Below are 57,671 nucleotides of genomic sequence, written 5' to 3' on the forward strand. Positions count from 1 at the left end.
GAAGAGCCACAGCGCGAGGGTGTAGTCCCCGGCCGCGACGTCGAGGTCCTGCTCGATCCCCGTGTTGAGCGGGCCGTTCCCGGAGCCGAGCACGACGTACCAGTCGCCGGTGCGGGCGAAGTCGGGGCCGCCGGCGGGGGGGCCGAAGATGGGGTTGCCGCCGAGGTAGGCGCCGTTGGTCGGGGTCCAGAACGTCGTGACGCGGCCGCCCTCGAACGAGGGGTCCGCCACGATCCCGCCGCGATAGCTCGCAACGGAAGTGCTCGTCGGCGAAGCGGGCACGCTGGAGCCGTCGAAGGCTACCAGGGCTTCCGCACCGGCGCGGGTTGGGGCGAGCGCCGAGGTCGGAGCCGGACCCGCCGGGTCGGCCTCGGCCACCGACGCGGTGTACGCCAGCGGGCCGGCCCCCGTGTTCGAGAGCGTCAACGTCGCCGTTTCGACGTCGCCCGCCTCGATGGTGATGTCGAGTTCTTCCGGGTCCACCGACGCGATCCCGCTCGGCGTGTTATCCCGCGCCCGGAACAGGTAGACCCCGCCGCCGGCGTCGACGGCGACGACGAGGTCGCCCTGCGCGTCCACGTCCGTCATCCGGTCGGACGAGATCACGGCGGACGTTTCGACCGGGCTCGACGGGTCGGTCACGTCGTACTGCCGGAGGCCGAAGCCTTCGTCGGCGATGTATGCGAAGCCCTGCGAATACGCGACGCCGCTCGCGATCCCTGCGATAGCGCCCGTGCCGAGGCTCTGCGGCATCGTCGGGTCAGAGACGTCGACCACGTTGAGCCCGACCTGCCCATCGGCGAGGTAGGCGCGGTTGCCGTTCAGATCGACCGACGAGAGGAAGCCGCCCACCATGTTCGTGTTGAGCTGCGCCATCGCCTCCGGGTCTGATACGTCGACCGTCACGAGGCCGCCGCCGAAGGTGGCGACGTACGCGACGTCGTCCCGCACCTGCACCCCGAATGCGTTGCTGTTCGGGTTGAAGTTGTCGAGGATGCTGAAGCTGCCCGGCTCCGCGATGTCGACGGAGATGAATTGGAAGAAGCCGTTCGCGATGAACGCCACGTCGCCCGCGAGGTCGATCCCGAAGGACTGGCTGCCCGTCGTGAAGGTGTCGAGCGCGACGGGACTCGTCGGGTCCGACACGTCGAACCGCGTGAGGCCCGTGCCCGGCGCCCCGGTCCGATCCACGACGTAGGCGATCCCGTCGCGCACGTCGGAGCCCGAGGTGTTCGGGAGCGCGTCCGCCCGGCCGACAATCTCGGCGTTCTCGGGGTCGGAGATGTCGATGATCCGGTACTCGCCGATGAGGTCGGCGACGTAGGCGTAGTCGCCGTCGACGTGGACTTTGAAGGAGAACCCGCCGTTCTGGATGAGCGCGATCTCTTCGGGGGCCGAGAGGCTCGTCACGTCGATCACGCGGACGCCGTCGAAGCGGTTGCCGACGTAGGCCGTGTCACCAGCGCGAACGACGCTCTGGCCCGAGCCGGTGTTGCTGAACGGCACGGAGCCGATCTCGTCAATCGCCGTGGGATCGGTGATGTCCAGCACGACGAGGCCGGCTTCGCTGGCAACGAACGCCATCGTGCCGTCGAGTTGGATGCCGCGCACCTGGCTGCTCGCGATCCCGAACGTCCCGACCTGGGTCGGTGCGGCGGGGTTCGTCACGTCGAGGGCCGTGAGCCCAAACCCGTTGCTGAGCACGTAGGCGATGCCGTCCGCGTAGGCCACGTTCGTAGCGAAACCGGTTGTGGTGAACGAGCCGAGTACGCTCGGGCTCTCCGGGTTCGTGACGTCGACGGTGCGGAAGCCGGCGTTGCCACCCGAGATGTACGCCGTCGTGCCGGAAACGGCCACCTTGAGGACCGACGCGCCGGAGACGGGGAGCGTCGTCACCCGCGTCGGCGCGGCGGGGTCCGAGACGTCGTACACGCTGAGGCCGGCCGTCGACGCCCCGACGTAGGCGTAATCCCCGCTCACGGCGACGCCGAAGGCCGTCTGCCCGAGCGCCTCCCCGACCACGGTGAGGTCCGCCGGATCGGAGATATCGACGATGCGAAGCCCGGCGCCGGCGGGAAAGTTGGACCGCGACGAGACGACGTACGCGAGGTCGCCCGCGATCTGCACGTCTTGCACGACCGACTGCTCGGCGAGGATGCGGCTGAGCAGCACGGGCGCCGCCGGATCCGACACGTCGAGCGCTTCGAAGTAGCCTCCGTTCGAGCGGTAGAGCACGTCGCCGACGACAGCGATGCCACGCGTTTCTCCAGCGGCGAGGTGCTTGATGAGCGTGAGGTCATCGCCGCTGCGGGACCGGAAGGTTCCGGCCGCCGCGCCGTCATTCAAGAGGGCATGGGGAGCGGTTTCCGGAGCAATGATGGCTTCGCCGGTCTCCGGGTGGAGCCGTTGTGCCTGAGCCTGCGACGGGGCCGCCAAGCACAGCAGTAGACCTAGCGTGAGGAAGTAGCGGGAGAAGGGCATAAGGGCAAGAGGTGAGTTGGGATAGGAGTCGCCGCACGATACCTCTCAACTCCCCTAATGTCTTCACACGAATCCCACATACACGACAATTTCAAAGAAGACGGCAGCGGCGAACTGCCCGGCTAGACTTCCTCCATGTAGACGCTCGTCCCTGCCCGCCAACCCTTTGGCCAATACTCATTAATTCACAATGAGTAATGGAATGCATCAGGTTTGAATATTGAGCCCGGACCCTCCGCTTCGCATCGGATCGCTTGAATTTCTGGGTAGTCTTTAGCCACCCACCTCGCCCCATTTATTTCCGGGGCACGGTGCGCCGATGCTCTTAGCAGCCCCCCACCGGCTGCGGAGCATTACCCACCCGACGCGCCACCCACCACACCCCCACGATGCGGACTTCCCTCCGCCGAGCCCTCTGCTCGGCCCTATTGATTTATGCCCCCGCTGTAACCGCCCAACTCGGCCCTCACTTCTCGGACTGTATCGATCCCACTGGCCAGAACGCCTCCCTCATCCTCCCGCGTGACGCAGTCATCACCGTCTCCCCAGACTCGGTGGCCATCGATCCCGTCGCTTCCGACGACGAACTCGCCGTCCTCACCCCCGAAGGGGCCTGCGCCGGCACACTCACGTGGGACGCGGAGATGAACGCCACAGCGATGGCCGTGTGGGAAGACAACCCGGTGACGGCGCTCAAAGACGGCTTCGTCCCCGGCGACACGCTGCGGTACGGCCTGTGGGATGCCTCGTCCGGCCGCGAAGTCCAAGGATCGGTCGTCCGGTACGAACCCTACGCCGACCCCTCCGGCATCTTCTCCCCGGAGGCGGTGTATTTCGTCGCCGAGCTCGCATTCGGCGAGACGATGGTCGCCACCGGCGATGACGAGGCGCCCGAGTTCGCCTTCACGTTCGAGCCGAACTACCCCAACCCGTTCGCCACGAGCACGACGTTCCGGTACGCTATTCCCGAGACCACCCACGTCCGCCTCGAGGTCTACGACCTCCTCGGCCGCCGCGTCGCGACGCTCGCCGACGAGGACGCGCTGCCGGGGTGGCACGAGCGGCGCTTCGACGCCGACGGACTCGCGAATGGTGCCTACATCGCGCGCCTCACGGCCGGTACTCACTCCGATACGCAGCGAATCACACTTCTTCGCGGGCGCTAACGCACCGCGCCGGTGTCCGCGAGAAACGGGTTCGTCCGCCGCTCGTGGCCGACCGTCGTGGACGGCCCGTGGCCGGAGTACACGACCGTGTCGTCGGGCAGCGTCAGCAACTGGGACTGGATCGCGTTGAGGAGCGTCGGCATTGAGCCCTGCCACAGATCGGTCCGGCCGATCGAGCCCTGGAAGAGCGCATCGCCGCTGACGACGAAGCCGTTCGCAGCGTCGTAGAAGCTGACGGAGCCGGGCGAGTGGCCGGGCGTGTGGCGGATCTGCCACGTCGCGTTCCCGAACTGGATCGGCTCGCCCGCTTCGAGTGAGGCGTCGGGCGTCGGCGGCCGCTCCAGTTCGACGCCGAACATCCGCGCTTGCAGTTCGGCGCCTTCGAGGAGCGGGAGATCGGCGGCGTGGAGCTTCCACGTCATCCCGAACTGCCGGGCGAAGAAGGCGCAGCCGAGGATGTGGTCGATGTGGGCGTGCGTGAGGAGGAGGTGGCGGATGGTGAGGCCGTTGCGCGTGATGTAGTCGAGCACGGTCTGCTTCTCGGCCTCGGTCGCGGTGCCGGGGTCGATGAGTACGGCGTCGCCCGCGTCGTGGCAGACGTAGCAATTCTCGGCGAAGGGGCTAACGACGAAGGGTTTGACGGTCATGGATCGGGGGTCCGGATGCGGGCTGTAAATATCGTGTGGGGGCGGGGTGCCGGGTGAACCGGCGTGTGCCCGCCGCGTTCGGGGTGCCATGCGGATTCTTTTGCCCATCGCTCTTCTCTCGCTCGCGGCCCTGCTCGTGGACACGTACGTCTACCGCAACTGGCGGCGCTTCGCGATTCGGCGACCGCGCGCCCGGTGGACGCTGCCCGTCTACCGCGCGCTGATGGCCGCGATGCCGCTCGTGCTCCCGCTCTATTTCTCGCTCTCGAACTGGTGGGCGGTGGAGCCGAAGGCGGTGCGGTTCGTCATCGTCGGGCTGTGGCTGACGTGGTACGTGCCGAAGGGGGTGATCGCCGCCGCGCTCGCGCTCAAAGACTTTGGGCGGTTCGCGATGTGGCTGTTCGCGTGGTTCAAGCGCCAGCCCGCGCTCGTGCCCGCCGGTGGGGCTGCGGAAGACCGCCTCGAGCCGCTCGACCTCACGGACATGAAGCGGATCAGCCGGGGCGAGTTCCTCCGGCAGATGGGCTGGACGGCGGCGAGCGTCCCGTTCGTGTTCGTCGGCTACAGCGTCTTCCGCGGGCTCTACGACTTCGACGTTCGGCGCGTGGACGTGCCGATCCCCGGCCTGCCGCGCGCGTTCGACGGCCTCCGCATCGCGCAGCTCTCCGACCTCCACGCCGGCAGCCTGTTCTCCGCGAAGCCGATGGAGGAGGCCGTGGACCTCGTCCTCGCAGAAAAACCCGACCTCGTCGCGATCACGGGCGACTACGTCAACCACGACGCTGCCGAAGCTCCGATCCTCCTCCCCGCCCTCGACCGGCTGCGCGCCCCGCTCGGCGTCTTCGGCTCGCTCGGCAACCACGACCACTACGCCGACGTGCGCGACGTGGCCCGCCGCGTGAACGCGACCGCCGTCGACCTCCTCGTGAACGACGGCCGCACGCTCGCCGTGGACGGGGCGCGACTGCACGTCGTCGGCACGGACAACACCGGCTTCGGGCAGCGCCACGGCGACCTCGGTGCGGCGATGCGAAGCGTCCGCCCGAACGGCGACGACGCGACGGTGCTGCTCGCGCACGACCCAACGTTCTGGGACAACACCGTCCGCCCGAGCGGCCACGCCGTCGACCTCACGCTCGCGGGGCACACGCACGGCGGGCAGGTCGGCTTCGAGTTCGGGCCGGCGCGGTGGAGTCTCGCGCGTGTGATGTACCCGCGCTGGGCCGGGCTCTACGGCGAGCCGCTCACACCAGACGGCGACGGCCGGCAGTTCCTCTACGTGAACCGGGGGCTCGGGACGGTCGGCCCGCCGGTGCGGCTGGGCATCCGGCCGGAAATCACGATCTTGACGCTGCGCCGCGTGTGACGAGCCCTATGAAACGATTGCATCGGATGTTGCTGGCGAACCTGCCGGGGCCGTTTGTCGCGGCCTTCGGGACGCTGCTGTTCCTGCTCCTGATGCAGTTCCTCATCAACTACCTCCCCGAGCTCGTCGGGCGCGGGCTGCCGGCGTCGGTGATCGCGGAGCTGATCGCGTACAGCCTCGCGTACATGGTCGTGCTCGCCGTGCCGATGGCGGTGCTCGTCTCGACGCTCCTCGTGTTCGCGCGGCTGGCGGAGTCGCAGGCGTACGCCGTCGCCAAGAGCGCGGGGATCTCGCTCTTCGGGCTGGCGTGGCCGGTCCTGCTCGCGAGCGTGTTCGTGGCGGGCGCGATGATGGTCTTCAACAACGACGTGCTGCCGGAGGCGAACTACCGGATGAAGGGGCTGTGGCAGGACATCCGCGAGAAGAAGCCCGGCTTCGAGCTGGAGCCCGGCGTGTTCTACGACGGCATCCAGGGCTACGCGATCCGCGTGGCCGACACGCCGGCCGAGTCGAACGCGCTCGACGAGGTGCTGATCTTCGACGAGTCGGAAGCGGGGCAGCGGACGACGATCACGGCCGAGCGCGGCGAGCTCGAAACCCTGCCCGGCGGGAGCGCGCTCCAGATGACGCTCTACGACGGCGAGATCCACCGGCTCGGCCACGTCCGCGACGACGGCCGCCGCACCGAGCGCTACGAGCGCGTCCTCTTCGACCGCCACCGCCTCCGCCTCGACCTCTCCGACCTCGCCTTCGAGCGGCGCGACACCGAGAGCACGTCGCGCAGCGACCGGACGATGCGCACGAGCCAGATGATCGCCCTCGTCGACTCCCTCGACGCGAACGCGGCGGCGCGGACGGCGACGCTCCGCGACCAACTTGCGGCCCTCGGCCGGCCTCCGAACGAGGCGGTGCCGCAGCGCACGACGGCGCTGCCCAACTTCGCCGAGTTGACGCAGCAGCTCGCCGCCCGCAAAGCCGCCGCCACGGGCGAGCCGCTGCCGGACAGCGTCCCAACGACACCGACCGCCTCCCCGTTCACCGCATCGGCCCTCCGCGCCTCCGACGCCGCGAGGGAGACCGCGCCCGATACGCTCGCGGAGTCGCTGACCGATTCGCTCGCAGCGGCCGACACGCTGAGCGCCCCGTCCCGCCCCATCCTCGCCGGGCTCGACGATGCCGGGCAGCAGGCCGTGTACCAACTCGCCGCGCAGCGGATGCGGTCGGTCAAGAGCGAGATCGACGCGGCGCAGAACGCGCTCCGCTGGGAGCGCCAGCGCGCCGACCGCTACCGCGTCGAGATCTACAAGAAGTACTCGATGGCCGTGGCGTGCGTGGTGTTCGTCCTCATCGGCATCCCGCTCGGGCTCTCGGTGCGGCGGGGCGGGCTCGGCGTCGTCGGCACGCTCGCCGTCGGGATCTTCCTGTTCTATTGGATCACGCTCGTGCAGGGCGAGAAGCTGGCCGACCGCGACCTGCTCCAGCCGTGGGTCGGGATGTGGGCGGCGAACGCGCTCATCGGCGGGCTCGGCCTCTACCTCCTCGTCCGGGAGTCGCGCGACCCCGCCTCCCGCGACCCGCTCAAGCGCCTCCTCGCCCGCTTCCGCCCGACGCCGACGCGCTGAGACGAGGACCCGCCGTCCTCACGCAGACGCAGCGTGCTGCGTCTCTACCTTCCCCTCGTCCCGAACCCTTCTCCCTTTATCCTTCACGACGTGCTCGTCCTCGTCCCCACCCCCGTCGGCAACCTCGAAGACGTGACGCTGCGTGCGCTCCGCGTGCTGAAGGAGGCCGCCCTCATCGCCTGCGAGGACACGCGCACGAGCGGCGTCTTCCTCGACCACTACGGCATCGAGACGCCGCGCACGAGCTACCACGACCACAACGAGCGGCAGAAGGCGCCCTACCTCGTCGAGCGGATGCAGGCGGGCGAGACCGTCGCGCTCATCACCGACGCCGGCAGCCCCGGCATCTCCGACCCCGGCTTCTACCTCGTCCGCGAGTGCGTCCGCGCCGGCGTCCGCATCGAGGCCCTCCCCGGCCCGACGGCGTTCGTCCCGGCCCTCACCGCCAGCGGGCTGCCGACGGACCGGTTCGTGTTCGAGGGCTTCCTCCCGCCGAAGAAGGGTCGGCAGACGCGGCTCAAAGAGCTGGCCGAGGACCCGCGCACGCTCGTGCTCTACGAGTCGCCGCACCGCCTCGTGAAGACGCTCGGCCAGCTCGCCGAGCACTTCGGCGCGGACCGGCCGGCGGCCGTGGCTCGGGAACTGACGAAGAAGTTCGAGGAGGTCGAGCGCGGAACGCTCGCCGAACTCGGCGTGTTGTTTGGCGAGCGCGCGAAGGTGCGCGGCGAAATCGTGCTCGTCGTCGGCGGCCGTCCCTCGCCGTGAGCGGTGCGTGCGGACCGTACCTTATCTCCTCCCCCTCTCCCCGCTGCCATGAAGCCGCTCTTTCTCCTGCTCATGCTGGCCCTCGCCTCGGCCCCCGCCGCGTGCGCCCAGTCCACCACGTCCGCGTCCGAAGTCCCCATTTCGCCTGATACCGTTATGACCCGTGCCGAGAAAAGCGTCGCCGACATCGTGCAGACCGACGGCGTCCACATCGTCCACTTCTGGGCCCCGTGGTGCGACAACTCCATCGCCGAACTGCGGAACGGGTGGTACGAACTCGTCGAGCGCCACCCCGACGTGTCGTTCACGTTCGTCACGATCTGGAACGACGGCGAGAGTGGGCGCGAGGCGATGACGCGGTTCGGCCTGCCCGAGCGCGTCGTCGAAGTGACGCAGCCGGACTTCGGCCCGAGCGACGACAAAGCGCAGCGGCGGCGGACGTTTCTCGGCCTCCCCGTCACGTGGATCCCGACGACGTGGGTGTTCCACCAGGGCGGCGAACTCGCCTACGCCTTCAACTACGGTGAGATCGAGATGGAGCAGATCGACCGAGCGATTGCCGGCGCCCGCTCCGACTGGCCGCACGACTGAGCACGAGTGCCTGACTTCGTCGCCACCGTATTCGGGATGTGGCTGGCAGCCGCCATGGGCGTCTCGGTCGCTCTGGTTCTCGACTTCGCTCTGCTCGTCGCTGCGGAGAACCGCCTGCCTTTCGCGCGTAGCTTCGCTCCGGGAGCGATTTGGCTCGTGTACCGGATCGTGTTCAACATCGGCATCATCCTCACGAACGCGACGCTTGTTTTCCTCTTCGCGACAGACGTAGTCCCACTCGCTGACCTGTCACGGGGGACACTCTGGCTGCATATATCGGCCACGGTCCCGGCGTTGTGGTTGGGAGGAGCCGCGTTCATCGCCATGCGGCATTCCCGATAGTGATCCTGTGCTTCGCTGTTACGCTGATGCTCCGGCGCCGGAGGCTACCCTCCCTTCCACGCACGCAGACCCTCGCCTGCCCCCGATGATTCGCTGCCTCCTGCTCGCCCTCCTATGCACAGCGACGGCACACGCTCAACCCTCGACCTCGGCGGTGCCCGACGGGCTGCTCGGACGGTGGGCGGGCGCGAGCATCGAGAACGGGACGCCGCGCCTCTTCGAACTCGCGTTCAGCACGGCCGATGACGGCAGCCTCCGCACCGAACTCACGCTCCCGTACAACGGCTACGACCGCTTCCCCTTCGCCTTCACGTTCACCCCGGGCGGCGCCTACGACGGCGTGCTCACGTCCGACCTCTTCGGCGATGCGATGCGCCTCGTCGTCGATCTCGGCGAAGGGCATCTCCGGGGGACGGTGACCGAGGGCGACTCCGTCACCGCGCGCGTCCACCTCCAGAAAGTCGTCGCCTTCGATCTCCCTCCGATTCGAGTGGAGGATCTCACCTTCACAGCCGGGCGCGATACGCTCGCCGGATCGCTCTTCCTCCCCGTCGGCGCGGCCCGTCCGCCCGCTGTCGTCCTCGTTGCGGGACGGGGCTACGGCGCGCGGAGCGAGATGTCGGGGTGGGCGCGGCTTCTCGCGCGCAACGGCGTCGCGGCCCTCGCCTTCGACGGACGCGGTACGGGCCGTTCGACGGGGGACAGCGACGCAGTGACGGGCGAGGACCGGTTCGACGACGTGCGCGCCGCGCTCGACGCGCTGCACACGCGCGGCGACCTCGGGCCGGTGGGGCTGATGAGCAACAGCGCGGGCGGGTGGATCGTGCCCGGCATGGCGGCGGAGCGCGACGACGTGGCGTTCGTCGTCACCCTCGTCGGGCCGGCCGAGTCGCTCGCCGATCAGCAGGGCCACGTCACGACGGCGTTCATGCGCGCCTCGGGCGAGCGCTTCTCGGAGGCCGAGTACGCCGAGGCGTTCGCGTACCAACGGCAGACCGTCGTCTTCGCGCAGGCCGACGCCGCGTGGGCCGACTTCGAGCGGATCAACGCGCCCGCTCGCGCCGCCCGGTGGTCCGAACACGCGCTCATCCCCGACCGCCTCGACGACGCCGACCTCGACTACTTCCGCCGCCGCCGCGCCTTCGCGGCCCCGCCGTGGGACCGCGTGCGCGTGCCCGTCCTCGCCGTCTACGGCGAAGACGATCCCATCGTCCCGCCCGCCGACAACGTCCCGCGCCTCCGCGCTGCGCTTGCCGCGAACCCCGACGTGACCGTGCTCGTGCTGCCCGGCGCCGACCACTCGCTCGCTCGCCCCGTCGCCACAGTCGGAGAGGGTGCGTGGCCCGACCGCTTTTACCGGCCGTGGACGCGGAGCCCGCTGCTCTTCGACACGCTCGTCGCGTGGTTCGGCGATCGGTTCGGTGCGCCGTAGTGCGCGCGTAATGCAATGACGGCCGGGCGCCGTCGTTTTAGAGGAAGCCGCACGGGATCGGGCGAGGCACGGCCCACGCCGGCCGTATCTTCCCCGATTCGATCCTGTGCGCCCCCGCCTTCTTCGGACCCCGCCCGACTTTCATGAAAGGAACCACGATTGACCGGCTCGTCGCGGCCGGCGTCTTCGTCTACGCCCTCGTCCTCTACCTGATGACCGTCGCGCCGACGGCATCGTTCTGGGACTCCGGCGAGTTCATCGCCATCTCACACGGGCTGCAGGTGTCGCACCCGCCGGGCGCGCCGTTCTACATGCTCGTCGGGCGGCTCTTCTCGATGGTGTTGAGCCCGATCCTCGGGCTGTTCATGGAGACGGGCCACATCGCGGTCGCCGTCAACCTCGTGAGCGTCCTCGCGAGCGCGCTCACGGTGCTGCTGACGCACCTCGTGATCGTCCGCCTCGTGCGGATCTGGCAGGGCACGCCCGATACGTGGTCGCCCGTGGACCGGCTCGCGGCGCTCGGCGGCGGCGTGGTCGGCGCGCTGACGTTCGCGGTGACGGACTCGTTCTGGTTCAACGCCGTCGAGGCCGAGGTCTACGCGATGTCGATGTTCTTCACGGCGATCGTGGTGTGGCTGATCCTGCGGTGGCGTGAGGAGAAGCTCGAAGAGGAGGCCGCGCTCCGCGCCGTAGGCGAGCACCCGTTCGGGCTGAAGTCCGACCGCTACCTCGTCCTCATCGCCTACCTCTTCGGCCTCGCGATCGGCGTCCACCTCCTCAACGTGTTGACGCTGTTCTTCATCGCGCTCGTGGTCTACTTCGCCGACTTCGAGCGGCCGGAGTGGACGGTGCAGAGGCGGTGGATCGGGATCGTCGCGGCGGGCGTCGTGGCGTCGGTGATCTTCCTCTTCATCTACCCCGGCCTCGTGCAGGGGCTGCCGAGCCTCGCCGAGTCGTTCGGGAGCCTGACGATGACCCTCCTCGTCGTAGCCGCGGTGTCGGTCGGCGCGGTGTGGTGGACGCAGACGCGGCGGCGGCCCGTCGGCAACCTCATCGCCATCTCCGTCCTGATGCTGCTCGTCGGGTACTCGACGTATGCCCTCATCTTCATCCGCTCCGCCGCCGACCCGCCGATCGACGAGAACGACCCCGAGACGACGGAGGCGATCGTGTCGTACCTCAAGCGCGAGCAGTACGGCGCGACGCCGCTGCTCAAGGGCGCGACGTACGACAACGCCACGCGGCAGTTCACGCGCGACGAGAAGTTCTTCCCCCGCCGCTGGTCGCCGATGCCGCAGCACATCCAGACGTATGCGCAGTTCGACTCCGACGCCGAGTTCTTCTGGAAGTACCAGGTCGGCCACATGTACGCGCGCTACTTCCTGTGGAACTTCGTCGGCAAGACGTCGGACCTGCAGGATGCGCAATGGACGAGCGGGCTCACGCGGACGGCGAGCACGGCCGAGGTCCGTACGCCGAGCGAGCGAGCCAGCTACAACGTCTACTACGGGCTGCCGCTACTGCTCGGCCTCGTCGGGATGATCTTCCACTTCACGCGGGATTGGCGACGGGCGTTCGCCGTGTCGGTGCTGTTCTTCATCACCGGCATCGGGATCATCCTCTACCTCAACCAGACGCCGCTGCAGCCGCGCGAGCGGGATTATTCCTACGTGGCGAGCTTCTTCGCGTACAGCCTGTGGGTGGGGATCGGGGCGACGGGCCTCGTCTCGCTCGTGGCGGGCTCGCTCGCCGAGGCGGGCAAGCGCCGCGGCCTCCAGCTCGGCGCGGCGACGGCCGTGGCGGCGCTCCTCTTCGTGGCCGTGCCGGGGCTGATGCTCGCCGAGAACTACGACGACCACGACCGCTCGGGCCGCTACGTCGCGCCGGACTTCGCGTACAACATGCTGCAGTCGCTCGCGCCGAACGCGATCATCTTCACGAACGGCGACAACGACACGTTTCCGCTGTGGTACCTGCAGGAGGTCGAGGGCGTCCGCCGCGACGTCCGCGTGGCGAACCTCTCGCTGCTGCAGACGCCGTGGTACATCAAGCAGCTCAAGAACCAGTACTCCCGCGACTCGGCGCCCGTCCCGATGACGTTCCCGAACGACCGCGCGGTGGACGACATCCTGCCGGTCCGTTGGGACCCGCGCGAGGTGATGCTGCCCGTGCGCGGGCTCTCGGCTGAGACGCGCGAGCAGCTCGGCAACCCGATTTCCCTCCCGGATTCGATGGTGTGGACCGTGCAGGGCCGGCCCTACGCCCCGGACGTGAACGTGCTCTACGTCAACGACCAGGTCGTGCTCAGCATCCTCGCCGCGAACGCCGCGAACGGGTGGGAGCGCCCGATCTACTTCGCCACGACCGCCGCGCAGGACAGCCAGGTGGACCTCGACGACTACCTCCAGGCCGAGGGCCTCGCCATGCGCGTCGTCCCGATCGAGAACGACGCGATGGGCGGGCGGATCGTGCCCGACGTGCTCGTGGATCGGCTCTCGAAGTTCCGCTTCACGAACCTCGACGACCCCGACGTCTACTTCGACGAGAACATCCGCAACATGATGGACAACTACCGCTCGTCGGTGATCGGCCCGGCCGCGGAGGGGCTCGCCCGGCAGGGGCGGCGGGAGGCGGCGCAGGCGCTCCTCGACCGCGTCGAGGCGGAGATCCCGTTCGAGACGATCCCGCCGGACTTCATCTCGCTCTACACCCTCGCCGAAGCGCATTCCGTGCTCGGCAACAACGACCGCGTGCTCGCCCTCGTCGAGCGCGCCGAGCCGCTCGCGATGGAACAGCTCCAGGCCGCGACGACGCAGCGGGGCATCGAGATCGGCGTGCAGTACTACCAGACGATTCAGTCGCTCTACCTCGACCAGGGCGCGTTCGACCGCGCCGCCACGTTCAGCGGCCAGATCGCCGACGCCCTCGGCGACGAGAACTTCCGGCTCTCGCCCGAGGAGCTCCGGCGGATGTACGAGTCCCGGCTCCCGCGCCCCGCGCCCGCCGAGGCCGAAGCCCCCGCCGGGCAGGGCTGAGCCCCGGCGCTCGACGGACGCCCGCCCGCGCTATCTTCCTCCCGTCCACCCTCCCTCTCCCATCCCAGTGCTCCCCATGCCGTTCACCTTCTCCGACGACGATTTCGACCGCCTCGCCGCCGCCTTCGGCGTCGAACCGAAGCGCGACGGGCCCGTCGTCCGGTTCGAGATGAAAGACGCGGAGAGTGGGCGCCGGCTCGTCCTCGAAATACAGCCCGCCGTCGACCTGCCGGCCGGACTCGCCGACGCCGATGCGCCCACCGGGCTCGTCTCCGTGTACGGGATGAACGCCTTTCTCCAGCTCCAGGGCTGTACCGGCTACATCGCCTCCGAAGAGCTCGGCGAGGCCATCTTCTTCGCGCGCAAGCACGACACGACGAACGGCCTCGTCGTCGAGCGCGGCGCGGGCTGCTCCCTCTACGCGAACGTCGACGATCGCCTGCTGAAGGCGGACTTCACCCAGCTCCCCTCGGAGATCATGATGAGCTCCGTCGCCCTCTCGATGACGGAGACGCTGTTCGGGGACCTGCCGTGAGGGATGCGTGATGGGTGAGGGTGCTGCGATCGAAATCTCCCAGGCGCACCCCGCCCGCTCGCTCGACGAGGCGGCCCTCGCCCGCCTCCTCCAGCACGTCGCCTATGCCGAGGGGTTCGAGCTCCGCTCGCTCGGCGTCGTCCTCGCCGACCACGAGACGGTCCACCGCCTCAACCGCGAGTTCCTCGACCACGACTACGTCACCGACGTGCTCTCGTTCTCGCTCGACGAAGACGCGGCGGCCGAGGGCATCGTCGACGGCGAGGTCTACGTCGACCTCGACACGGCCGCCGAGCGGGCGCCGGAGTTCGGGACGACGTTCGAGGAGGAAGCCCGCCGCTACGTCGTCCACGGCCTGCTCCACCTGATGGGCTACGACGACGCGACCGACGCCGAGCGCGACGCGATGCGCCGGCTCGAAGACACGTATTTAAGAGCGGAAGAACGGACGAGTGGAAGAACGGAAGATTCCTGAATCGACCGTCACGCTCCTTCTTCCCTACTCCCGCTCTTCCCCCCTCCCACTCTTCTGCTCATGCGGCTCCTCATCGTAGAGTCTCCCACGAAGGCTGCTACGCTCGCCGGCACGCTCGGCGCGGCGTACCGCGTGCGCGCCACCGAGGGCCACGTCGCGGACCTGCCGGAGGACGAGTTGGGGATCGACATCGAGGACTCGTTCGAGGCGACGTGGAAGACGGCGAAGGGCAAGCGGAACGTGCTCGCCGCGCTCCGCCGCGACGCTGAGGGGTGCAAGCAGATCCTCCTCGCCACCGACCCCGACCGCGAGGGCGAAGCCATCGCCCGCCACCTCGCCGACGCGCTCGCCCGCACGAAAATCCCCACCGCCCGCGTGTTCTTCCGCGAACTCACGCCTGAAGCTGTCCGCACCGCCGTCGCCCGGCCGCGCTCGCTCGACGCGGACCTCGTGGCCGCACAGCAGGCCCGGCGCGTCGTGGACCGGCTCGTCGGCTACGCCGTCAGTCCCGTGCTCCAGCGCAGCGTCGACAGTCCGAAGCCGCTCTCGGCAGGGCGTGTGCAGACGGCCGCGCTCCGGCTCCTCTGCGAGCGCGAGCGCGCCGTCGCCGACTTCCAGCCCGGCGAGCGGTGGAGCGTGGAAACGGTCTTCCACACGGCCGCGGAGGTCGACTTCCCAGCCCGGCTGCACAAAGCCTACGGGCAGGTGCTCGAAACCGACACGCTCGATCAGGGCGCGGCGTGGCAGCTCGCCGAGGCCGCAAAAGCGAGCCGCTACAGCGTCCGCTCGATCCGCCTCACGACCGACGTACACAAGCCGCCGCCGCCCTTCACCACGGCCGCCCTCCTCCAGTCCGCCTCTGACGTGCTCGGCCTCGAACCGGCCGCGACGATGCGCCTCGCTCAGCAACTCTACGAAGGCATCGAGTTGGAGGACGATGTGCCGTGCGGGCTGCTGACGTATCCCCGGACCGACGGCGTGCACATGGCGAAACCGGCCATCGCGGCGGCCCGCAACGTCATCGCCCGGGATTACGGGACGGCCTATCTCCCGTCGCGGCCCAACAGGCACACCGTCGCGGGGGCCAGCGCGCGCAACGGGCAGGAAGCCCACGAAGCCCTCCGCCCCACCGACTTCGCCCGCTCGCCGAAGAGCGTCCGCAAGTACCTCCGCCCCGAGCAGTACCGGCTGTACGAACTCGTCTACGACCGCGCCGTCGCCAGCCAGATGGCCCCGGCCGTGCTGGAGCGCGCCACGGCGGACGTCGCCGACAGCGGGAACCAGTTCGTCTTCCGCGCCGAGGGCGTCCGCGTCCGCACGCGCGGCTTCCTCCAGTTCGAGGCGGCGCAGCCCGAGGACGCTCCGCTGCCGCCGTCGCTCGAAGAGCGCGAGACCGTGCTGCTCCGCACGATCACGCACGCGCGCCGCGCCACGGTCGCTCCGACGCGCTACACCGAAGCCGGGCTCGTCGGGGCGATGGAGGCCGAGGGCATCGGGCGGCCGAGCACGTACGCCGCCACGCTCGGCACGCTGCGCGAGCGCGGCTACGCGGTCCGCCGCGAGCGCCACCTCCAGCCCACCGACCTCGGCCTCCGCGCCTGCGCCTTCCTTGTCCACCGCTTCCCCGCGCTCTTCGACCTCCGCTTCACCGCACGGATGGAGGCGGGACTCGACGCGATCGCGGCCGGGAAGACGGCGTACCGGCCGATGATGCATGCTTTCTACCACGGCGATCTCCTCCCGGCGCTCCGCTCGCGCGATGCCGCCCCGTCGCTCCCCAACGGGCCCGGCCGCACCGCCGCACGGCGAGGCCCGGCCACCGCCGCCAACGGGGAGCCCGAGTGCGAGCGGTGCGGCAAACCGATGGTCCTCCGCGACGGGCCGCACGGCGCGTTCTACGGCTGCTCCGGCTTCCCGGCGTGCCGGCAGACCCGCTCGTTCGAGCCGCCCGCCCAGACCCGGCCGTGCCCGCGCTGCGGCACCGGCCACATCGTCGAGCGGACGACGAAGCGCGGGCGGCCCTTCGAGGGCTGCTCCGCCTACCCCGCCTGCGACTTCTCGCGGTGGGTCGGCCCCGCTGTCTCCGACTCCGTCAGTTAGTCGCGCCCTTCGCCCGACCCGCTGTCGGATTCACTTGACAAACGGCTTCGGCGGCGGTATTCAGCCTAGTACCTCTCCGTATTTCTCACACCAGTCCAGAGGTACGTATGCAGACCCGCATCACCGCTCGTCACACGGAGCTTTCCGACGGCCTCCGCGCCCACATCGAAGCCTCCGTCTCCAAGCTCGACCGCTACTACAACGGCATCCACGACGCCCACGTCGTCCTCGACGGGCACGAATCCACGAATCCCGGCAAGAAGGTCGAGGTGAAGGTGAACGTGTACCGCCAGACCCTCACCGCGCAGGACGCCGCCGCGACGTACCAGGAAGCCGTGAACGGCTGCGTGCGTCAGCTTCGGCGCCAGGTGATCCGCTACAAAGGCAAAGTCCGCAGCACGGACAAGGACGTGCACCGCTAAGCCGGCGCCCCCTGTCCCCTCGTATGCCCCCGGCTGCCGATGCGGCCGGGGGCTTTCTTGTGCGCTTCTGCTCCCTGCGGCTCCCTCCGGTTCCGTATCATCCCATCGCGCTTCCCCCATCGCCACCCCGCCGCTTCCTCCCACGTCCTTCGCTCGCGATGTCGCGCGTCCTCCAAGTCCTCGCCCTCCTCTTCGTCCTGCTCCTCTTCTTCGTCAGCCTCGAGTTGATGGGCGACTCGTTCAAGCTGATGGGGAAGGGCTTCGCCCGGACCCTGCTCGAAACGACGGCGAACCCCTTCGTGGGGCTCTTCATCGGCATCCTCGCCACGTCGCTCGTCCAGAGTTCGTCCACGGTCACGTCGATGGTCGTGGGCATCGTAGCGGGCGGCGGGCTGACCGTCGCCGGCGCCGTCCCGATCGTGATGGGCGCGAACATCGGCACGAGCGTGACGAACACGATCGTCTCTCTCGGCCACATCACGCGGAAAGACGAGTTCCGCCGGGCGATGGCGGGCGCAACCGTGCACGACTTCTTTAACCTCATGGCCGTCGCCGTGCTGTTCCCGCTGGAGTTGATGACGGGGATCATCTCCTCCACCGCGCACGCCCTCGAAGAAGCCGTCTTCGGCATCGGCGGTACGGACCTGCTGAGCCCCGTCAAAGTCATCACCGACCCCATCGCGGACTGGGTAATCGGCGTGACGAACCAGAATGGGGTCGTCGTGCTATCGCTCGGGGTGCTCGGGCTGTTCGTCGCGCTGCGCTACCTCGTTAAGCTGTTGCGCGCGCTCTTGCTCGGTCGGAGCGAGCGGCTCCTCCACAAGTACGTCTTCGGCCGCCCGGCGGCGGCGTTCGCCTTCGGCATCCTCATCACAATCATGGTGCAGAGTTCGTCGATCACGACGAGCGTGATGGTGCCGATGGTAGGCGCGGGGATCGTAACGGTGGCGCAGATCTTCCCCTTCGTCCTCGGCGCCAACATCGGCACGACGATCACGGCCCTCCTGGCCGCCTTCGTGCTGGCAGCGGGCGGCGGCCCCACGGCCGAGGCAGCCATGACGGTGGCGTTCGCGCACCTCACGTTCAACGTGATGGGCGTGCTCCTCCTCTGGCCCATCCCTGCCTTCCGCCGGACACCTATCTGGCTGGCCGAGAAGCTAGGCGAGTACGCCGTGAAGAACCGGGCGTACGCCTTCGGCTACATCGCGCTCGTGTTCTTCATCCTGCCGATCCTCGTCATCCTCGCCACGCGCAACCTCGACACGTCGTTCTACAGCGACGCCCCGCCGGCCGAGCCGCCCGACGCCATCGAGCTCGTGGACCCGCCGCCGCCGGAGCCGTGAGGTCGGGTTCGGCTACGCCATCTTCCGCAGCGCCTCGACGACGCGCGTGACGTGCTTCGCCGTCTGCATGATGTAGAAGTGCACCGACGGCACGCCCCGGCTCATCAGCTCCTCGCTCTGCGCCTTCGCCCACTCGACGCCGACCTCGGCCACGCGGTCGGGCGAGGCGGACTCAACCTCGGCCGCGAGCGCCTCGGGAATCTCGACGTGGAAGTTGCTGGGGAGCGAGTGGAGGTGCCGCTTCGTCGTGAGAATCTTGATGCCGGGCACGATCGGCACCGTGATGCCGACCTCGCGGCAGCGCTCGACGAAGTCGAAGTAGTGCCGGTTGTCGTAGAACATCTGCGTGACGATGTAGTCGGCGCCGGCGTCCACCTTCCGCTTGAGGTCGAGCACGTCCCACGTCGGGTTCGGCGACTGGAAGTGCTTCTCGGGGTAGCCCGCGACGCCGATGCAGAAGTCCGTCGGTGCGCCGTCGATGAGCTCTTCGAGGAACTTGCCCCGGTTCATCGACTGGATCTGGCCGACGAGGTCGCACGCCGTGTCGTTGACGGAGCGGTGCGGGCCGAGCTTTTTGGGCGTGCCCTTGTCGTCCCCCCGCAGCGCCATCACGTTGCGGACGCCGAGGTATTGGAGCTCGATGAGGGCGTCCTCGGTCTCCTCGCGCGTGAAGCCGTGGCAGAGCAGGTGCGGCACGGTGTCGATCCCGTAGCGATACTGGATGGCCGCGCAGAGGCCGAGCGTGCCAGGCCGTTTCCGCTTGACGTGGCGGCGGATCGTGCCGTCGGGCATCTCTTCGTAGTAGACCTGCGCCGAGTGCCCCGTCACGTCGATGAACGGCGGCTCGAACGGGAGGAGCTGCTCGACGATGTCGAAGACGCCTTGCAGCGAGCCGCCGCGCACGGGCGGGATGATCTCGTACGAGATGAGCGGCTCCGTGGCGCGCTCGAAATGCTCGGTAACTTTCATGGGGTATAGGTTGGGGGTTCGCGGTTCGAGGTGATGGGCGTTCACTCCGAACCCACAACCCAGAACCTCAAACCTAGTTGCGTCGCCGGTAGACGTCTTCGATCCACGCTTCAGGGATGCCGTGGGAGCAGCCACCGGCGTGGTGGTACGGCCGGGCGAGTTCACGCACGTGCAGGCGCATGTCGTCGCGGATCTCGCGGAACCCGACGTGGACGACCTCCCCGCGTGCGCGCGCCGCGTGCCGCTCGGCCGCTTCATCCCGGATGAATGGCAGGGGCCGCTCGGGGAAGAGCACGCGGTACATCGCCACCGCCGACCAGACCGCCATCAGCACCGCCACCGGCACGGCGGCCACGACGAGAGCGGAGAGGGCGGCAGCGGGGACCATGGCCGATCAGGGGGCAGGCGGCGCCCCGATGAGTGCGGTGTCACCCGGCAGCACGAGCGGCTGCGCTTCGAAGGCGGGCTGAAGCTCCTGCGTCCGCTGCTGCAACTGTAGCTCCTGCATCTCCACCTCGTCGATCGCCGTCGCCGACCGCTCGTCGAAGGTGTCGCGGAAGCCGGTGTCGAGGAAAGTGAAGATGAAGAACACGGCGAGGAAGACGAGGCTGAGCGAGAAGGCGAGCGCGTTCACCTTGTTGTCGTACTTCAGCGCCATGAAGAACATGGCGACGAGCGTCGCCTTGACGCCCGCAATACCGAGCGCGACGGGCACGCTGAGCGCACCGAGGTGGATCGTCCCCGACCGCTCCATCAGCCCGAGCACGACGGTGAGGATCGTGAGGAAGATGAGCGCGCCGAACACCTTCAGCAGGATGCCGGACGAGAGGATGTGGTGCCCGTGATGCCCGTGGTCGGCGGGGTCATGCGCGGACGTGTCGTGGGGGTGGTCAGCCATAGTTGGAAGCGTGATGCGTACTACGTGATCTCAGAGGAAACGGTGATGCTCAGTCTCACGCATCACGTTTCACTCGTCACGAAATGAGGTACATCAAGGGGAAGAGGAAAATCCAGATCACGTCCACGACGTGCCAATAGAGCCCGACGTTCTCGATCGGGGTGTACCACGCGTCGGAGTATTTGCCGCGCCACGTCTTGACCGCGAGGATGGTGATCGCCACCATGCCGATGAGCACGTGGAGGCCGTGGATGCCGGTCATCACGTAGTAGATCGAGAAGAACAGGCCGGCGCGCTGGTTGTGGAGTCCGTGACTCCCCAGCCCGTGCACCTCGACGACGGCCTGGTCGACGCGGCCCGGGTCGTCTACGGCCGGCGTATCGTGCGCGGCAGCCCCGCCGTGCTCGCCCGCCGCGATGTTCGCATCGCCGAGGCCGGGGAGCGTGAACTCCGTGCCCTCGGCGTAAACCATGTTCGCGCCGGGGTAGATGCCGAGCTCGAACTTGTGCGTGTACTCGAAATACTTCACGACCATGAACATACCCGCGAGCGCGACCGTCGTGACGAGCAGCCAGAAGCAGAGCTTCTTGTTGTTCATCTGGATCGCGCGGATCGACCACGCGACCGTCAGCGAACTCGCGAGGAGGACGGCGGTGTTGACCGCGCCCATGATCGTGTCGAGCTGCGAGCTCGCCTCGACGAAGAGCTCGGGGTACATCGCGCGGTAGATCCCGTAGGCGACGAACATGCCGCCGAAGAGGAGGATCTCCGTCACGAGGAAGAGCCACATCCCCAGCTTCGCCGCGTCGAACTGCTGCTCGGAGGAGACGAAGTAGTGCTTGAGGTGCGGCGGGTGGTCCGCCGCGTGGGCGTGCCCGTGGCTCCCCGCGTGCGGGTCGTCGACGGTGACCGAGGTCGGGTGAACAGCCATGATGCAGAGGTTACGTCGGGGCGCCGCAGCGCCCCGACGGGATGATTAATCGTGCTTCGATTTCGGTTGCGCCAGCCCGAGGTCGACGGACTTGTGCATCTCCTGCGGCCCGCCCTGCTCGGGGTTCGGGACCGGAGCGGGCATGCCGGGCACGCGGCCCGCGCTGCCGTCGCCGCCCGTGCCGTCGCCGGAGCCGTCGCCCGCGAAGAGCGCGTCGTAGTCGTAGGGGCCGTGCGTGACGAGCGGCGTGCGGTGGAAGTTGTGGTGGTCCGGCGGGCTCGTCGTGTGCGTCCACTCCAGCGTCGCCGCGCCCCACGGGTTGCCGGGCGCGGGCTTGCCACGGAACAACGACCATATCATGTTGCCGAGCACCATCAGCAGCCCGAGCCCGAGGAACCACGAGCCGACGGTCGAGACCATGTGGAGGTCGTGGTACTGGTCGAGATAGGTGAAGTAGCGGCGCGGCATGCCCTGGCTGCCCAGGACGAACTGCGTGAAGAACGTCATGTTGAAGCCAAAGAACGCGACCACGGCCGAGATCCGGCCCCACCGTTCGCTCATCATCTTCCCGAACATCTTCGGCCACCAGTAGAACAGCCCGCCGATCATCGCGAACACCGTCCCGCCCATCATCACGTAGTGGAAGTGGGCGACGATGAAGTACGTGTCGTGGAGGTGGATGTCCACGCCGATCGCGCCGACCATGATGCCCGTCAGCCCGCCGATCGTGAAGAGGAACAGGAAGGCGAGCGCGTAGAGCATCGGCGTCGCCAGCCACACCGAGCCCTTGTACATCGTCGCCACCCAGTTCAACACCTTGATGCCGGAGGGCACGCCGATGAGGAACGTAATGACGGAGAACACGATCGACGAGAGCGGGCTCTGGCCGGAGACGAACATGTGGTGGCCCCACACGAAGAACCCGAGCATGGCGATCGCCACCGATGAGAGCGCGATCGCGCGGTAGCCGAACACCTTCTGCCGGCTGAACACGCCCATCAGCTCCGAGATCACCCCGAAGGCGGGGAGAATCATGATGTAGACGGCGGGGTGGCTGTAGAACCAGAAGAAGTGCTGGAAGAGCACGGGGTCGCCGCCGAGCGCCGGGTCGAAGATGCCGATGTTGAGGAACCGCTCCATCGCGAGGAGCAGCATCGTGATGCCGATGACGGGCGTGGCGAGGATCTGCACGATCGAGACGGCATAGAGCGCCCAGATGAAGAGCGGCAGCCGGTTCCACGTCAGCCCCGGCGCGCGCATCTTGTGGATCGTGACGATGAAGTTGATCCCGGTCAGGATACTCGCGAAGCCGGCCACGAAGACGGCGAGCGTCATCGGGAGCACGGCCGTGTTCGTCGTGTCGGAGTACGGCGTGTAGAACGTCCAGCCCGTGTCAATGCCGCCCGTGAAGATGGCGTAGAGCGCGATGCTCGCGCCGGCGAGGAAGATGTAGTACGAGGCGAGGTTCAGCTTGGGGAACGCCACGTCTTTGGCGCCGAGCTGGATCGGAAGCGCGAAGTTGCCCAGCGACGCCGGGATGCTAGGCACGATGAAGAGGAACACCATCACCACGCCGTGGAACGTGAACAGCCGGTTGTACTGGTCCGCCGTGAGGAAGTCGGAGCCGGGGTTCATCAGCTCGGCGCGCACGCCGAGCGCGGCAATCCCGGCGACGGCGAAGAAGAGCGAGACCGTGAAGAGGTACATCACCCCGATCCGCTTGTGGTCGACCGTCGTCGCCCACGCTTTGATCGTCGGCCATACGCGGGCGAAGCCGCGCACGTCGGGGCCGGGACCCGGTTCGAGGAGGTAGTGGTGGACGGGCTCGTGACCGGGCGGGTACGCCCGCGTGGCGGGCTCCGTGCGGACAGGGGCGGTGGCGACCGTGCTCATAGTTCGGCTCTGCGTTATCGTGGAGGGGTCAATCGTCGCCCCCTACGGTCTATTCGGCGGGAACGGGTTCGGCGGCGGGATCAGCAGCAGGGACCGCAGCGCTATCGGCGGGGGCGGCGGTGCTGTCGGAGGCGGCAGCAGCTGCGGCGTCCTCGTCCGACCAGTCGCCGTTGATCTCGCGGATGTAGGCGACGATCCCGGCGAGTTGGCGCTCGGTGAGGTTCGGGTACGCCGGCATCGCCGCGTTCTCGTATCCCTGTACGATGTGGGCCTGCGGTGCAACGATGGACTCAACCGTGTAGTTCGCGTCCATCACCGCGCTGCCGCCGTCCGCGAAGGGGCGCACCTCGCCCCACGTCCCGAGCCAGCTCGGCCCGACCTTCGCGGAGCCGTCGATGGAGTGGCACGCGTTGCACGCCTGCTGCGTGTAGAGCTGCTCGCCTAGGCGCGGGAGCGGGAGGTCGTCGCCGCCGCCGCCGGTCTGGAGCCACTCGTTGAACGTGCCCCGGTCCACGGCGATCACCTTCGCGTACATCTCCGAGTGGCTCGTCCCGCAGTACTCCGTGCAGAAGACCTGATACTCCCCGGCCTCCTTCACCTCGAACCAGACCGTCGTGTACCGGTTGGGCACCGCGTCGTGCTTGACGCGGAACGAGGGGATGTAAAACGAGTGGAGCACGTCCGTCGACGTCATCACGAGCTGCACCGGCTCGCCGACGGGCACGTAGAGGTCGCCGACGCTCGTGGAGCCGTTGGGGTACTCGAACTCCCACAGCCACTTCTTCCCGACGACGCGGATTTCGTACGAGTTGTCCGGCGCGATCCCCGCGCTGACGAACGTTTGGAAGCCCCAGAAGAACACGACGAGGACGAGGAGCGACGGGATGATCACCCACGACAGCTCCAGCCACTTGCTCGGGTGCACCTCGACCGGTCGGTCGGCGTGCGAGCGGCGGCGGTACTTCCACGCGTAGTACACCATGTAGAACGTGACGCCCGCCATCACGACGACGCTCGCCCACAGGATGAAGTTGAAGAGGGCGTCGATCTCGTGCGCCGTCGTCGACGCCTGAGGCGGCAGCCAGAAGGTTCCTTTGTCTTCCATAGTGTTGAGAATGTAGCCGTGCTTGCGGGGCTAACGACGTGCCCTGCCCAGTAAAGTGAAGCTAAACGCCGGCGGTGTCAAGAGGGCGTCAGCGTCGGGTCCGCCGCGTCGAGTCGGGTGCTCTCACGGCGCCAGAAAAACAGGAGGAAGCCACCGAGCAGGATGAGCGTCAGCACGCCGCCGACTTTCATCGCATTCGTCGCGTGAAGGACGTAGGAGCCGGCGTCGGGGTCGTACTGAAAGCAGTAGAGGATGAGTTGGTCGAGCGGCGAGGCAATTGTGCCGCTGCCCGCTTCGAGCACAGCCGTGCGGAAGTCGCGCGGGTGGAACTCGAGGCCGTAGAGATAGCGCGTGATGACGCCTTCCGGGCTGATGAAGTAGACGGCAGCGGTGTGCGCGAACTCCTGCTGCCGCTCGTTCCACTCGAAGCCGAAACCGATCTCGTCGGTGATCCGGTCGATGCTCTCCTGCGAGCCGGTGAGGAAGTACAACCCCTCGGCGGCCTGCGCCCCGTCGAAGCGGGCGAGGTAGCGCTCTCGGACCTCGGCGGCCCGCTCAGGCGTGTCGCGCGGGTCGAACGAGATCGCGAGCGCCTGATAGTCGTCGCCGAGATCGAGGCCGGCCTCCCGCATCGCCGTCGTCATCCCGTCGAGGATGAGACTGCACAGCATCGGGCAGTTGTGGTAGACGAAGGCGACGGCGACGGGCCGTTCGCCGTCGAAGTAGTCGCCGAGCGTGACGGCGTTGCCTTCGGAATCGACGAACGCGATGTCAGACGACACCGTCTCGCCGAGGTGCTCTTCGATGCCGACGCCGTCGAGCTCGTCGGGGATCTCACCGGGCGTCTGCGCTACAGATCGGCCGGCTGTGGTCAGCAGGACCACGGCGAACAGGCAGGCGATCAGAGCGCGTAGCGTCATCATCTATCAGCGATCTTCGGGTTCTTCCGTCGGAGGTACATCGGTCTCTGCTTCAACGTCCGAGCCTTCTGCTTCCGTGCCCGGCCCGAGGTCGACGCCCGGCTGCGGGATCGTCTGCTCGCGCTGGATCAGGCTGTCGTAGCCGAGCGCGTCGAGTTCGTACTCCCGGACACCGACTTCCGACTCGCGGATGGCGTCGAGGTAGAGCGTGCTGAAGTTGTCGGGCGCGGGGACGACCCCGTCGCTCCCCTCCTGTTGGGCGTAGTACGCTTCGGACACCTGGCTCATCGCTGCGCCGATGGGGAGCCGGTACAGGCTATCGGTGCGGCTGTAGTTCTCCATCTCGGCGGCCACGCGCTGGACCTCGCGCAACTCCGGGTACAACACGACGGCGTCGCGCTCGACGGTCTTCTCGTCGGCGACTTCGGCCACGAGGAAAAACACGCCGAACACGGCGAGGCCGAGCGTGATCGCCGTCGCGAGCATGATCGAGAAGATCTGCGCGGCTTCGACGCCCTCGCCTTCGGCCCCGAGGCGCTCCGCCTCGGCCTGGGCGTCGGGATCCCCCGTCACCTCCGCCGACACCTCGGCCGCCGATGCCTCCATCAACCCCTCGATGGGACCGAGTTCTTCCTGCTGATCGGGGCGCACTTCCCCCCTCGCTTCGGGCCGGGTGTGCGCATCCGGCGCGGGCGTCGGCTCTCCGCGATGCGGGTCCGGGGTGGGGCGGGGCGTGCCCTGAGGAGTATCGGAGTCGTGGTCAGCCATGGTGATGCAGGGTAACACGCGACGGGCGCGTCCTTGTTTTCAATAAAAAGTGAAAGCGGAATGAAACGTGCCGCTGCCCCCATCTGGGGGCCATCCCGCTCTCGAACCGGCGCTGCTTACACGTTCTGGAAGCGGAGGGAAAACGCGTAGTACGGATCGTTGTACGGCGTGATGCTGTGCCGCGACGCCCGCCACAGCGTAGCCCCCGTGAACACGCCGACCATCCCGAGCCAGAGTGTGATGTCGGTCCACGTAAGAGCCGCGTGTGCGTACGCCTCGTTATCGGTGGCGACGTAGAGGTTCGGCTTGATGAGCCACCACAGGTCGACCCAATGCATCACGAGGAGCCACACGCACATCACGGCGAGGACGGGATAGAGGCGCTTCGTGAAGCGGGGGATCAGGATGAAGAACGGCAGGATGAAGTGGAACCAGATGAGGGCGACGGTGACCGTCTCCCACCCGTGCGTCATCCGGTGCGTGAACCAGACCGTTTCTTCCGGGAGGTTGGCGTACCAGATCAGCATGTACTGGCTGAAGGCGATGTACGTCCAGAAGACGGTGAACGCGAAGAGGTACTTGCCGAGGTCGTGGTAGTGCTCCTCCCCCACTTCGAGCTTGAGCATGCCAGTCTGCCGGTAGGCCAGCGCCATGAGCGTCGTGGCCGCGATGCCGGCGAGGAACGCCCCGGCGAAGAAGTAGACGCCGAACATGGTCGAGAACCAGTGCGGGTCGAGGCTCATCACGAGGTCGTACGACGCGAAGGCCGTCGTGACGGCGACGAGCGGGATGCCCCACGCGCTGACGCGGCGGAGGTCGGCGCCGACATCGGCGCGCGGCTCGGTGTCCTGTCGCACGGAGATGCGGTAGAGCTTCGTCGAGACGATGATCCACGCCGCGAAGTAGACGACGATGCGGACGTAGAAGAACGGGAGGTTGAGGTAGCCCTGCTTGCCGGCAATCACCGCGTCGTAGTGCGGGTCGAGCGGGTCGAAGAGCTCCGCGTGCGTCCAGTGGTAGAGATCGTGCATCGTAGACGGCAACAGCAACGGGAGGCCGAGGATCGCCAGCAGCCAGAAGTTCGCCATCAGCATCTCGGGAAAGCGGCGGACGGCCGTGACCCACTTCGCGCGGGGGACGTGCTGGAACATCACGAAGAAGAGGGCGCCGATCGACACCGAGAGGCAGAACACCCACGCCGTGAGGTACGAGTACCAGAACGAGTAGTGGTCGCCGAAGAGCCCGACGAGGCTCACGAGCAGGAGCGCGGCGCCGAGGGCGAGCGGAACGAGCCACGCGCGCGAGTCCGCCGTGAACTGGTACTTCCGCGCGACGCGCTCGCGGTCGGCGGCCACGGGGTCGATGATGCGGGTGAAGAGGCTCATGCTGGAAGCGGTGAGGCGGGGTGAGGGTCGGAAGGCGACTCGCCCTTACGGCTGGATGGTGACGTTGGGGTTGTACGCCTCGAGCTGGTCGCGGATCGGGGCCGGGACGTCGCCCGCGCCCGCGTTCTGCGAGCGCTGGAGGGCACGGATGTAGCTCACGATCGCCCAGCGGTCGGGCACGGAGATCTGGTGCGCGTAGCTCGGCATGCTGCGGACGCCGTTCGCGATGGCGTCGTAGAAGTAGCCGTCGGCGCGGGCGCGGAGCGCGTCGGTGTGGTAGCTGGGGGCCGGGACGTAGCCGTAGCCCTGCCCGCCGTTGCCGACCATGATGATGCCGAGCCCATCGCCCGAGTAGCCGTGGCACGGCGTGCAGAAGATGTTGTAGCGCTCCTGCCCGCGCGCGAGCACGGCCGGGGTGACTTCCATCGGGATCGCCGGCACGTACGCGCCGTCGGGCGTGCGGCCGAGGAAATACGGAGCGTTCTCCGACGTCCGCAGCCCGGTCCGCTTGACGGTGCCGGGGACGGTCGGCCGCATCGCCGCGTCGTCGGCGAAGAAGGGGTTGGCCTCCTGCGCCTCGAAGGACTCCTGGAAGTCCATGTTGAGGTTGGGGTGGATCGGCGGGTTCTCCGAGTGCATCCCGCGGCACCCGCCGAGGGCGGAGCCGAGGCCGATCGCGGCGGCGAGGAAAAGCGTGGTTCGCATCATATCACGTTGGAAGCGAGCAGGGGGACGGAGGGCGTAGCGCCTCCTCAGATCGCGCGTGTGGTGTGGGGCGGCGGGGGCGCAGCGGGCGGCGCGTCGTCGACCGTCACCACCTCGCCGCGCTCGTCGAGGTCGTAGGCGCCGTCGTGATCGACGTACTCGACGCCGAGGGCGCCGTGGTCGCGGAGGAGCGCGGCCGTCGCAGCCCGGTCGAACTGCTTGTCGCCCTGCGCGACCTGGAGGAAGAAGCCGTCGTCGGTGGCGCGGGCGAAGCGCTGCGAGTAAAAGAGCGGGTTGTACGGCTTCGGCAGGCCGTTGAGCGCGAACATCCCGCCGACGGCCGCGAGCGCGGAGAAGAGGATCGTCAGCTCGAACGCGATCGGCACGCTCGGCTCGACCGAGAAGAACGGCTTGCCGCTGATGTTGAGCGGGTAGTCGACGGCGCCCATCCACCACTGCATGAGGAAGGCGAGGGCGCAGCCCGTGAGCCCGCCGCCGATCACGAGGTAGCCGAGCTTCGAGGGGCTCAGCCCCATCGCGCGGTCCATCCCGTGGATCGGGAACGGCGAGAACGTGTCGATCTGCGTGTAGCCCGCGCGGCGGACCGACTCCACGGCCTCGACGAGGTCGCCGGGGTTCGAGAACTCCGCGAGGAGGCCGACGTGCTTGTCGGCGCGGGCACGGAGGGCGTTGTCGATGAAAGCGGGGAGTGCCATAAGAGGTTTGGGGTTTGAGGTTTGGAGTCTTGGGTTCTCATTCTCGAACCTCGAACCCCAAACCCACAACCGATAACTAGCCTTTGTTGTCCTGCTCGGTGGCGGCAGTGCGGTAGGCGACGCGCGGCTCGGCCGGGGCACCGTCGGTCGCGCCGTGGCCGTCGCCGTGGGTGTGGTAGAAATGCGGGTCGGCCTGCGGCGTCACGGCCTTCACCTCGGAGATCGCTACCATCGGGACGAAGCGGAGGAAGAGGAGGAAGAGCGTGAAGAACAGCCCGAACGTGCCGATGTACGTCGCCACGTCGACGATCGTCGGCGAGAAGTAGTCCCACGACGAGGGGAGGTAGTCGCGGTGGAGGCTGGTCACCGTGATGACGAAGCGCTCGAACCACATCCCGATATTGACGACGATCGAGAGCGCGAACATGACGGGGATCGAGCGGCGGAACCGCTTGAACCAGAAGAGCTGGGGGAAGACGAGGTTGCACGTCATCATGATCCAGTACGCCCACGCGTACGGCCCCGTCGCCCGGTTGAGGAAGGCGAACTGCTCGTAGACCACGCCGGAGTACCACGCGATGAAGAACTCCGTGATGTAGGCGAACCCGACGATCGTGCCCGTGACGAGGATGATCACGTTCATCTTCTCGAGGTGGTCGAGCGTGATGAGGTTCTCGAGGTTGTACACCTTCCGCGCGACGATCATCAGCGTCACCACCATCGCGAAGCCGGAGAAGATGGCGCCGGCGACGAAGTAGGGCGGGAAGATCGTCGTGTGCCAGCCGGGCACGATGGAGATGGCGAAGTCGAAGGAGACGACGGAGTGGACCGAGAGCACGAGCGGCGTCGCGAGGCCGGCGAGGATGAGGTAAGCCTTCTCGTAGTGGCGCCAGTGGCGGTTCGAGCCGGTCCAGCCCATCGAGAGGATGCCGAGGATTTTGGCGCGGAGGTTCCGGCCCTGCGCCACGGCGCGGTCACGGAGCGTGCCGAGGTCGGGCACGAGGCCGACGTACCAGAACAGGAGCGAGACCGTGCCGTAGATCGACACCGCGAACACGTCCCAGAGCAGCGGCGACTTGAACTGCGGCCACATCGCCATCTGGTTCGGGAGCGGCAGCGTCCAGAAGATCACCCAGACACGCCCCACGTGGAACGTCGGGAAGACGAGGGCGCAGGCGACGGCGAAGAGCGTCATCGCCTCGGCGGCGCGGTTGATCGAGGTCCGCCAGCGCTGGCGGAAGAGGAAGAGGATGGCCGAGATGAGCGTCCCGGCGTGGCCGATGCCGACCCACCACACGAAGTTGACGATGGGCCAGCCCCACGCCACGGGCACGTTGTTGCCCCAGACGCCGACGCCGTTCCACACCTGGTAGGCGAGGGCGAGCCCGAGGATCATCAGCCCGCCGAGCGCGGCGCTGAAGGCGATGAGCCACCCGACCGGCGTCTTCTTCTCGGAGTGGTACGAGACCATCTCCGTGATGTCGTGGAACGAGAGGTTCCCCTTGACGAGGCGCTCGTCCTCGAGGAGGAAGTGCTCGTCGTGGTTACCGGTGTGGGTCGTTGCGGTCGTTGCCACAGGATCAGGCGATGGGTGAGCGCGCACCGTCGTGCGCAAGGTAGGGGCGCAGCACGCTGCGCCCGTACGGATCAGGCGTCGAGGTCGTGCGTCGGGACGGGCTGGACCGTCTCGGGCTGCGGGCGCAGGAGCGCGTCGAGCGTCGGGTTCGGGTTGCGGAGGCGCGCGAGGTAGCTCAGGCGCGGCTTCACGTTGAGCTCTTCGAGCAGCTCGTAGCGCCGGCCGTTCCGCTTCATCTGCGAGACGAGCGAGTCCGGGTCCGAGATGTCGCCGAAGACGATGGCGTTCGTCGGGCACGTCTGCTGGCAAGCCGTCTGCACCTCGCCATCGTTCATCCCGCGGTCCTCGATGTGGGCCACGCGCTGGGCGCCGCGGATGCGCTGGATGCACCACGTGCACTTCTCCATCACGCCGCGGAAGCGCATCGTCACGTCGGGGTTCATCGCCATCTGGAGCTCGAGCGGGAGCGTCTTCGTCCAGTTGTAGAAGTTGAACCGGCGGACCTTGTACGGGCAGTTGTTCGAGCAGTAGCGCGTGCCGATGCAGCGGTTGTACGTCATCTCGTTGAGCCCGTCCGGGGAGTGGCTCGTGGCCGAGACCGGGCAGACGCTCTCGCACGGCGCGTACTCGCAGTGCTGGCACATCATCGGCTGCATCACCATGTCCGGCGACGGGCCGTACTCGCCCACGCCCTCGGTCTCGAACGGGTCGTCGGTCCACTCGCTGACGTAGTAGCGGTCCATCCGCAACCAGTGCATCTCGCGGCCCCGGCTGACCTGGTCCTTGCCGACGACCATGATGTTGTTCTCGCTCTGGCAGGCGACGACGCACGCGTTGCACCCGGAGCACGCGTTGAGGTCGATCGTCATCCCCCACTGCTGGTCCGAGTACATCGCCTCGCCGATGCGGGGGTCGCTGGCGGGGCTGTCGTCTTCGCCCCACGCCGGCGGGTAAATCTCCCACGGCGTGTCTTCGATGGGCTTGACCTCGCTGCGGGGGAAGCCGGTCTCGCGGTACTCCTCCAGCGACGCCATGCGGACGATCGGGCGGCCCTCCATCGAGCCGTGGTCCTGCGTCGTGGCGATCTGGTAGCCGTCGCTGACGATCGCGACTTCGGCGGCGGGGATGACGGGGGCGCCGTCGGTGCCCCGGAGAAGCGCGGCGTTGGCCTTCGCACCGATGCCGTTCGCGACGGGGCCGGGCCGGTAGACGTCGGCGTCCTTGTCGAAGAGGCGGGCGAGGAGGTTGCGGTCGGTGATGAGCCGCTCGGTCTCGAGGTCGCGCCCGAAGCCCATCGTCACCGTGATCGAGTCGTTGGGGTGGCCGGGCTGGATCCACGCCGGCACCTCGATCACCTGATCGCCGACGCGGATCCCGATGATGCTGGTGTAGACGTTGCCTGACTCGACGGGCCCGCCTTCGAACGAGCCCTCGACGGCATCGATGCCGAGGCGGGCGGCCGTGACGGCGCTCATCTGCGCGACGGCGTCCCACGTCACTTTCGTGACCGGGTCCGGCAGCTCCTGCATCCACGCGTTGTTCGAGAAGAACCCGTCGTGCAGCCTCGGGTCCGGCCGGACGACGACTTCGAGCGCGCCCTCGACGGGCACGGGGAGCCGGGCGAGGGAGCCGGAGCCGCCCGCGCCGCCGGCGACGGCCGCGTACTGCGTGCCGGGGAGGAAGCCGTTGTGGAGGAGCGTCCGCCACGCATCTTCGAAGTTGCCGGAGAGCAGGCCCTGCGCGCGAACCGTCTCGCGGACGAGGTCGTAGCCCGCCGTGTCGGTGCCGGTCACGAGCGCGCTCAGCACTTCGGTCTCGGAGTGGGCGGCCTCGTAGAGCGGCGCGATGAGCGGCTGGATGACGGAGTACGTCCCATCATAGGCTCGGCCGTCGCCCCACTGTTCGAGGTAGTGCGTGCGCGGGAGGTGCCACGTGGCGAGCCGCGCCGTCTCGTCGCGGTGCGAGCCGAGGTGGATCGAGACGGGGACTTCGGCGAGCGCAGCGGCGAAGCCGAGCGCGGGCGGCGCGTCATAGACCGGGTTTACGCCGATCATCACGAGGGCGTCGACGGCGCCGGCGCCCATCTCGCGGACGAGCTGCTGCATGGCCTCGGCCTGCGGCACGGCGGACTCGGCGCCGGTGTCGAGGTACTGCACGGCGCCGTTGCTGAATTGGGTGTTGAGCCGGGCGCAGAGCGCCTGGATCGCCGGCGGCTGCGTCGGCCCGGCGACGAAGACCGTAGCCCCGGCGCGGGCGTCCTCGACGATCGCGCGGACGACGGGGTGCTCGGCCATGAGCTGGCCGGCGGCCCCGGCCTCGCCCATCCCGAGCCCGGCGGCGACGGCGGCGGCGAAGAACGGGATCGCGCCCGCCTTCATCGGCACGCGGTGGTCGGCCATCCCGCCGGTCGGCGTGTAGGCACTCTCCACGACGTAGAGCCGGCTCATCTCGTCGGTCGGCTCCAAGACGCGGCGGCTCTGGGCGTACTCGCGCGCGTTGTAGACGGCGTTCTCGGTCGAGAGGAAGTCGGCGTCGAACGAGACGATGGTCTGGGCCTGCGAGAAGCGGTAGAGCGGGCGGAGCGGGCGGCCCGCCGCCTCCTGTACGCCGAGCGACGCGGTGTCTTCACCGATGCCGCGATACGTGACCCAGCGGGCGTTCGGGTTCTGCGCGAGGAGCTGGTCCCGCAGCCGGAGCACCGTCGGCGACGACGTGGGCTCGGAGAGGACGACGAGGCGGCGGCCCTGCAGCTGCCGCGTGAACCCGACGAAGTCGACCCAGCTCGCGTCACCGGTCTCGCGGCGCATCGTGCGCGAGCGGTCGGGGTCGTAGAGGTTGAGGATGCTCGCCTGCGCGAAAACGTCGGCCGCGCCCCGGTTCATCGGGTGCTCGGGGTTACCATCCACCTTCGTCGGGCGCCCTTCGTGGCTCTCCACGAGGAGGCCCTGCACGTAGCCGCCCATCGGCATCGCCGTGGCATAGAAGTTCGGGATGCCGGGGACGATGTCCTCGGGCTTGCGCGCGTACGGCAGCACGGCCTCGACGGGGCGGCGGCACCCGCTGAGCCCGACGCCCGCCATCGCCATCGACGCGCCCATGATCTTCATGAACGAGCGGCGGCTCGGTCCGGGGTCGCCGTCGAGTTCGCTGCGGTCCGTGGCGGCGGGGTGGAACTCGTCTTTGACGATGGCCCGGTGCCCGGCGGCGTTGCGCAGGTCGGCCTGGCTGCGCCAGAACTTCGGCTGGCCGTCGGCTGCGACGTCGGACGAGGAGAGGATATCGAGTTCGATCATGGGTGAGGGTTTGAGGTTCGAGGTTTGGGGTTATGGGTTCGAGACCCCAAACCCACAACCCCAAACTCACAACTCAATAGTGACAGGCGGAGCAGTTTTCCGGCGGGTTGATGCCTTCGGCCTCGATGCGCGCGAGGTTCGCCGCGAGGTAGGCGCGGTACGACTCGTCGGTCTCGCGGACCTCCTCGGCGTAGCCCATCGCCGTCACGAGCTCGGGGTCGCGGAGGTGCTCCTCGGGCGCGCGGTGGCACTCGAGGCACCACGCCATCGACATCGGACTGACCTGGTAGACGACGGGCATCTGGTCGATCCGCCCGTGGCAGCTCTCACACCCGACGCCGACGGCGACGTGGTTGGCGTGCGGGAAGCGGGCGTAGTCGGCGAGGTGGTTCACCTGCACCCACTCGATGGGCTCGCCCGTGGCCCAGCTCTCGCGGACGGGCAGGAGGGCGAGCGACTCCGACTTGATCTGCGCGTGGCAGTTCATGCACGTCTGCGTCGGCGGGATGTTGGCGTGGGGCGACTGCTCGACGGCGCTGTGGCAGTAGCGGCAGTCCATCCCGAGCTGGCCGGCGTGCAGCGCGTGGCTGTACGGCACGGGCTGCGTGGGCTGGTAGCCGACCTCGTAGAACTCGGGCGAGAAGTAGTACCAGATCAGGCCGATGAGGAGGACGCCGCCGCCGAGCGCTCCGAAGAGCGAGAGCGCCGGGTACGTGTTTGCCTTGCGGGGGAAGAGTTGGGCCATCAGACGCGATGCTTCGGGTGAGCTTCGGGAGCCGGAGGAAGGGGGGCGAGCCGGCAGCAGACGAAGGTAGAAGGGGATGCGGGAACCCGCATTGAAGATACTTAGAAAAGCCTTTTCACGCGGGCACGAAAGGCCGAACTCTGAGCGCGGCAGTCGGCGCGGCCTGCTTTCAAATAATAATGAAAGCCTTCGCTCTGGCCAACCCCTTGGTCGGGCGATGCCCGAGCCGCCCTACGCCACCCGCTCGCCCACTCGCTCTGGCACGGCGAAGTCCTGCCGCATCCGCCGGCGGAACCACAACGTCAGCCCCACCGCCGCCGGCTTTGGCGTTACCTCACCACCGTGATCCGCTGGCTGAATCGCTGGCCGCCCACCTCAGCGCGCACGAGGTACACGCCAGTCGGCAACGCTCTCCCATCAAGTATGAACACCTGGCGCCCTGCTTCCACACGGCCATCCGCAAGCATGGCGACCCTGCGACCGAGGACATCATAGGCATCGATCCGCACGTGCGTCGCGCGAGGTAAGCGGAGTTGCAGCGTAACCGGACCGCCCGCCGCCGGGTTCGGGTACGCGGTGAGCTCTGCGCTGTCTGCGCCAGCGACCGGCTCGGACTCGGCAGGCACTGCACGGCGGAGGTCCCAGACGTAGCCCGCCCCCCGCCCATCGTCGTTGTTGGGGGCGCCCGCCACCGCGTAGCGGCCCGACGCCCCGACGGAGTAGCCGATCTGGTCGCCCGGCGTGCGGTCGCTCGCCCACAACTCAGCCTCTTCGGTCCACAAGGGCACGCCCCCTTCAGATGTGCGGCGAAAGAGTCGGACGGTCCCGGCGAAGTTGTAGGCGCGGTCCCCGCCGAGCACCGCTACGGTGCCCCCGATATTCGGCGCAGCGGCGAGGGCAACTGACCACCCGAGACCCTGTGCTTTGCTACCATTTGCAGCAATGAGCTTCTTCTCGAAGACCCATGCGTTGTCGCCTTCGCGGCGGAAGACGTATCCGGCACCCACAGACAACATCCCGTTGATGTCTTGACTGGTCGCGCCGGCGAGGGCGAGGATCTCGCCGTCGGGAGTCTCTACGAGCGCGACGCCGAGCCCGAAAAGATCACCGACGTTGGCATCGGGGGCGACGAGTTTGGCTTCCTCGACCCAAGTGCCCTCGGGGGTTCGGCGGAAGGCGTAGGCGGCACCCCGCTGGTCGCTGTCGCTCGGTGCACCGATGAGCGCAAAGGGCACGCCGTCGCTGGATACGACTATTGACACTCCACGCCCGAACCCCGCTTTCACACTGGCATCGGAGGCCAGAAGGCGCGCTTCCTCGACCCACATGCCGTCGGTTGTGCGTCGGAAGGCGTAGGCGGCACCGGTGGTGCCGCCTGCATCGTCGGCTCCGACCGCTCCCACCACAGCGTAATCCCCATGAATCGCCACTGCATGCCCGAAGGACTCATGTATATCTGCCCCGTTCGTAAGCCGCGCCTCTTGAACCCACTCAGCATCGACGGATCGCCGGAAGATGTAGGCCGCATCGGTCTCAGGGCGAAAAGAGTCACCACGCGCCCCGGCAATAACCACGTCTTCTCTGCTGTCGCTCCACGCACCGACAGCCATGCCGAAGGTGAAGAAGCTCTGCTGCGAGGCGTTGAGCCGGGTCTCCTCTTCCCATCCGCCCGCCGTCTCGCGGAAGACGTAGGCCGCACCGGTCGTTGGGGCGGAGTCGTCGCGGAAGGCCCCGAGGACGACGAAGCCGTCGGCGGCGGCAATTGCCCAGCCAGCCGTGGCGAATGCATCCGCACTGGAACCAACGAGCTTCGCATTCTCGGTGATGACAGGCTGCGCCCACGCTGGCAATCCCAAAAGGAGGGCGACTAACAGCAGGAGGAGACGCATAGCGATGTGACCAGGGTGGGTGATACCAGCAACGTAAGGATTTTTACGCCGCCGTGCCTTCACGCTACCCGCTCGCCCACTCGCTCCGGCACGGCGAAGTCCTGCCGCATCCGCCAGCGGAACCACAGCGTCAGCCCCACCGCCGCCGCGCCGAGCCCGAGCGTCAACCCCCACCACACGCCCTCCGCCCCGAGGTCCACGACGAAGCCGAGCACGACGGCCGTCGTCATCCCTATGCCCCAGTACGCCACGACGCCGACGATCATCGGCGCGCGCGTGTCTTTGATGCCGCGCAGCGCGCCGGACGCCGTCGCCTGCACGCCGTCGACGAGCTGGAAGACGGCGGCGATGCCGAGCAGCCCGGCCGCCGCGCGCGCCACGTCGAGGTCGGCCCCGGTCACGTCGCCGACGTAGACCCACACGACCCACTCCGGCCGCAGCCAGAACAGGAGGGCCGAGCAGAGCATGAACGCCGCGCCCATCGCCACGCCCGACCAGCCGGCGCGCTCGGCCCCGGCCCGGTCGCCGCGCCCGGCGGCCTGCCCGACGCGGACCGTCGTCGCCATCGCCACGCCGAGCGGGACCATGAACGTGACGCTCGCCGCGTTGATCGCGATCTGGTGCGCGGCGAGCGCCGCCGTCCCGAGCAGCCCGATGAGCAATGTTGTCGTGGCGAAGAGCCCGGCTTCGAGCCCGAAGCTGACGCCGATGGGCCAGCCGAGCTGAAAGAGCGTGCGGAGCGCCTCGGGGTCCGGCCGCCGGAGATGACGCAGGTCCGCGAGCCGGCGGAACGCGCGGTCCCCCTGCACCACGGCGAGGAGGCCGCCGAAGAGCACCGTCATCACGATCGCCGAGCTCCACCCGGCCCCGACGAGCCCGAGCGCCGGGAAGCCGAACTTCCCGAACATCAGCACCCAGTTCAGCCCCGCGTTCGCGAACGCCGCGACGACGGTGACGACGAGGATCGGGCGCGGGCGGCCGAGCCCTTCGGCGAAGCCGCGGAGCGCGGTGTACCACAGGTTCGGGAGGACGCCCCAGAGGATCGCGTGGATGTACGCGGCGGCGAGCGCGGCCGTCGCCGGGGCCTGCCCGGCCCAGAGGAGCAGCGTCTCGGCCTGGCTCAGGAGGGCCATGAGGGGGAGGCCGAGGAGCGTCGCCAGCCACAGCCCTTGCCGGACGGCGCGGCCTACCGCCGCCTCGTCGCCCGCGCCGACGGCCTGCGCGACGAGCGGGTTCACGGCCATCACCACGCCCATGCACACGAGCGAGAGCGAGAAGAACACCGACGTGCCGATGACGCCCGCCGCCATCGCCTCCGGCCCGATCCGCCCGATCATGATGACGTCGACGAAGCCCATCGCCATCTGCGTGAGCTGCGTGAGCGCGAGGGGGACGGCGAGCACAAGCGTGGCGCGGAGCTCGCGGCGGAGGATCGGAAACGGTAACACCAGAAACCCGGAAGCGGGGGCGCGTGCGCCCCGTGCGGAGAGAAGCCCCTCAACGAGCCCGGGGCCGATAAAGGTTCGGCAGAAGTAACCGATACCCTCCCTACGCGCACACTATTCGACGGCGCTTCAACGAGTTGTCCCGCCTCCATGCCCTCCCTCCTCCCCGCGCTCCGAGATGGCGCGGAGCCCGACATGGAGCTCCGCGCCTACCGGGTGGTGTGCGTGCTGACGGCAGCCTTGCTCCCCGTCTTCGGCTACGTCTACCGCTGGGTAGACCCGGCGTTCTATGACCCGCTCTGGATGCGCTGGAGCCTCAGCGCCCTCTCCCTCGCGCTCGGCGTCGGTACGGTCGTCGCCCCGTGGGTGCGGCGGCACATCGAGACGCTGGGGTGCTTGTTCGTCTACGTCATCGTAGGGTGGTTCGCCGCGATTGCGGCGGTGAACGGCCTCGCGCCGGAGTACGCCGTCGGCTACCTCCTCGTCCTGATGATGATCGGCGTGGCAAACCTCGGCATCGACCTGCTGCGGGTGACGGTGCTCTGCGTGGTCTTCGCCGTCGCGGCGGGCGCGGCGGTGGCGTTCGCGCTGCCGAACCCCGGCGTGGACCCGTGGATCTTCACCGCCTGCGTGGCGGCCGGCGGCGTCGCCATCTCCGTCAGCACGTGGGTCCGGCTAGGTATCCGCCGGCACCTCCGCACCAGCGAGGCCCGCTACCGGACCGTGTTCGAGAGCACGACGGACGGGATCGCCCTCGTCGACGCCGCGTCGCTCACCTTCCTCCACGCGAACGAGGCGTACCTCACGCTGACGGGCTACACCCTCGACGAACTCCGAGAGCGCACGCTCTACGCCGCCACCGTGGGCGGCCGACTCGCCGTGGACGCGCTTGTGCGGGAGGTGGAGCAGCACGGCTCCCTTACCGGCCGCGAGCAGCAGCACCGGCGCAAGGACGGCCCGCCCATCCCTCTCGAAATCGGCCTCAACCGCATCGATGAGGGCGAGGTGCCGGTCCTCTGCCTCACGGCCCACGACCTCACCGAGCAGCGGCGCATCCGGGACGAGCTCAAGGCCTCGAAGGACCGCGCCGAGGAGGTGCTCCGGCTCAAGAGCTCGTTCCTCCAGAACATGAGCCACGAACTCCGCACCCCGCTCGTGAGCATCCTTGGCTTCGCCGAACTCCTCGCCGAGGAGCCCGACGACGGCGTGCGCGAGATGGGCGCGACGATCTACCGCAGCGCCCAGCGCCTCCATGACACGATGAACTCCGTGCTCGACCTCGCCCAGCTCGAAGGCAACGGCGTGGCGTACCAGCCCGAGGCGGTCAACGTCGGGGCCGAGGCGGAGCGCATCGCCCAGCCGTTCCGCGCCGCGGCCGAGGCGAAGGGCCTCGCGCTCCGCGTGAAGCTCATCCCCGACGCCGAAGCGCTCGTCGACCGGGCCGCCTTCGGGCGCATCCTCTCGGTCCTCCTCTCGAACGCCGTCAAGTTCACCCAGGACGGCGGCATCGGGCTCGATGTGGAGGCCGACTCCCACCGCGTCGTCGTCCGCGTCAGCGATACCGGCGTCGGCATCAGCGAGGACTTCCTGCCCCACCTCTTCGACGAGTTCCAGCAGGAGTCCACGGGGATGGGCCGGAGCTACGACGGCAACGGGCTCGGCCTCGCTATCACGAAGCGGCTCGTCGACATGATGGGAGGGCGGATCATGGTGAAGAGCGTCGTCGGCGAGGGCACCGTCTTCGCCGTGGCGTTCGGCCGATCGTGGACCGGGCCGCCGTCGGGCGACGGGCTGCCGGCCGGCGCGGGCGCGACGTCGGTGCTCACCGCGCGCCCGCGCGTCCTCGTCGTCGAAGACAACGCCGACACGCGGCGGCTCGTCGAGCGGACGATTGCCGAGTACTACGACGTCGAGACCGCGGCCGACGCTGAGACGGCCCTCGCCCTCGCGCAGCACGCCTGGTTCGACCTCCTGCTGCTCGACGTCAACCTCGGCCCCGGCCCCGGCGGCGTCGACCTCCTCCGCTCGCTGCGCGCGATCCCGGCCTACGCCTACGTCCCGGCCCTCGCCGTCACGGCCTACGCCCTCCCCGGCGACCACCGCCGCCTCCTCGAAGCCGGGTTCAGCGGGTACCTGTCCAAGCCGTTCACGCGCGACGAGCTGCTCTACGCGCTCGACGGTGTGTTCGCGGGGCCGTCCGACACGCTCGCGGGCGACGGTTTCGGTGACGTGGGCATGACTGCTCGCCCCTGAGGCTTCGGCACAAGCGGCGGGCAATCGAGGCGACGTGCTGGGTGGATGCGCGGGTCCGACTCCACGTTGTATCTTGGGCCGCCATGCCCTCCACCGCCGCCCATCTCCCCTCTGCGCTGCCGTCAGCGGAGCCTGCCACCGACGTGGTGGACGTCTCCGTCGTCATCGTCAACTACAACGTCCGCGAGTTCCTCGAGCAGGCCCTCGGGTCCGTCGAGCGGGCCGCCGCCGGCCTCTCGGTCGAGACGTTCGTTGTCGATAACAACTCGGTAGACGGGTCCGTAGCGATGGTGCGGGAGCGGTTCCCGCACGTCCGCGTGATCGCGAACGAGGAGAACGTCGGCTTCGGCCGGGCCAACAACCAGGCCATCCGCGAGGCGAACGGGCGCTACCTCCTGATCCTCAACCCGGACACCCTCCTCCAAGAAGACACGCTCCGCACGCTCGTCGACTTCATGGACGCCCACCCGACAGCGGGCGCCTCGGGCTGCCGGATTCTGAACCCCGACGGGACGTTCGCCCCGGAGAGCCGCCGCGCCTTTCCGACGCCGTCCGTCGCGCTCTACCGGATGACCGGGCTCTCGCGGCTGTTCCCGCGCAGTGAGACGTTCGGCCGGTACAACATGACGTACCTCCCGCTCGACGAGGTCTGCGAGGTGGACGCGCTCAGCGGCTCGTGCATGATGGTCCGCCGCGACGCGCTCTACCGCGACGCTGCCCCGTCCGGCGACGGCGCGCCCGGCGAGGGCGCCGGCCTGTTCGACGAGGGCTTCTTCATGTATGGCGAAGACCTCGACTGGTGCTACCGCATCCAGCAGGCGGGCTGGCAGATTTTCTACACGCCCGATACGCAGATCATCCACTACAAAGGGGAGTGCACGCGGAAGGGCGAGCTCCGCTACGTCCGCCTCTTCTACGGGGCGATGCTGCAGTTCACCGAGAAGCACTTCGGCGGCAACTACTCGCGGACGCTCGCCGGGCTGATCCGCGCCGGCATCTTCGCCCGCGCCGGGATGAGCATGGCGAGCAAGGCGCTCGGCCGCCTCGCCGTCCCCCTCCTCGACTTCGGGATCGCGCTCCTCGTCGGCTTCGCCGTGGCGATGGGGTGGTCCGCGCAGCAGGACATCGCGTTCCAGCCGCTCTACTACACGGCGCTCGTCCCGGCCTATGCCCTCGCGGCGGTGCTCGGAATCGCGGCGGCCGGGGGCTACCGGCAACGGCGGCGCTTCCCCGTCCGCTCCGTCCTCTCCGGCATCGGCGGGGCCTTCCTCGCCGTGACGACCGTGTCGTTCTTCATCAAGAGCCTCGCGTTCTCACGGGCGACGATCCTCTTCGGCTTCCTCGCCGTGGCCGTCCTCCTCACGCTGTGGCGGCTCGTCGTGAACCGGCGGCAGTACGGGAACCGGCAGGCGCTCCTCGTCGGCAGCGCGGCCGAGGCGGGGCGGCTCCACGGCCTCCTCGCCCGCCGGATCGACCCGCCGGTGCGGCTCGTCGGCTACGTCGACGCCGACCGGAGTGCGGGCACGAGCGCGGCGGTCGCACGCCTCGGCGCGGCCCACCACCTCCGCGACCTCGTCCGCCTCCGCGGGATCGACGACGTGATCTTCGCCGCCGACAGCCTGACGAACACGGCGATCCTCGGCCACATGCGCGGGCTGCGCGACCTCCCCGTCCAGTTCAAAATCCTCACGCAGGGGCAGGACCGCATCATCGGCAAGGCGTCCATCGACGACTTCTCGACGCCGCTCCGCGAGGCGGAGCAGTTCGTCGCCCCGCTCCGCTCGGCCGCCGCGCGGCGCGCGCTCGAAGTGCCCGTCGCGCTCCTCGGTATGCTGCTCCACCCGCTCCTCCGGCTCGCGCTCCAGCTCCGCCCCGGCGCCTCGGCCCGGTTGCGGCGCATCGCCGCAGCGACGGCGCGGATGCCGTCCGTGCTCGCCGGCCGCCGCGCGCTCATCGGCTACGACCCCGGCCGCACGCACCCGCCGAGGGATTGGGGCCTCCGCCCCGGCGTCGTCTCCATCCTCGACACCCTCGCCGCCCCGCCGACGGACATCGTCGAGACGCACCGCGCGTATTGGTTCTACGCCCGCAACCAGTCGGCGACGTTCGACCTCGAAATCCTCCTCCGCGCCCTCTTTCGTACGTCGTGATGCCGGGGTGCTCCGTGATCCGTGATGCGTGAGACCGAGCGCCACCGCCGAACTTGAGTTCACGCATCACGCATTACGCATCACGGATTATGCACCTGCTCGATTTCGAAAAGCCCCTCTACGAGCTCGAAGAGAAGCTCCGCGAGCTACGCGCCTACAACGCCGAGGACCAATCGGTCGACCTCTCGCCGCAGATCGAGGCGCTCGAAGCCCGCGTCGAGTCCCTCCGCGACACGATCTACCAGGGCCTCACGCGGTGGCAACGCGTCCAGCTCGCCCGGCACCCCGAGCGGCCCTACACGCTCGACTACATCCACGGCTTCGTCCGCGGCTTCCGCCAGCTCCACGGCGACCGCCTCTTCGGCGACGACCGCGCGCTCGTCGGCGGGCTCGGGCAGTTCCAGGGGAGCCGGTGGGGCAGCCGCGACCGGACCGTGATGGTGCTCGGCCAGCAGAAGGGCCGCGACACGAAGAGCCGGAAGTACCGCAACTTCGGGATGCCCAACCCCGAGGGCTACCGGAAGGCGAAGCGGCTGATGGAGATGGCGGCCAAGTTCGGCAAGCCCATCGTCACCCTCCTCGACACGCCCGGCGCGTTCCCCGGCCTCGAAGCCGAGCAGCGCGGGCAGGCCGAGGCGATCGCCCGCAACCTCCTCGTGATGGCCCGGCTGCCGGTGCCCATCGTCGTCGTCGTGATCGGCGAAGGCGCGAGCGGCGGCGCGCTCGGGATCGGCGTCGGCGACCGGATTCTGATGCTGGAGAACGCGTGGTATTCGGTGATCTCGCCCGAGAGCTGCTCGCAGATCCTGTGGCGGAGCTGGGACTACAAAGAGGAGGCCGCCCGCGCCCTCAAGCTGACCGCGCCCGACCTCATCGAGCAGCACGTCGTGGACACGATCGTGCCCGAGCCGCGCGGCGGCGCCCACCGCAACCCGCAGGCCGCTTTCGACGCCACGGGCCGCGCGATCGCCGCTGCCCTCGACGAACTCGACGGCATCCCCACCGACGACCTGCTCGCGCAGCGCCTCGCCAAGTTCGATCGGATGGGCGCCTGGGCTGAAGGCTGAGACGGCATGATCGAGCACGTCTACCGGCACCGGGTCCGCTACCGCGAGGTTGATCCGATGAGCGTCGTCTACCACGCGCACTACGTGGACTACTTCGAGGCGGCGCGGACCGAGGCCCTCCGCGCGCACGGGCTCCCGTACAAGGCGCTCGAAGACGCCGGCATCATCATGCCCGTCGTGGACCTGAACGTCCGCTACCTCCTTCCCGCCCGCTACGACGAGCTGCTGGAAGTGACCGTCCGCTTCCCCGAGACGCCGACCGTCCGCGTGCGCGCCGAGTACGAGGTGCGCCGAGCCGGCGACCCGACGCTTCTCGTCACCGGCACCGTCGTCCTCTGCTTCTTCGATACGGTCCGCCGCCGCCCCATCCGCGCCCCACAGCCTCTCCTCGACGTGTTCGCTCGCGCGGACTCCCCCGCATGACCGCTCCCGACCTCGCCTCCATTGACGCACTCATCGCCCGCGCCCTCGCTGAGGATGTCGGCGGCGGCGACGTGACGACGCTGGCGACGATCCCCGCCAATCGCCGCGCGACGGCGACGTTCCTCGCCAAAGAAAACGGTGTGCTCGCCGGGCTCGCCGTCGCCGAGCGCGTGTTCGCCGCACTCGACCCCGAAATCGCGATCCGGTGGGACGCCGCCGACGGCGATGCGATCGCCGCGGGCACACAGTTCGGGACCGTCGACGGGCCGGCGCGGTCGATCCTCGTCGGCGAGCGGCTCGCGCTCAATTTGATGCAGCGGATGAGCGGGATCGCCACGGCGACGCGGGCGATGGCCGAGGCGGCGGGCGATGCGACGATCCTCGACACGCGCAAGACGGCGCCGGGGCTCCGCGTCTTCGACAAGTGGGCCGTCCGCCTCGGCGGGGGCACGAACCACCGCATCGGGCTCTACGACATGTTCCTCATCAAAGACAACCACATCGCGGCGGCCGGCGGCATCCGCGCCGCGATTGAAGCGGCACGCCGTTACCGGACCGCGCACGCGTCTGACCCTTCGGCAGGCTCAGGGCAGGCTCTCGCGATCGAGATTGAAACCCGCACGCTCGCCGAGGTGGACGAAGTGCTCGCCGTCGGTGGAGTCGACCGCGTCCTCCTCGACAACATGGTGACGGTGGGCGACGACGGGCTCGTGGACGTGACGCTGCTAGCCGAGGCCGTCCGCCGCATCGACAGCGCGTTCGAGATCGAGGCGTCGGGGAACGTCACGCTTGCCACCGTCGCCGCGATCGCGGCGACGGGCGTGGACTTCATCTCGTCCGGTGCGCTCACCCACTCCGTCCGCGCCCTCGACATCTCGCTGAAGATCGACCTCGCGTAAGGCTTAGCGCCACCTGAGCGGCTCAGCTGCCGAGCGACGTCGTACGCATCGGCGGTGCGTCTAGCGACTTGACGAAGCCCTCGACGCCCCGGCTGCGGAGGCTCGCCGCGCTCGCCGCCGCGCTTTCGGCCGTCGCGAACACGCCGTAGCACACGCGGTAGACCCGCTGCTCGCCGACGGTGACGGGGAGCACCCACGCGCCGCGCAGGTCGTTGGCCTGCGCTGTGGCGCGGCCCTCGTCGGCGAACGACGCGAGTTGCACCGTGAACCCGCGCTCGGTGGCAGAGGCCATCGGGGACGGCGCGACGGCACTCTGCGCCCGCTCCTTCTCCCGCATCGCCTGCACGCGGAGGAACGCGACCTCGTCCTCGTCGAGCCGGACCGTCACGTCACCGCCACGCGCCGCAAGGCCGAGTTGGTCCGCCGTGCGCGCCGAGACCTGCACGCGGAGTGGGGACGAAGCTGGCGTGCGGTCGTTGACGCGGGCGGTGACGGTCTGCCCGCTCTCCGGGTTCGTGAGCTGCACGAGCGTACCGAAGGGGAGCGTCGGGTGGGCGAGCGTCATCCGCTCGGGGTTGTACGGCTCGCCGCTGGCCGTCCGCTGGCCGGTCGCCCCGGTGTCGTAGCGGGCAGCGCGACCGCGCTCCATCGCCACGATCTGGGGGGCGTCCTGCGCGAGGACGGGAGCGCCGAGCGGCAGCACGAAGAGAGCGGCGAGGAGGCAGACGAGACGAGACATAAGGGTCAACGGCGTTGGAACCGGGCGGCGGAGGGGTCAAGGTATCGAAGGAGCGAAGCGTTTCCAACACGTTTCGGCTACCTCTGATCCTTGCATGGGACGCATTTAGCACAGGCGAGTTCACGTGCTTGTTGAGGTGATACTTTGCCTCCCCCGACCTACGGAGTCCGTGGCCCCCGACCGCACCGTCCAGTTAATCCCTTTCCATTCGCTTACCACCCATTCGCTTAACACCGTCAGGCGAACGGCTTTCGCTATATTGAGCCCGAGTTGTGTGGGATGCCACCCCCTTCCGTTTTGTCATCCCGAGCGCAGCCGAGGGATCTCCCACCGCACAGAACCAACCGACGTGGGGGATCTCTCCGCTCGCTGCCGCTCGGTCGAGATGACGAGCGGGATAGGGCACAGCTTGGGTTATTGACTGCCTGTCGCTGTCCTACGCTTCCTGCTCCCACCCTCCGCCGCACCGTTTTCGCTCTCGCTAGGACCAAAGGGGTCGGAAGCGCTTCCAAACATTCTCTAACTGACGCCGCACGACGGGCAACGGTCCCATTTTTGCACATGGACGAAGTAGACGCTCCACTCACGGGGCCCGCCCTTGAAGAAGTAATGCCAAGCCGTGGCCTCCGCAGTGCCAACGCTCGCCCGGCTCCCTCGCCGGGAGCAATTTACCCCGAGGGGCGTATTTCTACAGGTTAGACGTGACGCGCGACGGCGTCTTCCCCGTCCCGCCCCCACGATCTTGCGCTGAGCTTCCTCCTTCCTTCTCACCGTCATGGCCTCTTTCGTCGTCATCCTCCTTCTCAGCTACCTCGTCGGCTCCATTCCGACGAGCATCCTCGCCGCACGCTGGCTGCGCGGTATCGACATCCGGCAGCACGGGAGCGGCAACGCGGGCGCGACGAACGTCTTCCGCGTGCTCGGGCCCATGCCCGGTGCCGGGGTGATGCTGTTCGACCTCCTCAAAGGCGTGTTCGCCGTAGGCGTGATCGCACGGCTCCGCGTCGGCGGTGGGGCACCGCCCGAGTTCATGTTCCCCAACGGCGATGGCTGGCTGATGGTGGCGGCCGGCGGTGCGGCCGTGCTCGGTCACATCTACACGCTCTACGCTGGATTCAAAGGTGGCAAGGGCGTCGCGACGGGCGCGGGCGTAGTGGTCGCACTCGCGCCGGTTCCGGTCCTCGTCGGCCTCGGCCTCTTCGCCCTCATCGTGTGGACGACACGCTACGTCTCGCTCGCCTCGATGGCGGCGGCGGCGTCGCTTCCGCTCACGCAGGTGGTGCGCGAGTGGGTCTTCGGCGTGGAGGTGTCGGCCCCGACGATGTGGTTCTGCGCGATCGTCCCGTTCCTCATCCTGTTCACGCACCGCGCCAACATCGGCCGACTGCTGCACGGGACGGAGAGCCGCGTCGGCACGAAGCCCGACTGATCCGAGCCCACGTTTGGGACATCTGCCCTCGTTGCTCCGCCGCGACGGGGGCTTTTCATGCGGCGCTCCCATGCTGAGTGGAGAGGCAGGCAGTGCCCATGGCGGCCGAACGCATGCCATCGCTTTTTGCCCTTCGCCGCCGTTGAACGCCCGAATCTCATTTCCTAACTTGGGCCTATTCCCTCCTCACTCCTCTTACATCGCCATGCTTCGAATTGCAAGCCTCGTCCTCTTGCTACTGATCGGATGTGCTCCCGCCTCGGCCCAGAGCCTCTACACCTCTTTGCCCGGCGTCTTCGCGGCCGCCGGCACGTTCGGGCTGCAGGAGGGCATAGAACGCGACCGGGCCTTCGCCGCTGAAGCAGGCTACCGCATAGGAAATGGGCTCGACCTCAGCCTCGGCGTGCGGCACGTGGCCTCGAGCGTTGTTCAGTCGGATTATGGTTCCGAATCGTCCGCCTGGGAGCTCCGTCCCACGGCCGCTTACCACCGTGAGTTGGGACCGCACGCGGTCCTGCAGGTACGCGGCCTCCTGAGCGCTGGGGCCTACCGCTCTACGTTCGGCGGCTTCAGCTTCGGGCCGACGATGGTGGACGCCACGCGTTTCGACGCCGACGTCTCTGCGCTCCTGTTCGGCCGCCTCCGACTGGGCAACCGGCTGGAGGTGTTGCCCGGTGCTGGCCTCTACCACCTCCGTACGCTCTCCGACGACGTGGATGTGTCCACCCCGTACGAGTGCGAAGACGTCTGTGTCGCGGGGCTCGTGGGCTACGATGTCGCCGTTCGCAGCACGGGCGTCGAGTTCGCCCTGCCCGTGAGCCTCCGCCTCGGCGAGCAACACCTCGTGCTGAGCCCGACGTTCCGCTACGCGCTGAGCGACACGTATCAGATTCTGGAGCGCGTCGTCGACCTCAGCCTCCGCTTCAACTTCTAGCGGCGTCAGCTCCGTTCGGCGCGGGCGACTTCGAGCACGGGGCGTAGCGTAGCCCACACCGTCTCGGCCATGATGCGCTGGCCCTCGGCCGTCGGGTGGACGCCGTCGGGCTGGTTCAGCGCGCGGACGCCGCCGACGCCGTCGAGCAGGAACGGGATGAGCGCCACGTCCTGCTCGGCAGCTACGGCGCGGAAGACCCCGTTGAAGCGCTCGCCGTACGCACCGCCCATGTTCGTCGGCACCATCATGCCGGCGAGGACGATGCGGACATCCGGGTTGGCAGCACGGGCGCGAGCGATGATGGCTTCGAGGTTCTCGCGCATCGCCTCGACGGGGAGGCCGCGCAGCCCGTCGTTCGCGCCGAGCGCGAGCACGAGCACGTCGATGTCCTGCCGGCTCGCGAGCCATTCGAGGCGGCGGAGGCCGCCAGCGGAGGTGTCGCCGCTGAGGCCCGCGTTGACGGTGCGGACGTTCCACCCGAGCGCCTCGACCTTCGCTGCGATGAGTGCGGGGTAGGCTTGGTCTTCGCCGCCGGCGAGCCCGTAGCCCGCCGTGAGTGAGTCGCCGAGGTAGACAATCGTGAGGGCGTCGTCAGAGGACGGGGTCGATTCCGGGGCCGCCGTGGCGGCGGGGGCCTCAGCGGGAGCCGGGTCGGGCGAAGACGAGCAGCCGGGAAGCAGGGCGAAGAGGAGCATGAAAGCGATGAGGGGACGGATCATGGCGCAGCGGGATATCGAATAGGGGGCAGCAAACCGCGAGCGTGGGGGGCAGTTCCGCCCCAGCCACGCCGTGCGAGGCCAGAAGCGTCGCACGAAAACGCACGCGGAATGAACACCCGTCGAAGGCCGGTCCCTGTTGCAACAGAGGTCCGCGACGGTCGTACCAGCGGTCCCTCTCGACCAGCCTGCGCGTCCGTGTCCCTCGCCCTCTCCGCCCGCCGCCTCACCAAGACCTTCGAGAGCGGCGCCCGCCGCCTCACCGTCCTCGACGACGTCTCGTTCGACCTCGAAGACGGCGCGACCTGCGCCATCGTCGGGCCGAGCGGGAGCGGGAAGACGACGCTCCTCGGCCTGTGCGCCGGGCTCGACCAGCCCTCGTCCGGCTCCGTCGTGCTCTGCGGCGAGGCGCTCGACGACCTCGACGAGGACGCCCGCGCGCGGACGCGAGGCCGCTCCGTCGGCTTCATCTTCCAGCAGTTCCGCCTCATCCCGACGCTGACGGCGCTGGAGAACGTCAGCGTCCCGCTCGAGCTCCGCGGCGAGCGGGCCGGCGCCGAGGCCGCGCGCCTCCTCGACCGCGTCGGCCTCGGCGACCGGCTCGACCACTACCCGACGCAGCTCTCCGGCGGCGAGCAGCAGCGCGTCGCCCTCGCCCGCGCGTTCATCAACCGGCCCCGCATCCTCTTCGCCGACGAGCCGACGGGCAACCTCGACGCCGAGACGAGCGAGCGCGTCGAGGACCTCCTCTTCGACCTCAACGCCGAGGCCGGCACCGCGCTCGTCGTCGTGACGCACGACCTTGACCTCGCGCGGCGGACGGAGCGCGTGCTGAAGCTGAAGGGTGGGCGGCTGGTGTCCGACGAAGCGACGCACGCGACCGTCAGCACCCCGAGAAACGGGCACGTGGTCGGAGTTGAGGGGCCGAAGAGCCGAGGGAACGGCGCCTCCTGACCCGCCTCGCCGCTCTGATCCTCCGACACCCCGCCTCATGCCCTTCGCTCCCACCTTCGCCTGGCGCGACAGCCGCAGCGCCCGCCGCCGCCTCCTCCTCTTCGTCGCCTCGATGGCGCTCGGAGTGGCCGCGCTCGTCGCGATCCGCTCCTTCGCCGACAGCCTCGAAACGGCCGTCACCGAGCAGGCGCAGACGCTCACCGGCTCCGACCTCACGCTCTCGGCGCGGCGGCCCTTCGCCAACAAAGACCGGGCGCTCGTCGATTCGGTTGCGCAGGCGTACCCCGGCGAACAGTCGCGCGAGCTGGCCTTCGCGTCGATGGCGTTCTTCCCCGCGACGGGGAACGCGCGGCTGACGGAGATCCGCGCGCTCGACGGCGGCTTCCCCTATTACGGCGAGATCGCGACGACGCCCGACAGCGCCGCTGCCGTCTATCAGCAACGTGGCGAAGCGCTCGTCGACGCCTCCCTCCTGCTCCAGTTCGATGCTGCGCCCGGCGACTCCGTCCGCGTCGGCGAGCGGACGTACCGGATCGCGGGGGCCATCGATGAGATCGCGGGGCAGACGGGCGTCGGCTCGTTCGTCGGGCCGCGCGTGTACGTCCCGCTCGCTCGCCTCGACACGGCGCTCGTCGGGTTCGGCAGCCGTGTCGAATACCGCGAGCACTTCCTCTTCGACGCCGCCGACCCCGATGCCGTGCTCGCCGAGGTGCGCGACCGGCTCGGCGCGCTCGGCCTACGCGGCGAGACGGCGACGGGCGCGCAGGAGGACTGGAACGACGCGCTCGGCAACCTCAACCGCTTCCTCGCGCTCGTCGGCTTCGTCGCGCTCCTGCTCGGCGGGATCGGCGTGGCGAGCGCGATCACGGTCTACGTCCGCCAGAAAGCTGACACGATCGCCACGCTCCGCTGCCTCGGGGCGACGGCCGGGCAGACGCTGCGGGCGTACGTCCTGCAAGCAGCCGCGCTCGGGCTCCTCGGCGCGCTCCTCGGCGCCGCGCTCGGCGTGGCGGTGCAAACGCTGCTGCCGCGCGTGCTTGGTCCCTTCCTCCCCGTCGACGTGGACTTCGCTGTGTCGTGGGGCGCGGTGATCGAGGGCGTCGGCCTCGGGCTCGCCGTGGCGCTCGTGTTCGCGCTCCTCCCGCTCGTCCGCATCCGCCGGATTCCGCCGCTGCGCGCGATCCGGCCGGGCGCTGAGGCCGAGGGCCGGTTCGACTGGCTGCGCGGGGCGATCTTCGCGTTCATCGCCCTCGGCGTGGCGGCGTTCGCATGGGTTCAGACCGGTGACTGGCGCGCGGCGGTGGGCTTCCCGCTCGGCGTGGGCGCGGTGCTCGGGCTGCTCGCGCTCGCGGCGTGGGCGACGACGGCGGCCGTGCGACGCTTCTTCCCGACGGGCTGGCCGTACACCGCGCGGCAGGGCCTCGCCAACCTCTACCGGCCGGGCAATCAGACGCTCGTGCTGATGCTGACGCTCGGGCTCGGGACCTTCCTCATCACCACGCTCTACCTCGTCCAGACCTCGCTCCTCGACCAGGTCGCGATCACGAGTAGCGGCGAGCGGCCCGGCCTCATCCTCTTCGACATCCAGCCCGACCAGCGTGACGGCGTACTCGCCCTCCTCGATGCCGAAGGCGAACCCGCCCTCGCCCAGATCCCCGTCGTCACGATGGGCCTCGACGCGATCAACGGCCGCGACACCGACGCGCTCCGCCAGGACTCCACCGTGGACCTCCCCAACTGGGCACTTCGTCGCGAATACCGCTCGACGTATCGCGGCGCGCTCGTCGACTCGGAGACGCTAGCGGAAGGCACCTTCGTCGGCTCCGTCCCCGCCGACACGGCGCTCGTCCCGATCTCGTTCGAGACCGACCTCGCGACCGACCTCGGCGTCGGCGTCGGCGACCGGCTGACGTGGAACGTGCAGGGCGTCCCCGTCGAGACCGTCATCACGAGCCTCCGCACGGTCGATTGGACACGCGTACAGCCGAACTTCTTCGTCGTCTTCCCCGAGGGTCCGCTCGACGCCGCGCCGCAGTTCGACATCGTGCTCACGCGCGCGATCGACGCCGAGACGTCGGCGCGAGTGCAGCGGGCCGTCGTGAGTGCCTATCCCAACGTGTCAGTCGTGGACGTACGGCTCGTGCTCGGGCTCGTCGAGGGCGTGCTCGGGCGCGTCGCGTTCGTGCTCCAGTTCATGGCCCTGTTCTCGATCCTGACGGGGCTCGTCGTGCTCGCCGGGGCCGTGCTGATCTCGAAGTTCCAGCGCGTCGAGGAGAGCGTGCTGTTGCGGACGCTCGGCGCGAGCCGGCCCCAAGTCGGGCGGATTCTGTTCGCCGAGTATCTGTTGCTCGGGCTGCTCGCCGCGTCGGTCGGCGTGGGGCTCGCACTCATCGGTGGGTGGGCGCTCTCGGTGTTCGCGTTCCGCGTGCCGTTCGTGCCGGCGTGGGGCGCCGTCCTCGTCGCGCTCGCCGTCGTGCCCGCGCTGACGGTGGCGATCGGGCTGGCGGGGAGCCGGGGCGTCCTGCGCCGCCCGCCGCTCGAAGTCCTGCGCTCGGCGGGCTGACGGTTACGATGCGGGCGCACCGGGTGTCTCTCGTCGAAACCCGCCGCCCATGCGCATCGCCGAGCCCGTCCCCCGTTTCGACCCGAGCCGTCACCGCCGGCGCTCCGTCCGGCTGCGCTGGCACGACTACGCTGGCGGCCTCTACTTCGTGACGATCTGCACCCACGGCCGCCTGCCGCTCTTCGGCGAGATCGTGGACGGTGAGATGGCGTTGAGCGCAGCCGGAGACGCCGTCTTCGAGGAATGGATGCGGACGGGGGACATCCGCGCGGAGGTCGTCCTTGATGCGTTCGTCGTGATGCCCAACCACGTCCACGGCATCATCGGGATCATCGCCGGTACACCGCCCACCGTCGGCGTTGAAACGCCCGACGATGCGTTCCCCACCGTCGGCGTAGGGGCGACCGGCCGGTCGCCCCTACGGTCGGGACCAAGCGCGCGGCCGGGACCCCTGCCCAAATCGCTGGGCGCGCTTGTCGCCGGGTTCAAATCCGCCGTGACGAAACGGGTGAACGCGGCGCGGGGGATACCGGGCGCGGCGGTGTGGCAACGGAATTACTGGGAGCGCGTGCTGCGCGACGACCGCGAACTCGGCATCGCCCGCCGCTACGTCGCCGACAACCCGCTGCGGTGGCACCTCGACCGGCTGCACCCGGACCGGACGGACTGACGGCGAGTTAACTTCCGGTCCCCTCTCCTCTCTACTCCCATGACCGACCTCACCTCCGATGCCGATGGGCACGCGCCCGACTCCTCCCCCGTCGCCCTTGTCCTCGTCGATGTGATCAACGACTTCGACTTCGACGACGCCGAGCAGCTGCTCCGCCACGCCCGGCCCGCCTCCGAGCGCATCGCCGCGTTGAAACGAACAGCGCGCGCGGCCGGCGTCCCGGTGATCTACGCGAACGACAACTTCGGCCGCTGGCGCGACGACTTCGCCGCCGTCGTCGAGCGCTGCCTCCGTCCCGGCACGCCCGGCTGCGACATCGTCGAGCGACTGCGGCCCGAGGACGACGACTATTTCATCCTCAAGCCGAAGCACTCCGCGTTCTTCGCGACGACGATGGAGACGCTCCTCGGCTACCTCGGCGTGCACACCCTCGTCCTCGCCGGGTTCGCGGGCGACATCTGCGTGCTCGCCACGGCAATCGACGCATACATGCGCGACCTCCACGTCGTCATCCCGTCCGACGCCGTCGCCTCCGTCGAACCCGAGGAGACGGATGCTGCGCTCGCCTACGCCCGCCGCGTGCTCGACGCCGAGACGCCGGAGACTGACGCCGTCGACTTCGCCGTATTGCGAGAGGCGTGAGCCGTTACAGCTCCGGCTTCGCCGGCCGCACGCTCTTCTCGACGAACTGGATGAGAAGGCCCGCCACGTCGCGGCCCGTCGCCTTCTCGATCCCTTCGAGCCCCGGCGACGAGTTGACTTCGAGCACGAGCGGGCCGCGGTTCGAGCGGAGGATGTCCACGCCCGCCGCGCGCAGGCCGAGCGCCTTCACCGCCTGCACGGCCGTCCGCCGCTCCGCCGGGCTGATCTTCGCGAGGCTCGCCGTGCCGCCCTGGTGGAGGTTCGAGCGGAACTCCCCCTCGGCTCCCTTCCGCACCATCGCCGCCACGACTTTGTCGCCGACGACGAGGCAGCGGAGGTCGCTCCCGCCCGCTTCCTTGATGTACTCCTGCACGAGGATGTACGCCTTGAGTCCGCGCAACGCCTGGATCACACTCTGCGCCGCCTTTTTCGTCTCGCACAGCACGACGCCGACGCCCTGCGTCCCTTCGAGCAGCTTCACGATGAGCGGCGGGCCGCCGACGGCGCGGATCACGTCGTCCACGGCATCGGGGTGGTGGGCGAAGGCGGTGACGGGCAGGCCGATGCCCGCCTTCGCGAGGAGCTGGTGCGCGCGGAGCTTGTCGCGCGAGCGCGTGATCCCGACCGACCCGTTGAGGCAGTACACGCCCATCGCCTCGAACTGCCGCACCACGGCGAGTCCGTAAAACGTGATCGACGCGCCGATGCGGGGGATCACCGCGTCGATGCCGTCGATCTTTTCGCCGCGCAGGTGCACCTCGGGCCCGCTCGCGCCGAGGTGGATCGTGCAGTGCAGCGTGTCGAGCACGAGCACCTCGTGCCCGCGCCCTTCGGCGGCCTCGACGAGCCGGCGCGTCGAGTAGAGGTTCGCGTTGCGCGAGAGGATGGCGAGCTTCATCGGGGACGGGAGACGTGCGGAGCGCGTAGGCCGGCAGGACCGCCGAAGGGCGCTACGTGTAGAGGTGGGCCGCGCGGGGCTTGCGGCCGTGGAGGTACGACACGCTCGCGTCGACGAGCAGGCGGCCGGCGAGCGCTTCGCGGCCGAGCAGCATCCGCAGCCGCATCGAGCGCCGGTCCGTGAGCGTAACCTCGACGGGCCATGTCAGATCCCCGAGCCGCAGCGCCGTGCGGATTACGACGCGCAACTCCTCGTGCCCACTCGAACTCGTGACCGAGCGCTCGTCCACGACGTCGGCCGTGGCCCACACCGCGAGCCGCTCGTTCTCCTGCAGCGGGTGGACGCCGAAGCGGACGCGCTCGCACCCGTCCTCGCGGAAGGTCTCGATGTCGAAGGCGTGGAGCGACGACGTTTTAGCCCCCGTGTCCACCTTCGCTTTCACGGCGGGCAGGCCGAGGTCGGGCAACGCGACCCACTCGCGCCAGCCGACGATGAGGGTCGGTTGCGGGCGGCGTTTCATGCGTCGCTCCGCTCGCCGTCACGCGCGCCCGTGCCGCCGGAGAGGAGGTAGAGGCACGCCATCCGCACGGCGACGCCGTTCGTGACCTGGTTCAGGATCACCGAGCGGTCCGAGTCCACGACCTCGCTCGCGAGCTCGACGCCGCGGTTGACGGGGCCGGGGTGCATGATGCGGAGGTCGGGGTAGTGGGCGAGGTGCGACTCCTTGATGCCGTAGCGCTCGTGGTACTCGCGGAGGCTTGGGAAGAGGCCGCCCTTCGAACCCGTCTGCCGTTCGAGCTGGATGCGGAGCGCCATCGCCACGTCGCAACCCTCGAGCGCCGCGTCGAGCCGGTCGACGACGCGGACGCCCATCTGCTCGATGTCGCGTGGCATCATCGTGCGCGGGCCGCAGAGCGTGACGCTCGCGCCGAGCGCTTGCAAGCCGTGGATATTCGAGCGCGCGACGCGGCTGTGCGTGATGTCGCCGATGATCGAGACGTTGAGCCCGGCGAAGTCGCCCCGGTGGAGCTGCTCCCCGAAGCGCGGGAGGTCGAGGTCGGCGAGCGTGAGCATGTCGAGGAGGGCCTGCGTCGGGTGCTCGTGCGCGCCGTCGCCCGCGTTGAGCACGACGGAGTCGATCCACCGCGTGAGGAAGTGGGCGGCGCCGGGCGAGGCGTGGCGGATCACGACCATGTCGATCTTCATCGCCTCGATGTTGCGCGCCGTGTCCTTCAGCGTCTCCCCCTTCGAGACCGACGAGCCGCTCGCGGAGAAGTTGACGACGTCGGCCGAGAGCCGCTTCTCGGCGAGCTCGAACGAGAGCCGCGTCCGCGTGCTCGCCTCGAAGAAGAGGTTGACGACGGTGACGCCGCGCAGGCTCGGGACGCGCTTCACCGGGCGGTCGAGGACGGAGCGAAACTCGCGCGCGGTGCGGAGGATGAGGCGGATCTCTTCGGCGCTGTACGTCGCGAGCCCGAGGAGGTGGCGGTGCTCGAGAGTGACGAGCGACGAGCGACGAGGGTCGAGTGGCTCTTCGGTTATGATCGCAGCGGGTTGGTCGGGAGAGGCACCCATTCGTCGTTCGTTAGTCGTCGTTCGTCGCTCGTTCGACGAGCCACACGCCGTCGGCTTCGTCGATCTCGGCGAGACGGACGCGGACCTCCTCGCCGGGCGTGGTAGGGACGGTGCGGCCGACGAAGTCGGGGCGAACGGGGAGCTCGCGGAGGCCGCGGTCGATGAGGGCGAGGAAGCGGACGGACGCCGGGCGGCCGAGGTCCATGAGGGCGTCGAGCGCGGCGCGCGTCGTGCGCCCGGTGTAGACCACGTCGTCGACGAGGACGAGGCGGCGGTCGTCGACGTCGAAGGGGATGTCGGTAGGGTGGACGACGGGCTGCCGGAGGCGCTTGCGGAAGTCGTCGCGGTACATCGTCGCGTCGAGCACGCCGAAGGGGAGCTTCAGCCCTTCGAACGCCTCGATCTTATCGCGGAGGCGGCGGGCGAGGAAGACGCCGCGCGTCTGCATCCCGACGAGGGCGAGGCGATCGGCCGGCTCGGCCGCGTCGTCGAGGTGCTCCACGATCTGCCGCGCGAGCCGGTTGAGGGTCCGGTCGAGGTCGGCCGCGTCCATGAGCTGGGCCTTGACGGTATCATCGGGAGAGAGCAGCGCCATGCCCCAAAGGTACGGAGGCGCGAGATCGGCCCGTCGGTGATTTTGCGGGGAGATCAGTGAATCCGCAGCGGCACGGCGAGCATCAATCCCCAGCAGACGAACGCGCAGGCGTAGATCGCCCCGGCGATGAGCGGCGTGTGCTCCAGCAGGCCCGTCATCGCGAGGAGGTTGTGCCAGTCGTGGCTCTCCGGCCCGAGGTTGCCGATGAGCGGGAGCGCCCGCGCCTGTGCGTCGGCGGCGTAGACGCTGACGTCGACGAAGTTCTGCCCGAGCAGGAGGAGCGCGAGCTGGGTGCCGAGCTTGTTGCTCCAGTAGACACCCTGGAACACGAAGAGCGCCGGCAGCAGCAGTTGGAGGAGCGAGCCGCCCGCGATCATCATGAACCGGCCGAAGAACCGGAAGAAGAAGTGCCCGGCCTCGTGGATGATGAGGTCGAAGGCGTGGACGATGGTCCACAGCGCCTCGCCGAGCCAGAACCCGCCGCCCTCGAAGGCAAACACGACGCAGAACGGCAGTAGCAGGACCGACGAGCCCCACGTCTCAGACCACAGCCGCTGCCGAAAAGGAACCGAGAGCATACGGGCAGTATCGGCCGCCGCGTTGGGGTCTCAAACAAACCGGGGCCTCGCTCGTAGCACCCGCCCTCCCACGCCTGCCCGATGCCCGCCGACGCCCGCCTCCGCTACCTCGACCCCCAGACGATCTCGCAGCTCGACTCGATGGAGCTGCGCGCGCGGCTGATCGTCGAGGGCTTCATCACCGGCCTCCACAAGAGCCCGTACCACGGCTTCTCCGTCGAGTTCGCCGAGCACCGCCCGTACAACCCCGGCGACGAGCTGCGGCACGTGGACTGGAAGGTCTACGCCAAGACCGACCGCTACTACGTCAAGCAGTACGAGGAGGAGACCAACCTCCGCCACTACGTCGTCCTCGACACGAGCCCGTCGATGCGCTATCAGGGCGACGCCGCGCTCTCCAAACTGGAGTACGGGGCCTACCTCGCCGCCGGGCTCCACTACCTCATGGCGCGGCAGCGCGACGCGACAGGGTTGATCGCCTTCGACGAAACGGTGCATACGAGCGTCGCGCCGAAGAGCACGCAGGGCGCGCTCCGCAACCTCCTCGCCCAGCTCCAACACCTCGTCGACGCTCCCCCGCCGAAGCGGCGCGATGCGGCGCAGACCGGAGCCGCCGCGGCGCTGCACGAAGTCGCCGAACGGATCGCCCGGCGCTCGCTCGTCGTCGTGATCACGGACCTCTTCGAGAACGTCGCCGCCCACGACGACCTGCTCAAAGCGCTCCAGCACCTCCGCTACCGCGGCCACGAGGTCCTCGTCTTCCACGTGCTCGACGGCGCGACCGAGCGGCGCTTCGCCTTCCCCGACGTGCCGATGCTCTTCCGCGACATGGAGACGGGCGAGGAGGTGACGCTCCAGCCCGCCCAACTCCGCGAGAGCTACGCCGAGGCCGCGAGGGCCTTCGCCGAGCGGTTCCGCCGCCGCTGCCGCGAGTACCACGTGGACTTCGTCGAGCTCGACACGGCCGAGCCGTTCAACACGGCGCTCCTCGCCTACCTCAACAAGCGCCGCCAGCTCTACTGACGC

The 57,671-nt window shown here is 68.9% G+C and carries 50 protein-coding genes; 25 read left to right on the forward strand and 25 right to left on the reverse strand.

The genetic code is table 11. The features are described 5' to 3' along the window. Window positions 1-2,481 (reverse strand): hypothetical protein (locus ABJF88_00375; GenBank protein MEP0545365.1); only part of this gene is annotated, 2,481 nt, incomplete at its 3' end. Between the two features lie 554 nt (window positions 2,482-3,035). Here ABJF88_00375 and ABJF88_00380 point away from each other — a divergent pair. Then, on the forward strand, window positions 3,036-3,647 hold the full coding sequence (locus ABJF88_00380) for a T9SS type A sorting domain-containing protein (GenBank protein ID MEP0545366.1): 612 nt from the start codon (window positions 3,036-3,038) through the stop codon (window positions 3,645-3,647). On the opposite strand, the gene ABJF88_00385 is transcribed toward ABJF88_00380, so the two are convergent. Beyond that, a complete protein-coding gene (locus ABJF88_00385; GenBank protein MEP0545367.1) occupies window positions 3,644-4,294 on the reverse strand; it encodes an MBL fold metallo-hydrolase in 651 nt (216 codons plus the stop codon). The genes ABJF88_00380 and ABJF88_00385 overlap by 4 nt on opposite strands. A gap of 100 nt (window positions 4,295-4,394) precedes the next feature. On the opposite strand from ABJF88_00385, the gene ABJF88_00390 reads away from it, so the two are divergent. From ABJF88_00390 to ABJF88_00445, 12 genes are all read left to right on the forward strand, one after another. After that, entirely contained in the window at window positions 4,395-5,660 is a 1,266-nt protein-coding gene (locus ABJF88_00390; protein ID MEP0545368.1) for a metallophosphoesterase, read from the forward strand. An 8-nt stretch (window positions 5,661-5,668) separates the two neighbouring features. Next, window positions 5,669-7,282: an LptF/LptG family permease gene (locus ABJF88_00395; GenBank protein MEP0545369.1), complete on the forward strand. Its 1,614-nt coding sequence runs from the start codon at window positions 5,669-5,671 to the stop codon at window positions 7,280-7,282. Window positions 7,283-7,372: 90 nt separating this feature from the next. Next, a complete protein-coding gene (gene rsmI, locus ABJF88_00400; protein ID MEP0545370.1) occupies window positions 7,373-8,047 on the forward strand; it encodes a 16S rRNA (cytidine(1402)-2'-O)-methyltransferase in 675 nt (224 codons plus the stop codon). A 48-nt stretch (window positions 8,048-8,095) separates the two neighbouring features. Further along, a complete protein-coding gene (locus ABJF88_00405) occupies window positions 8,096-8,638 on the forward strand; it encodes a thioredoxin (protein MEP0545371.1) in 543 nt (180 codons plus the stop codon). Between the two features lie 6 nt (window positions 8,639-8,644). Continuing rightward, window positions 8,645-8,980 (forward strand): hypothetical protein, encoded by a 336-nt coding sequence (locus ABJF88_00410; GenBank protein ID MEP0545372.1) that lies wholly within the window; start codon window positions 8,645-8,647, stop codon window positions 8,978-8,980. Window positions 8,981-9,065: 85 nt separating this feature from the next. Next, window positions 9,066-10,412: an alpha/beta hydrolase gene (locus ABJF88_00415; protein ID MEP0545373.1), complete on the forward strand. Its 1,347-nt coding sequence runs from the start codon at window positions 9,066-9,068 to the stop codon at window positions 10,410-10,412. Between the two features lie 143 nt (window positions 10,413-10,555). Next, window positions 10,556-13,447: a DUF2723 domain-containing protein gene (locus ABJF88_00420; GenBank protein MEP0545374.1), complete on the forward strand. Its 2,892-nt coding sequence runs from the start codon at window positions 10,556-10,558 to the stop codon at window positions 13,445-13,447. A gap of 76 nt (window positions 13,448-13,523) precedes the next feature. Beyond that, complete coding sequence (locus ABJF88_00425; protein MEP0545375.1) at window positions 13,524-13,982, forward strand: hypothetical protein; 459 nt, start codon at window positions 13,524-13,526, stop codon at window positions 13,980-13,982. 10 nt (window positions 13,983-13,992) lie between these two features. Then, the gene (gene ybeY, locus ABJF88_00430; GenBank protein MEP0545376.1) at window positions 13,993-14,457 is read left to right on the forward strand and encodes an rRNA maturation RNase YbeY; all 465 of its coding nucleotides are present in this window, start codon (window positions 13,993-13,995) and stop codon (window positions 14,455-14,457) included. Window positions 14,458-14,517: 60 nt separating this feature from the next. Next, window positions 14,518-16,557, forward strand: a complete 2,040-nt coding sequence (gene topA / locus ABJF88_00435; protein ID MEP0545377.1) for a type I DNA topoisomerase — start codon at window positions 14,518-14,520, stop codon at window positions 16,555-16,557. Window positions 16,558-16,664: 107 nt separating this feature from the next. Beyond that, complete coding sequence (raiA, locus tag ABJF88_00440; protein MEP0545378.1) at window positions 16,665-16,979, forward strand: ribosome-associated translation inhibitor RaiA; 315 nt, start codon at window positions 16,665-16,667, stop codon at window positions 16,977-16,979. A 158-nt stretch (window positions 16,980-17,137) separates the two neighbouring features. Further along, the gene (locus tag ABJF88_00445; protein MEP0545379.1) at window positions 17,138-18,322 is read left to right on the forward strand and encodes a Na/Pi symporter; all 1,185 of its coding nucleotides are present in this window, start codon (window positions 17,138-17,140) and stop codon (window positions 18,320-18,322) included. Window positions 18,323-18,334: 12 nt separating this feature from the next. On the opposite strand, the gene ABJF88_00450 is transcribed toward ABJF88_00445, so the two are convergent. From ABJF88_00450 to ABJF88_00525, 16 genes are all read right to left on the reverse strand, one after another. Then, window positions 18,335-19,291, reverse strand: a complete 957-nt coding sequence (locus ABJF88_00450; GenBank protein MEP0545380.1) for a methylenetetrahydrofolate reductase — start codon at window positions 19,289-19,291, stop codon at window positions 18,335-18,337. 73 nt (window positions 19,292-19,364) lie between these two features. Continuing rightward, window positions 19,365-19,679: a hypothetical protein gene (locus ABJF88_00455; protein ID MEP0545381.1), complete on the reverse strand. Its 315-nt coding sequence runs from the start codon at window positions 19,677-19,679 to the stop codon at window positions 19,365-19,367. 6 nt (window positions 19,680-19,685) lie between these two features. Next, window positions 19,686-20,189, reverse strand: coding sequence for a cytochrome C oxidase subunit IV family protein (locus ABJF88_00460; protein ID MEP0545382.1), 504 nt, complete (start codon window positions 20,187-20,189; stop codon window positions 19,686-19,688). Window positions 20,190-20,265: 76 nt separating this feature from the next. Continuing rightward, window positions 20,266-21,120, reverse strand: a complete 855-nt coding sequence (locus ABJF88_00465; GenBank protein MEP0545383.1) for a cytochrome c oxidase subunit 3 family protein — start codon at window positions 21,118-21,120, stop codon at window positions 20,266-20,268. A gap of 45 nt (window positions 21,121-21,165) precedes the next feature. Continuing rightward, window positions 21,166-23,013 carry a cytochrome c oxidase subunit I gene (ctaD, locus tag ABJF88_00470; GenBank protein MEP0545384.1) on the reverse strand — a complete coding sequence of 616 codons (1,848 nt, stop codon included), beginning with the start codon at window positions 23,011-23,013 and terminating at the stop codon, window positions 21,166-21,168. 49 nt (window positions 23,014-23,062) lie between these two features. Then, window positions 23,063-24,118 (reverse strand): cytochrome c oxidase subunit II, encoded by a 1,056-nt coding sequence (gene coxB / locus ABJF88_00475; GenBank protein ID MEP0545385.1) that lies wholly within the window; start codon window positions 24,116-24,118, stop codon window positions 23,063-23,065. A 77-nt stretch (window positions 24,119-24,195) separates the two neighbouring features. Further along, a complete protein-coding gene (locus tag ABJF88_00480; GenBank protein ID MEP0545386.1) occupies window positions 24,196-25,041 on the reverse strand; it encodes an SCO family protein in 846 nt (281 codons plus the stop codon). Between the two features lie 3 nt (window positions 25,042-25,044). Beyond that, window positions 25,045-25,806, reverse strand: coding sequence for a hypothetical protein (locus tag ABJF88_00485; protein ID MEP0545387.1), 762 nt, complete (start codon window positions 25,804-25,806; stop codon window positions 25,045-25,047). A gap of 116 nt (window positions 25,807-25,922) precedes the next feature. Beyond that, window positions 25,923-27,191, reverse strand: a complete 1,269-nt coding sequence (locus ABJF88_00490) for a hypothetical protein (GenBank protein MEP0545388.1) — start codon at window positions 27,189-27,191, stop codon at window positions 25,923-25,925. A gap of 45 nt (window positions 27,192-27,236) precedes the next feature. Further along, a complete protein-coding gene (locus tag ABJF88_00495; GenBank protein ID MEP0545389.1) occupies window positions 27,237-27,896 on the reverse strand; it encodes a cytochrome c in 660 nt (219 codons plus the stop codon). 47 nt (window positions 27,897-27,943) lie between these two features. Further along, window positions 27,944-28,612, reverse strand: coding sequence for a DUF3341 domain-containing protein (locus ABJF88_00500; protein ID MEP0545390.1), 669 nt, complete (start codon window positions 28,610-28,612; stop codon window positions 27,944-27,946). 76 nt (window positions 28,613-28,688) lie between these two features. Beyond that, complete coding sequence (nrfD, locus tag ABJF88_00505) at window positions 28,689-30,188, reverse strand: NrfD/PsrC family molybdoenzyme membrane anchor subunit (protein MEP0545391.1); 1,500 nt, start codon at window positions 30,186-30,188, stop codon at window positions 28,689-28,691. 71 nt (window positions 30,189-30,259) lie between these two features. Then, on the reverse strand, window positions 30,260-33,481 hold the full coding sequence (locus ABJF88_00510) for a TAT-variant-translocated molybdopterin oxidoreductase (protein ID MEP0545392.1): 3,222 nt from the start codon (window positions 33,479-33,481) through the stop codon (window positions 30,260-30,262). A gap of 73 nt (window positions 33,482-33,554) precedes the next feature. Further along, window positions 33,555-34,226: a cytochrome c3 family protein gene (locus tag ABJF88_00515; protein MEP0545393.1), complete on the reverse strand. Its 672-nt coding sequence runs from the start codon at window positions 34,224-34,226 to the stop codon at window positions 33,555-33,557. Window positions 34,227-34,555: 329 nt separating this feature from the next. Further along, the gene (locus ABJF88_00520; GenBank protein ID MEP0545394.1) at window positions 34,556-36,115 is read right to left on the reverse strand and encodes a T9SS type A sorting domain-containing protein; all 1,560 of its coding nucleotides are present in this window, start codon (window positions 36,113-36,115) and stop codon (window positions 34,556-34,558) included. Window positions 36,116-36,174: 59 nt separating this feature from the next. After that, the gene (locus tag ABJF88_00525) at window positions 36,175-37,563 is read right to left on the reverse strand and encodes an MATE family efflux transporter (protein MEP0545395.1); all 1,389 of its coding nucleotides are present in this window, start codon (window positions 37,561-37,563) and stop codon (window positions 36,175-36,177) included. Between the two features lie 147 nt (window positions 37,564-37,710). Here ABJF88_00525 and ABJF88_00530 point away from each other — a divergent pair, with 147 nt between their 5' ends. From ABJF88_00530 to nadC, 5 genes are all read left to right on the forward strand, one after another. Continuing rightward, entirely contained in the window at window positions 37,711-39,813 is a 2,103-nt protein-coding gene (locus ABJF88_00530; GenBank protein ID MEP0545396.1) for an ATP-binding protein, read from the forward strand. An 83-nt stretch (window positions 39,814-39,896) separates the two neighbouring features. After that, a complete protein-coding gene (locus tag ABJF88_00535; protein ID MEP0545397.1) occupies window positions 39,897-41,963 on the forward strand; it encodes a glycosyltransferase in 2,067 nt (688 codons plus the stop codon). An 89-nt stretch (window positions 41,964-42,052) separates the two neighbouring features. Further along, window positions 42,053-43,030 carry an acetyl-CoA carboxylase carboxyltransferase subunit alpha gene (locus ABJF88_00540; GenBank protein ID MEP0545398.1) on the forward strand — a complete coding sequence of 326 codons (978 nt, stop codon included), beginning with the start codon at window positions 42,053-42,055 and terminating at the stop codon, window positions 43,028-43,030. Between the two features lie 6 nt (window positions 43,031-43,036). Then, entirely contained in the window at window positions 43,037-43,453 is a 417-nt protein-coding gene (locus ABJF88_00545) for a thioesterase family protein (protein ID MEP0545399.1), read from the forward strand. Next, window positions 43,450-44,352, forward strand: a complete 903-nt coding sequence (gene nadC / locus ABJF88_00550; protein MEP0545400.1) for a carboxylating nicotinate-nucleotide diphosphorylase — start codon at window positions 43,450-43,452, stop codon at window positions 44,350-44,352. The genes ABJF88_00545 and nadC overlap by 4 nt, the downstream gene beginning before the upstream one ends. 22 nt (window positions 44,353-44,374) lie before the next feature. Here nadC and ABJF88_00555 read toward each other — a convergent pair whose 3' ends face one another. After that, window positions 44,375-45,091, reverse strand: a complete 717-nt coding sequence (locus ABJF88_00555; protein ID MEP0545401.1) for an RlpA-like double-psi beta-barrel domain-containing protein — start codon at window positions 45,089-45,091, stop codon at window positions 44,375-44,377. Window positions 45,092-45,866: 775 nt separating this feature from the next. Here ABJF88_00555 and plsY point away from each other — a divergent pair. Together plsY and ABJF88_00565 are read left to right on the forward strand one after the other, a co-directional pair. Continuing rightward, on the forward strand, window positions 45,867-46,520 hold the full coding sequence (gene plsY / locus ABJF88_00560) for a glycerol-3-phosphate 1-O-acyltransferase PlsY (GenBank protein ID MEP0545402.1): 654 nt from the start codon (window positions 45,867-45,869) through the stop codon (window positions 46,518-46,520). A 205-nt stretch (window positions 46,521-46,725) separates the two neighbouring features. Further along, entirely contained in the window at window positions 46,726-47,454 is a 729-nt protein-coding gene (locus ABJF88_00565; GenBank protein MEP0545403.1) for a hypothetical protein, read from the forward strand. 5 nt (window positions 47,455-47,459) lie between these two features. Here ABJF88_00565 and ABJF88_00570 read toward each other — a convergent pair whose 3' ends face one another. Then, complete coding sequence (locus ABJF88_00570; GenBank protein ID MEP0545404.1) at window positions 47,460-48,173, reverse strand: arylesterase; 714 nt, start codon at window positions 48,171-48,173, stop codon at window positions 47,460-47,462. 195 nt (window positions 48,174-48,368) lie between these two features. Here ABJF88_00570 and ABJF88_00575 point away from each other — a divergent pair, with 195 nt between their 5' ends. Genes ABJF88_00575 through ABJF88_00590 form a run of 4 tightly spaced genes read left to right on the forward strand, consistent with a single transcriptional unit; the run spans window position 48,369 to window position 52,999 of the window. Then, complete coding sequence (locus tag ABJF88_00575; protein MEP0545405.1) at window positions 48,369-49,124, forward strand: ABC transporter ATP-binding protein; 756 nt, start codon at window positions 48,369-48,371, stop codon at window positions 49,122-49,124. Window positions 49,125-49,161: 37 nt separating this feature from the next. Further along, window positions 49,162-51,687, forward strand: a complete 2,526-nt coding sequence (locus tag ABJF88_00580) for an FtsX-like permease family protein (protein MEP0545406.1) — start codon at window positions 49,162-49,164, stop codon at window positions 51,685-51,687. Window positions 51,688-51,736: 49 nt separating this feature from the next. After that, on the forward strand, window positions 51,737-52,357 hold the full coding sequence (locus tag ABJF88_00585; protein ID MEP0545407.1) for a transposase: 621 nt from the start codon (window positions 51,737-51,739) through the stop codon (window positions 52,355-52,357). A 39-nt stretch (window positions 52,358-52,396) separates the two neighbouring features. Then, on the forward strand, window positions 52,397-52,999 hold the full coding sequence (locus ABJF88_00590) for an isochorismatase family cysteine hydrolase (GenBank protein ID MEP0545408.1): 603 nt from the start codon (window positions 52,397-52,399) through the stop codon (window positions 52,997-52,999). Window positions 53,000-53,003: 4 nt separating this feature from the next. Here the strand turns inward: ABJF88_00590 and rimK are convergent, their stop codons facing one another. From rimK to ABJF88_00615, 5 genes are read right to left on the reverse strand one after another with little or no spacing between them, the layout of a single operon-like run. Further along, window positions 53,004-53,897, reverse strand: coding sequence for a 30S ribosomal protein S6--L-glutamate ligase (gene rimK / locus ABJF88_00595; protein ID MEP0545409.1), 894 nt, complete (start codon window positions 53,895-53,897; stop codon window positions 53,004-53,006). 52 nt (window positions 53,898-53,949) lie between these two features. Continuing rightward, complete coding sequence (locus ABJF88_00600) at window positions 53,950-54,417, reverse strand: ATP-dependent zinc protease (GenBank protein ID MEP0545410.1); 468 nt, start codon at window positions 54,415-54,417, stop codon at window positions 53,950-53,952. Continuing rightward, window positions 54,414-55,472 (reverse strand): aspartate carbamoyltransferase catalytic subunit, encoded by a 1,059-nt coding sequence (locus tag ABJF88_00605; GenBank protein MEP0545411.1) that lies wholly within the window; start codon window positions 55,470-55,472, stop codon window positions 54,414-54,416. The genes ABJF88_00600 and ABJF88_00605 overlap by 4 nt, the downstream gene beginning before the upstream one ends. A 10-nt stretch (window positions 55,473-55,482) precedes the next feature. Continuing rightward, window positions 55,483-56,067: a bifunctional pyr operon transcriptional regulator/uracil phosphoribosyltransferase PyrR gene (pyrR, locus tag ABJF88_00610; protein ID MEP0545412.1), complete on the reverse strand. Its 585-nt coding sequence runs from the start codon at window positions 56,065-56,067 to the stop codon at window positions 55,483-55,485. A gap of 53 nt (window positions 56,068-56,120) precedes the next feature. Beyond that, window positions 56,121-56,645 carry a hypothetical protein gene (locus ABJF88_00615; GenBank protein ID MEP0545413.1) on the reverse strand — a complete coding sequence of 175 codons (525 nt, stop codon included), beginning with the start codon at window positions 56,643-56,645 and terminating at the stop codon, window positions 56,121-56,123. 81 nt (window positions 56,646-56,726) lie between these two features. On the opposite strand from ABJF88_00615, the gene ABJF88_00620 reads away from it, so the two are divergent. Next, window positions 56,727-57,668 (forward strand): DUF58 domain-containing protein, encoded by a 942-nt coding sequence (locus ABJF88_00620; protein MEP0545414.1) that lies wholly within the window; start codon window positions 56,727-56,729, stop codon window positions 57,666-57,668. Window positions 57,669-57,671: the final 3 nt, after the last annotated feature.

The sequence above is a fragment of the Rhodothermales bacterium genome, from assembly GCA_039944855.1.
Taxonomy (GTDB): Bacteria; Bacteroidota; Rhodothermia; order Rhodothermales; family JANQRZ01; genus JBBSMX01.

Coding starts and splice junctions, on each gene's coding strand:
- ABJF88_00480 (MEP0545386.1), bottom strand. CDS start 25,041: ATGATGACGCTACGCGCTCTGATCGCCTGCCTGTTCGCCGTGGTCCTG.
- ABJF88_00605 (MEP0545411.1), bottom strand. CDS start 55,472: ATGGGTGCCTCTCCCGACCAACCCGCTGCGATCATAACCGAAGAGCCA.
- ABJF88_00555 (MEP0545401.1), bottom strand. CDS start 45,091: ATGTCTCGTCTCGTCTGCCTCCTCGCCGCTCTCTTCGTGCTGCCGCTC.
- ABJF88_00615 (MEP0545413.1), bottom strand. CDS start 56,645: ATGCTCTCGGTTCCTTTTCGGCAGCGGCTGTGGTCTGAGACGTGGGGC.
- ABJF88_00535 (MEP0545397.1), top strand. CDS start 39,897: ATGCCCTCCACCGCCGCCCATCTCCCCTCTGCGCTGCCGTCAGCGGAG.
- ABJF88_00385 (MEP0545367.1), bottom strand. CDS start 4,294: ATGACCGTCAAACCCTTCGTCGTTAGCCCCTTCGCCGAGAATTGCTAC.
- ABJF88_00460 (MEP0545382.1), bottom strand. CDS start 20,189: ATGGCTGACCACCCCCACGACACGTCCGCGCATGACCCCGCCGACCAC.
- ABJF88_00590 (MEP0545408.1), top strand. CDS start 52,397: ATGACCGACCTCACCTCCGATGCCGATGGGCACGCGCCCGACTCCTCC.
- ABJF88_00585 (MEP0545407.1), top strand. CDS start 51,737: ATGCGCATCGCCGAGCCCGTCCCCCGTTTCGACCCGAGCCGTCACCGC.
- ABJF88_00565 (MEP0545403.1), top strand. CDS start 46,726: ATGCTTCGAATTGCAAGCCTCGTCCTCTTGCTACTGATCGGATGTGCT.
- plsY (MEP0545402.1), top strand. CDS start 45,867: ATGGCCTCTTTCGTCGTCATCCTCCTTCTCAGCTACCTCGTCGGCTCC.
- ABJF88_00620 (MEP0545414.1), top strand. CDS start 56,727: ATGCCCGCCGACGCCCGCCTCCGCTACCTCGACCCCCAGACGATCTCG.
- ABJF88_00520 (MEP0545394.1), bottom strand. CDS start 36,115: ATGCGTCTCCTCCTGCTGTTAGTCGCCCTCCTTTTGGGATTGCCAGCG.
- ABJF88_00545 (MEP0545399.1), top strand. CDS start 43,037: ATGATCGAGCACGTCTACCGGCACCGGGTCCGCTACCGCGAGGTTGAT.
- ybeY (MEP0545376.1), top strand. CDS start 13,993: ATGGGTGAGGGTGCTGCGATCGAAATCTCCCAGGCGCACCCCGCCCGC.
- ABJF88_00500 (MEP0545390.1), bottom strand. CDS start 28,612: ATGGCACTCCCCGCTTTCATCGACAACGCCCTCCGTGCCCGCGCCGAC.
- ABJF88_00445 (MEP0545379.1), top strand. CDS start 17,138: ATGTCGCGCGTCCTCCAAGTCCTCGCCCTCCTCTTCGTCCTGCTCCTC.
- ABJF88_00395 (MEP0545369.1), top strand. CDS start 5,669: ATGAAACGATTGCATCGGATGTTGCTGGCGAACCTGCCGGGGCCGTTT.
- ABJF88_00580 (MEP0545406.1), top strand. CDS start 49,162: ATGCCCTTCGCTCCCACCTTCGCCTGGCGCGACAGCCGCAGCGCCCGC.
- ABJF88_00465 (MEP0545383.1), bottom strand. CDS start 21,120: ATGGCTGTTCACCCGACCTCGGTCACCGTCGACGACCCGCACGCGGGG.
- pyrR (MEP0545412.1), bottom strand. CDS start 56,067: ATGGCGCTGCTCTCTCCCGATGATACCGTCAAGGCCCAGCTCATGGAC.
- ABJF88_00450 (MEP0545380.1), bottom strand. CDS start 19,291: ATGAAAGTTACCGAGCATTTCGAGCGCGCCACGGAGCCGCTCATCTCG.
- ABJF88_00485 (MEP0545387.1), bottom strand. CDS start 25,806: ATGGCTGACCACGACTCCGATACTCCTCAGGGCACGCCCCGCCCCACC.
- ABJF88_00425 (MEP0545375.1), top strand. CDS start 13,524: ATGCCGTTCACCTTCTCCGACGACGATTTCGACCGCCTCGCCGCCGCC.
- coxB (MEP0545385.1), bottom strand. CDS start 24,118: ATGGAAGACAAAGGAACCTTCTGGCTGCCGCCTCAGGCGTCGACGACG.
- ABJF88_00600 (MEP0545410.1), bottom strand. CDS start 54,417: ATGAAACGCCGCCCGCAACCGACCCTCATCGTCGGCTGGCGCGAGTGG.
- ABJF88_00495 (MEP0545389.1), bottom strand. CDS start 27,896: ATGCGAACCACGCTTTTCCTCGCCGCCGCGATCGGCCTCGGCTCCGCC.
- nadC (MEP0545400.1), top strand. CDS start 43,450: ATGACCGCTCCCGACCTCGCCTCCATTGACGCACTCATCGCCCGCGCC.
- raiA (MEP0545378.1), top strand. CDS start 16,665: ATGCAGACCCGCATCACCGCTCGTCACACGGAGCTTTCCGACGGCCTC.
- ABJF88_00570 (MEP0545404.1), bottom strand. CDS start 48,173: ATGATCCGTCCCCTCATCGCTTTCATGCTCCTCTTCGCCCTGCTTCCC.
- ABJF88_00490 (MEP0545388.1), bottom strand. CDS start 27,191: ATGAGCCTCTTCACCCGCATCATCGACCCCGTGGCCGCCGACCGCGAG.
- ABJF88_00455 (MEP0545381.1), bottom strand. CDS start 19,679: ATGGTCCCCGCTGCCGCCCTCTCCGCTCTCGTCGTGGCCGCCGTGCCG.
- ABJF88_00540 (MEP0545398.1), top strand. CDS start 42,053: ATGCACCTGCTCGATTTCGAAAAGCCCCTCTACGAGCTCGAAGAGAAG.
- ABJF88_00515 (MEP0545393.1), bottom strand. CDS start 34,226: ATGGCCCAACTCTTCCCCCGCAAGGCAAACACGTACCCGGCGCTCTCG.
- topA (MEP0545377.1), top strand. CDS start 14,518: ATGCGGCTCCTCATCGTAGAGTCTCCCACGAAGGCTGCTACGCTCGCC.
- ABJF88_00510 (MEP0545392.1), bottom strand. CDS start 33,481: ATGATCGAACTCGATATCCTCTCCTCGTCCGACGTCGCAGCCGACGGC.
- rimK (MEP0545409.1), bottom strand. CDS start 53,897: ATGAAGCTCGCCATCCTCTCGCGCAACGCGAACCTCTACTCGACGCGC.
- ABJF88_00530 (MEP0545396.1), top strand. CDS start 37,711: ATGCCCTCCCTCCTCCCCGCGCTCCGAGATGGCGCGGAGCCCGACATG.
- ABJF88_00420 (MEP0545374.1), top strand. CDS start 10,556: ATGAAAGGAACCACGATTGACCGGCTCGTCGCGGCCGGCGTCTTCGTC.
- ABJF88_00415 (MEP0545373.1), top strand. CDS start 9,066: ATGATTCGCTGCCTCCTGCTCGCCCTCCTATGCACAGCGACGGCACAC.
- ctaD (MEP0545384.1), bottom strand. CDS start 23,013: ATGAGCACGGTCGCCACCGCCCCTGTCCGCACGGAGCCCGCCACGCGG.
- ABJF88_00405 (MEP0545371.1), top strand. CDS start 8,096: ATGAAGCCGCTCTTTCTCCTGCTCATGCTGGCCCTCGCCTCGGCCCCC.